A 57,671-nucleotide genomic window follows, 5' to 3' on the forward strand; every position below is an offset into this window, starting at 1 on the left:
CTGCATATTGGTCTGGAAAACGTCGACGATCTGATTGCCGATCTGGACGCCGGCTTCGCGCGAATTGTGTAACATTGCCAAATTTGGACAATTTTGCAGACATTTAATTGTGAATAGTCTTAAATTGTTGCGTCCGGGATCAAGGCGTCCCGGACGATTCAGGAGTACAATAGTCAAATTAAGGCTTAAACGCTGTTCCACAGGAAAGTCCATGGCTGTTATTCAAGATATTATCGCTGCGCTCTGGCAACATGACTTTGCCGCGCTGGCGGACCCTCACATTGTTAGCGTTGTTTACTTTGTCATGTTTGCCACGCTGTTTTTAGAAAACGGCCTGCTGCCCGCCTCATTTTTGCCTGGCGACAGCTTGTTGATTCTGGCTGGCGCATTGATTGCCCAAGGGGTTATGGATTTTCTGCCAACAATCACGATTCTGACTGCCGCAGCCAGCCTGGGTTGTTGGTTGAGTTATATTCAGGGGCGCTGGCTGGGTAATACCAAAACGGTGAAAGGCTGGCTGGCACAGCTTCCGGCCAAATATCACCAGCGCGCCACCTGTATGTTTGACCGCCACGGTCTGCTGGCGCTGCTTGCTGGACGTTTTCTCGCCTTTGTCCGCACGCTGCTGCCAACCATGGCAGGGATTTCCGGGTTGCCAAACCGCCGCTTCCAGTTTTTCAACTGGTTAAGCGGGTTGTTATGGGTCAGCGTGGTAACCAGTTTTGGCTATGCCTTAAGCATGATCCCGTTTGTAAAACGCCATGAAGATCAGGTGATGACGTTCCTGATGATCCTGCCGATTGCCTTGCTAACCGCTGGCTTGTTAGGCACGCTGTTCGTGGTGATTAAAAAAAAGTACTCTAGTGCCTGACGATTTCCTCCGTTCCCGGTGGCCATGCCGGGAACACATTTAACTCCCCTGCATCGCCCGCATTCTGGCTGCATCTTCTCCCGGCGTCACACCGAAATAACGTTTAAACTCACGGCTAAATTGCGACGCGCTTTCATAGCCGACGCGCATCGCCGCCGCGCTGGCCTTCATGCCGTCGTGGATTATCATCATTCGCGCCTTATGCAGACGGTAATTCTTCAGATACTGCAACGGCGAAGTACTGGTGACAGACTTAAAATTATGGTGGAACGCCGAAACGCTCATATTGGCTTCTGCTGCCAGTTGCTCAACGCTCAGGTTTTCGGTGTATTTATTCTCAATTCGTTTCAGCACGCGGCTAATCAGGCTGAAATGCGTCTGGCGACTTACCAGCGCCAGTAGCGCGCCGCCGCAAGGCCCCGTCAGCACATAGTAAAGAATTTCGCGGATAATCTGTTTACCGAGAATGCGCGCATCCAGCGGTCGTTCCATCACATCCAGTAACCGCTCCGCCGCGCATAAAATCTCTTCGGACAATGTAGCGGAATTAATACCGCTGGCAGCCATCGACGGCTGGAAATGTTCATCTTCGCCAATATCCATCAACAGTTCTTGTAACTGTAAAATATCAACATTGAGACGCACCCCCGCCAGTGGCACCTCTGGCGTGGCATAGGTTTCGCACTCAAACGGCAACGGCACCGTCAGCAGCAGGTATTCATTGGCGTCATAGCGAAACACGCGTTCATTGATATAACCGATTTTATGCCCAGAAAAGAGAATTATGATGCCAGGTTCATACATCACTGGCGTACGCGCACCGGGGTTCTCGCCATACAATAAGCGCACATCAGGCAACATATCTGACAAACTATTTTCTTTATCTTTCAGTCTATTAATTTTATCCGTCAGTAGGCGGCATATCTCTTCACGTTTCATATCGCGTAATTTCTTAGGAATAATGCGGCAATTTGATTGTGCGCAATTTTGTACCATTTCTCCAGCATTCTGGAGAAATAGGCAAGACATTGGCAGAAATGAGCATTGAGAGCCACGGCGCTGGCGACCACAATGAAAAACATCAGGCAGACCGTTCTCTGCCCTCATATTGACCCAGCAAAGGGAGCAAGTAATGAACAACTTTAATCTGCACACCCCAACCCGCATTCTGTTTGGTAAAGGCGCTATCGCTGGTTTACGCGAGCAAATTCCTCATGGCGCCCGCGTATTGATTACCTACGGCGGCGGTAGTGTGAAAAAAACCGGCGTCCTCGATCAAGTTCTGGATGCACTGAAAGGTATGGACGTGCTGGAGTTTGGCGGTATCGAACCAAACCCGGCTTATGAAACGCTGATGAACGCCGTAAAACTGGTTCGCGAACAGAAAGTGACTTTCCTGTTGGCGGTTGGCGGCGGGTCCGTGCTGGATGGCACCAAATTTATCGCCGCAGCGGCAAATTATCCTGAAAACGTCGATCCGTGGCATATCCTGCAAACTGGCGGCAAAGAGATTAAAAGCGCTATCCCGATGGGCTGTGTGCTGACACTGCCAGCGACCGGTTCTGAATCTAACGCGGGGGCGGTTATCTCCCGTAAAACCACTGGCGACAAACAGGCGTTCCATTCTGCCCATGTTCAGCCGGTATTTGCCGTACTCGATCCGGTTTATACCTATACCCTGCCACCGCGCCAGGTGGCTAACGGCGTAGTGGACGCCTTTGTGCACACCGTAGAACAGTATGTGACCAAACCGGTTGATGCCAAAATTCAGGACCGCTTCGCAGAAGGCATTTTGCTGACGCTGATCGAAGATGGTCCGAAGGCCCTGAAAGAACCAGAAAACTACGATGTGCGCGCCAACGTCATGTGGGCGGCGACCCAAGCGCTGAACGGTTTGATCGGTGCTGGCGTACCGCAGGACTGGGCAACGCATATGCTGGGCCACGAACTGACCGCTATGCACGGTCTGGATCACGCACAAACTCTGGCTATCGTCCTGCCTGCACTGTGGAATGAAAAACGCGACACCAAGCGTGCGAAACTGCTGCAATACGCTGAACGTGTCTGGAACATCACCGAAGGTTCCGACGACGAGCGCATTGACGCCGCGATTGCCGCTACCCGTAACTTCTTCGAGCAATTAGGCGTGCCGACGCATCTTTCCGACTACGGTCTGGACGGCAGTTCTATCCCGGCATTGCTGAAAAAACTGGAAGAACACGGCATGACCCAACTGGGCGAAAATCATGACATTACGCTGGAAGTCAGCCGCCGCATCTACGAAGCCGCCCGTTAAGCTTTTTACGCCTCAAACTTTCGTTTTCGGGCATTTCGTCCAGACTTAAGTTCACAACATCTCACCGGAGCCTGCTCCGGTGAGTTCATATAAGGAGGAACGTATGGCTAATCCAACCGTTATTAAGCTACAGGACGGCAATGTCATGCCCCAGCTGGGACTGGGCGTCTGGCAAGCAAGTAATGAGGAAGTTATCACCGCTATTCAAAAAGCGTTAGAAGTTGGTTATCGTTCGATTGATACCGCCGCAGCCTACAAGAACGAAGAAGGTGTCGGCAAAGCCCTGAAAAATTCCGCACTTAACAGAGAAGATCTGTTCATCACCACTAAACTGTGGAACGACAACCACAAGCGCCCCCGCGAAGCCCTACTCGACAGTCTGAAAAAACTCCAGCTTGATTATATCGACCTCTACTTAATGCACTGGCCCGTTCCCGCAATCGACCATTATGTCGAAGCATGGAAAGGAATGATTGAGCTGCAAAAAGAGGGCTTAATCAAAAGTATCGGCGTCTGCAATTTCCAGATCCACCATCTTCAGCGCCTGATTGATGAAACTGGCGTGGCACCTGTCATTAACCAGATAGAACTTCACCCGCTGATGCAGCAACGTCAGTTGCATGCCTGGAACGCCACACACAAAATCCAGACCGAATCCTGGAGCCCATTAGCCCAGGGCGGGAAAGGCGTATTCGATCAGAAAATCATTCGCGATCTAGCAGATAAGTATGGCAAAACCCCGGCGCAGATTGTTATCCGCTGGCATCTGGATAACGGTCTGGTCGTAATCCCGAAATCGGTCACCCCTTCACGAATTGCCGAAAACTTCGATGTCTGGGATTTCCGTCTCGACAAAGACGAACTTGGTGACATTGCAAAACTCGACCAGGGTAAACGCCTCGGCCCTGATCCCGACCAGTTCAGCGGCTAACGCACAAATTCTCCCGGTAGCGGTAATGTTCCGCTACCGGACTTTTCAGAAATCATTTATTCCCCTCGCCTCCCGCCCGTTGTTACTCTCCCCTGTTCAGGAACACCAAATATAAGGACATCATCATGCGGAGCTGGAAGCTCTTAAAGGAACAACTCATCTACACCAGGGATAAACGTGATGGAGAGGTGAAAAACAGATGAAAATAATGATTCTGTTTTTGGCAGCCTTTTTAAGTTTTACCCTCCAGGCGCAATCCCCCTCGCTGACCGCTGAACAAACAGTCAGGCAGATTTATCAATACTATACCGGTGGAGCTAGCGTTCCTTATTTCGGTGAAAACAGTGAGCAAGCAATAACATCAACGCGAATGCAAAAGGCGCTAACCCTGAATGACAATCTCACACTGCCGGGTAATATTGGCTGGCTGGATTACGATCCGGTTTGCGATTGTCAGGATTACGGCGATCTGGTGTTAGAAAGTGTCGCGGTTACTCAAACGGATGCCGATCACGTGGATGCCCTTGTGCGCTTTCGTCCCTATAAAGACGATAAAGAAAAGACCACGCAAACACTGAAGATGGTGGCAGAAAATGGTCGTTGGATGATTGATGATATTGTCAGCAATCATGGCAGCGTCTGGCAGTCGGTTAACGGTGAGAATGAAAAAATATTGGCGGTACTGGCATCACTACAAAAAGAGCAGCCTGAAGCCTTTGTCGCCGAGTTGTTTGACCATATCACTCATTATAGTTGGCCCTGGACGTGGGTTGTTTCCAACACCTATCGCCAGGCTATTAATGCCTTCTATAAAACCACCTTCAAGACTGGCAGCAACTCCGATGAAGATATGCAATTAGAGCGGCAATTTATCTACGACAACCCAATCTGTTTTGGCGAAGAGTCTTTATTTTCACGCGTTGATGAAATTCGTGTGCTGGAGAAAACTGCCGACTCCGCCCGTATTTCTGTTCGTTTTGCATTGACCAATGGCAACAGCGAAGAACAAGAACTCGTTTTACAGCGTCGTGAAGGTAAATGGGAAATCGCCGATTTTATCCGCCCAGGCAGCGGAAGCTTACTTAAACAGATTGAAGCGAAGACTGCCGCCAGATTAGCTGAATAATTAACACCAGATAAAGGAAACTGGAAATGAATAATCAACTGTTACTCTTTTTTCTAATGTTCATACTCACAGGCTGCGTCAATAATGAAAAAATCAGTCATGTAGAAAATGATATTCATCTGATAAATATAAAAATCGATCAACTCCAACAGGATATCGACGCTTTACGTCAGGAAATTCAGATAGCGAAAGAAGCGGCAGAAAAAGTTAACACACGGCTGGATGATGAAGGGAGATGGCCTGACGGAATTTGGGCGCACCCGCCACGGTGGTAATACTCCACTAAACGTCAATCAACTATTAACCATAACAATAAAAGACAGGGAGAAATAAATAATGAAAAAGACTTTCAGCGTGGGAACACTAATTCTGATAACCGGCTTATTAAGCGGGTGCGTCAATGAGCAAAAGGTCAATCAACTGGCGAGCAATGTTCAAACATTAAATGCCAAAATCACCCGACTTGAGCAGGATATGAAAGCATTACGCCCGCAAATCTATGCGGCAAAATCTGAAGCTAACAGAGCCAATACGCGTCTTGATGCGCAGGACTATTTTGATTGCCTGCGCTGCTTGCGTATGTATGCAGAATGATAAAAAATCCCCGGCAGCATTCTGTTACCGGGGATTTTTTTTAACGTCCGACCGCTGCTTTAGGGCGTTTCTTCGCGCCAGCATTCACCGGACGAGATTGCGTAGACGACGCTTTTTTTGCCGTAGCAGGCGTCTGACGCTGGGTCGCCATCGGCGTATGTTTGGTCAACGCCGGACGGGTATTGCGGTTCTGACGGCGAGCTTCGCGCATCTCTTCAATGGTTGGCGCAGGCACTAAGCAATCGCGACGGCTGCCAATCAGATGCTTTTTACCCATTGCTTCCAGCGCCTGACGGATTAACGGCCAGTTTGCCGGATCGTGGTAACGCAACAACGCTTTATGCAAACGACGCTGTTTGTCGCCCTTCGGTACGAAGACGTCTTCACTCTTATAACCAATCTTCGCCAGCGGGTTTTTCCCGGTGTAATACATGGTGGTCGAATTAGCCAGCGGTGACGGATAGAAGTTCTGTACCTGGTCGAGGCGGAAGCGATGCTTTTTCAGCCACAGCGCCAGATTCACCATATCTTCATCACGCGTACCAGGGTGCGCAGAGATGAAATATGGGATCAGATACTGCTCTTTACCTGCCTGTTTGGAATAGGTATCGAACAGCTCTTTAAAGCGATCATAGCTCCCCATGCCCGGCTTCATCATCTTCGACAACGGCCCTTCTTCGGTATGTTCCGGGGCAATCTTCAGATAACCGCCGACGTGATGGGTCGCCAGCTCTTTGATATAGCGCGGGTCTTCCACGGCAATGTCGTAACGCACGCCGGAAGCGATCAGGATCTTCTTGATACCTTTCAGATCGCGAGCACGGCGATAGAGATTGATGGTCGGTTCGTGGTTAGTGTCCATATGCGGACAAATATCCGGATAAACGCACGACAAACGACGGCAGGTTTGCTCGGCGCGTGGCGATTTGCAGCGCAACATATACATGTTGGCAGTTGGACCGCCGAGATCGGAAATCACGCCCGTAAAACCAGGAACTGTGTCACGGATCGCTTCGATCTCATTGATGATCGAATCTTCCGAACGGCTCTGAATAATGCGCCCTTCATGCTCGGTAATAGAACAGAAAGAGCAGCCGCCAAAGCAGCCACGCATAATGTTGACCGAGAAACGGATCATTTCGTAAGCCGGAATACGGGCATTACCGTAAGCCGGATGCGGCACGCGCTTATACGGCAGCGCAAAGACGCTGTCCATCTCTTCGGTAGAAAGCGGAATAGCAGGCGGGTTGATCCACACATAGCGGTCGCCATGTTTTTGCATCAACGCACGGGCGCAGCCTGGGTTGGTTTCGTGGTGCAGAATACGCGAAGCATGAGCGTACAGCACTTTGTCGCCCTTCACTTTCTCGAATGAAGGCAACAACACGTAGGTTTTTTCCCACGGTTTCGGGCGCGGCGGCTGCACGGTAACGGCTTTGGCTTCTTGTTTTTTCGGCGCCACCGGTTTGTTATCAGCGCACGGCAAATCTTCACCATACGGATGCGGAATTGGGTCGATTTTCCCCGGGGTATCGAGACGAGTGGAATCCACACCGCTCCAGCCAGGCAGTGCTTCTTTCACGATAATCGCGGTATTACGCACATCGCGGATTTCACTAATCGGCTCGCCCATCGCCAGACGATGCGCCACTTCCACCAGCGGACGCTCACCGTTACCGAACATCAGCATGTCGGCCTTGGAATCCACCAGCACCGAACGGCGCACGGTATCAGACCAGTAATCATAATGCGCGGTACGGCGCAGGCTGGCTTCAATACCACCAAGGATCACCGGCACATCTTTCCACGCCTCTTTACAACGCTGGGTATAAACCAGTGTGGCGCGATCCGGGCGCTTACCCGCGACGTTATCCGGCGTGTAGGCATCGTCATGACGTAAACGGCGATCGGCGGTATAGCGGTTGATCATCGAGTCCATATTGCCAGCTGTAACGCCGAAAAACAGATTCGGTTTACCCAGACGCATAAAATCGTCTTTGCTGCTCCAGTCCGGCTGGGCGATGATCCCGACGCGAAAGCCCTGCGCTTCCAGCATACGACCGCAAATCGCCATCCCGAAGCTTGGGTGATCGACATACGCGTCGCCAGTAACCAAAATGATGTCGCAGCTATCCCAGCCAAGTTGATCCATCTCTTCACGAGACATTGGCAAAAACGGTGCCGGTCCAAAACAGGCGGCCCAGTACTGCGGCCAGGAGAACAGGTCGCGATCCGGTTGGATCAGGGAGATAGAGCTCATTTTGCTTCCAGAAATGGTAAAAAAATAATCAAAGGCCGAGGATTATAAGCCGGAACGAAAGAGAAATCGAAAGGTATTCCATACTCGCCCTCCTCGGGCGAGTATGAAGATTACGGTATCGGATTGACCAACAGCTGCCCTATCGAGCCGCGATCGGCCATTTCCAGCGTCTGGCTATTAAAGTAGAACGGGAAGTGCGCCCAGGAAGGCTGACCGAAATAGACAAGCAGCTCCACTTGTCCGTCAACCCAAACGGTATCTTTCCAGCCTCTGTCTTCCGGGAACGGCATTGCGCCGTTAACGTTGCGGATCTGGAACATCACGCCTTCAATATGGAACGCTTGCGGCTCGTCCGCGCGTACCGTCCAGCGCTCCCACGTTCCTTGCTGCGCGGTGACATCAATACGGTTGACGTCCCACAACTTCCCATTGATACCAGGATCGTCACCCAGGCTAATATCACGACTACGAATCGGTGAACCGGCCATAATTTCAGTCGGCAACAGGCGCATCGGCAGGCTGTCAGTGACCAGTGGCAGTAGCCCAGTTGGGCGCAGCGTTAGCACCAGCGTAGAAACCAGAATGCTGGATGGCTCAAAGAAGCCACGAATACGATCAACAATACTCGCCGCTTCGCCACAGGTGATAGACACTTCATCACCGTTGCTCATATCCACCAGAATCTCACGACGCTCGCCCGGTGCCAGCGAAAGTTGTTTTACCGATACTGGCGCAGGCAGGAATCCCTGATCGCCTGAAATCACATGCAATGGACGTCCGTCACTCATCTGTAGTTGATAGCGACGAGAGTTCGACGCGTTCAGCAGTCGCAAGCGCACCCAGCCACGCGAGACTTCAACGTACGGGCTTTGTACACCGTTAACCAGCAGCGTATCACCAACAAAGCCGCCGCTTCCTGGTTCGTTATATTCTGGTGTGCCAAAGTTATCCAGGCGTTTATCCTGAATAATGACCGGAAAATCATCGACACCATAATGGTTGGGGATAGGCAGCGACTTGCTGACTTCATCTTCCACCAGCCACATCCCGGCAAGGCCGTTATAGACCTGCTGAGCCGTGCGGTTGGGGGTATTGGCGTGATACCACAGAGTAGCTGCGTTCTGGCGAATGGGGAGTACGGGGGCCCAGTCAGCATTAGGCGACATCATCCGTGCCGGACCGCCCATCAGTGGGCCTGGCACTTGTAGCCCGGCCACCGTCATTGAGACATTTTCTGTCAGGCGGTTGCTGTAAATAAGCTTAACATCGTCGCCCTTCCAGACGCGGATAGTCGGCCCCAGGTAACGGCCATTGATTCCCCAGACCGACGCACGTGTCCCAGGCGTAAATGACCAGTGCGCACGTTGTACAGTCATAAACAGCGGTTGCCCACGGCGAGATTCAAGCAGCGGCGGAACGGGTAGCGGTTGCTGTTGCCCGGCTGCTCTGGCCTTCAGGGGAACAGCGCCTGCACAAAGTGCAATCCCCGATGCCTGAATGAACTGACGCCGACTGAGTGACATATTTGCTCCATGTAAAACTGGCTAAAGTAATACCGTGCAGGAAAGTGTTCCCGCAAAAATACAGATTGCCGACTTAAACTTTTCCGGCGGCTTCGCGTTCTGCGACTTCTTTATCGAGCTCGGCGATTTTTTGTTCCATTATCGAACGACAATGGGCCGCCAGCTCGCGAACCTGATCTTTACCATATTGACTGACATCAATTGGCGGCAGCATTTCGACAATCACCAGACCGTTGTGTAGCCGGTTAAGATTAATCTTATTCGAAGTTGTGGAAACACACACGGGAATAATCGGCACACCTGCTGCAATTGCCGCGTGAAATGCCCCGGTCTTGAACGGTAGCAGGCCGCGACCACGACTGCGGGTACCTTCCGGGAACATCCAGATGGAAATACGGCGTTTTTTGAAGTGATTCACCACTTCCGCAATAGTGCCGTGTGCCTTAGTACGGTTGTTTCTGTCGATCAATAAGTTACCGGTTAACCAGTACAACTGCCCAAAGAAGGGGATCCACAGCAAACTCTTTTTACCTACAGTGACTGTCGGCGGCTGCACGATGTTTGATGCCGTCACCATGTCATAGTTGTTCTGATGGTTAGCAATATAGATAGCATTACCGTAGCTTTCGGCATCAGCAGGTTTGCGACATTCGACCTTCAGGCCGTACAGCGGCGCAAGACGACCAAACATATGCCCGAAGGTAGCCACATGCTTCGGATTACGCGGGCTGAAAAGGCAGTAAATGGAGCCGAATACACAGACTAAGATGCTGTAAATAACGGTAATAATAAGACGAAAGATATATAGCATAACACCCTCTGAAGATCTGAGAGACTGGCATTGTACGTCACCTGAAATCAGGTTAGGGCATTGTTAAAAGCCGCTCTCTGGAAAAACGTATTGTTAATCGCAACGCATGAATAAACAACGGTTTCAAGGGAATTTTTATTGTTTATACAGACTAAATGCGGCACCGGATGACGACTTCAACGTTTCATCCGGTTCACCTTTTTGACAGGAGATGGACGGCCCTCTCCTGCATTTTACTCTTCGCTGTCAGCGCGTCGCGGAGCGTCAATCTCGACACGGTCGATACGCTGTAAACCACGCATCAAGGTGCCGCGACGGCCACGCTCACCGGTCACTTTCAGCAACTCTTCCGGGCGCAGTTTGATTTTGCGTTTCCCGACATGAATCGTCAGCGTACTTTGTGGGGGCAGGACATACAGATGTGCAAGCCCATCCTCGCCACGAGCAGCTTCTGCCGACGGGATGTTAATGATCTTGTTGCCTTTACCCTTCGACAGTTGCGGGAGCTCACTGACCGGGAACATCAGCATACGTCCAGCCAGAGTAATCGCCAGCAACATATCGGAAGGATCCTGAATCACCACTGGAGGCATAACATGCGCGTTTTCTGGCAGAGTAATCAGTGCCTTACCTGCACGGTTACGCGCCACCAGATCGTTAAAGGTACAGACGAATCCGTAACCTGCATCGGAAGCCATCAACAGTTTCTGATCGTCGCTTTCCATTAGCATGTGATCAACGGTAGCGCCTGGCGGCAACGTCAGTTTACCGGTGAGCGGTTCGCCCTGACCACGCGCTGAAGGCAGCGTAATGGGGTCGATGGCGTAGCTGCGTCCGGTAGAGTCTACAAACACCACAGGCTGGTTACTCTTGCCTTTCACCGCAGCTTTGAAACTATCACCTGCTTTGTAGTTCAGACCTGGGGCGTCGATATCATGACCTTTGGCACTACGCACCCAGCCCATCTGCGACAACACAATGGTAACCGGCTCAGACGGCAACATGTCGTGCTCGCTCATCGCTTTCGCTTCTTCGCGTTCCTGCAGCGGCGAACGGCGATCGTCGCCATACGCTTGTGCGTCAGCCTGTAGCTCTTTCTTCAGCAGATTATTCATTTTGCGCTCGGAAGCCAGAATGCCCTGCAACTGATCGCGCTCTTTTTCCAGCTCGTTCTGCTCACCGCGAATCTTCATCTCTTCCAGTTTGGCGAGGTGACGCAGTTTCAGTTCGAGGATGGCTTCGGCCTGGGTTTCCGAGAGGTCAAAACGCGACATCAGCGCCGGTTTCGGTTCATCTTCATTACGAATGATCTCAATCACATCATCGATGTTGAGAAACGCCTTCAGCAAACCTTCCAGGATATGCAAGCGCTTGAGGACTTTCTCCAGACGATAGTTCAGACGGCGGCGTACGGTATCACGACGGAACACCAGCCATTCAGAGAGGATTTCCCGCAGGTTTTTCACCGCCGGACGCCCATCCAGACCGATCATATTGAGGTTAATACGATAGCTCTTTTCCAGATCGGTGGTGGCGAAGAGGTGATTCATCACCTGCTCCATATCCACGCGGTTGGAACGCGGCACGATCACCAGACGGGTCGGGTTCTCGTGGTCAGATTCATCGCGCAGATCGTCAACCATCGGCAGCTTCTTGTTGCGCATTTGCGCAGCAATCTGCTCCAGCACGCGCGCGCCAGAAACCTGATGCGGTAGTGCGCTGATAACCACCGCGCCATCTTCTTTCTTCCACACCGCGCGCATCCGCACAGAACCGCGACCGTTCTCGTAGATTTTGCGGATCTCCGCTCGGGAGGTAATGATTTCCGCTTCGGTCGGGTAGTCCGGCCCCTGCACGATATCCAGTAACTGGTCGAGCGTGGTATTGGGCTGCTCAATTAAGGCGATTGCCGCCTGCGCGACTTCACGCAGGTTGTGCGGCGGAATATCCGTCGCCATGCCGACGGCAATGCCGGTGGTGCCGTTAAGTAAAATATTCGGCAAGCGGGCGGGGAGCATTTTCGGCTCTTGCAACGTGCCATCGAAGTTTGGCACCCAATCCGCCGTTCCTTGCCCCAGTTCACTTAATAAAAGCTCGGAATATTTCGACAGGCGGGATTCGGTGTAACGCATTGCTGCGAACGATTTCGGATCGTCCGGCGCCCCCCAGTTCCCCTGCCCGTCCACCAGCGGATAACGGTAAGAGAATGGCTGCGCCATCAGCACCATCGCTTCATAACAGGCGCTGTCGCCATGCGGATGGTATTTACCCAGTACGTCACCGACAGTACGAGCCGACTTTTTAAATTTGGCGGTAGCATTCAGGCCCAGTTCTGACATCGCATACACAATGCGGCGTTGAACGGGTTTCAGACCATCACCAATAAACGGCAACGCACGGTCCATGATCACGTACATGGAGTAGTTTAAGTAGGCGTTCTCCGTAAACTCATGCAGCGCAAGGCGCTCTGCCATATCGCTCATTAATTCTGATTCCTCAACTTATTCGCCAGCCTTCAAAGGGGCAATATTGCTGGAGATACTACATTATCTGCCGCGTCGAGTCACAGGAGATCAGCGTCATTAGCGCCGCCGGACGTGCTCCGGCGGCGATAAAGGCATCAATGTGCCTTGATATACAACTCTTTGCTGTAGACATAATCCTGAGGATTATGCAGCGGGAAACCGCCAACGTAGGGTTTAAGCAGTTTGATCAGCGGTTGATAGTAGATGGGGATGAGCGGAGCCTGCTGGTTGATAATGGCCTCGGCCTGTTGATACAGCATGTTACGTTTCCCCGCATCAGTGGTTTGCGCCGCCTGATTCAATATCGCGTCATACTGCGTGTTTTTCCAGTGACCGACGTTCTCTTCACTATCGCTTTTAAGCGTGTTCAGGAAGGTGGAAGCATCATTATACGTCGCATCCCACGACTGCCGCGACAACATGAAATCACCGCTACGCCGGGCATCAAGATACGTTTTCCACTCCATCGTGCGCAGCGTCACCTGTGCGCCAAGCCATTTTTTCCATTCGGAAGACAAGGCTATCGCCGTTTTCTCATGCAGATCGTATTTGTTGTAGAACAGTTCAAAGCGTAGCGGGTGAGAGGCGTCGTATCCCGCCTGTTTCAGCAATGCTTTTGCCGTCGCCACGCGCTCACTCATTGGCTGTTGCAGTTCATTGAACGTCGGCGCGCTAAAGCCTTCAACTTCTGGCGGCGTCAATGTTGTTGCAGGCGTTCGTAGCCCAAGTATCTTTTGCGCGATTAACGGCCTGTCGACCGTAAGATACAACGCCCGCCGCACACGGGCGTCGTCAAACGGCGGTTTCCGGGTGTTGAAGTTGTAATATTCGCTGTTCAGACGCGGGATAATCTGCAACTCGCCTGGCAACGATTTTTCGATAGCAGGAATTTGCTGCGCCGGAACCCAGGTCAGATCGACCTCTCCCGCGCGATAGCGGTTATAGCCAGTGACCGAATTATCCAGCGCCAGATACTCGACCTGCTGCAAAACTGTATGCCCTGCATCGCGGTACTTAGAATTTTTGCGAGCAGTAATCTTTTCGTTAACCACCCATTTATCAAGCACAAAGGCACCGTTGTAAACCATATGCTCTGGCTTACTCCAGCTATCGCCATATTTCGCTATCACATGATGTGGAACAGGAAACAACGTCGGCCAGGCGAGCATCGTCGTGAACCAGGGAACGGGCTGCTCAAGCGTGACTTCAAGAGTGCGGTCATCCGTCGCTTTCACGCCTAACGATGAGGCATCAGCTTTTCCCGCCACAATAGCCGCAGCATTTTTTATATGCGCCTGCGCCAGATAACCAGCAAAAGGACTTGCTGTTTTGGGGTCAACCGCGCGCTGCCAGCCGAGGACAAAATCCTGTGCCGTCAGAGGCTGTCCATCAGACCACTGTAAGCCGTTACATAAATGGAAAACATAGCGTTTGCCGCCATCTGACACTTCCCAGGACTCGGCCTGAGCGGGTTGCACTTTGCCTTCGCCGTCTATCCATACCAGACCTTCAAACAGATCCAGCACAATCTGCGCGGCAGTATTCTCCTCAACCTTTTGCGGGTCGAGTGTGCCTGGATCGCTATGATTGTTGTAACGAAAGACTTGTTGCGAAGAGAGCGGAGTATTGGCGGGAACGTCAGCAGCATAGAGAGGAGTCGCACTTACCAGGCTGACCAGCCATAATAAATTTCGCGTATACATGGTATTCCTTACCGGAGAAATTATAAGCCCGACAACAATACGCCTGTGGCATTGTTAGCTCAAACTTATCGCGAGTGATTTGGTTCACACTCCGGAAAAGATCCCCTTCACATTAAGGGCACATAAACATCCGTTTTCAATTGCTGCTCTACCATTCCTTCGCCCAGGTTGGTGTAATGAAACAGAATTGGTGCTTTGCGCATTTTCTCGCCGCTTTCAGGAAGCCAGTTGCGAATGATGGTCCAGATAGTGTGAGATATGTTATCCAGGTCGCCAACATGGCGGGCTACGGCATAACGTCCCGAAGTAAGTTCACCATTACTCACGCCATAACGATTCTCCGGAATCGGTTCGCTAACGCTGCCGCAGATATCAAAGCGAAACGCTTCCGGCGCGGTGCTTGCAGGGTCGTCCCAGGCAACGCCAAATGTCTGGCTTTGATTAACAGGAGAAAGCCCCGTCTCTTTGCGCCACATGATAAATTTCGCCACGCTGTAGTTGAGCAACTCAGGGCTACAGCGATGTGGCAACAAAGCCACGCGGGTTGAAGGGAAATTGATGATGTTCACGTCCAGTGCCTGGTTTTTCATGTTGCCTCCCTGCGAACTTATTCCCGGGAACGCGTCCCGGGAGCGGTAAAGTTACGGGTTTACTTTGCGGATCTGTTTAACGTCAATTTCAACAGAGTTCCAGTCTTTATCCACTTCGCCCTGAATCTCAACCGTATCTTTCGGTGTTACCGTCACACCGTTCCAGCGTTTGTGGTCGATATCGACATTGATAGTACCGCTGGCATCTTTGAACACGTAGAGATCGTCAGAGATGCGTTCAACGATATTGCCGCGCAGGGTTACCCAGGTATCATCACGCAGGGATTTTGCGTTTTCTACGTTAGTTACGCTGCCGTTCGGCCCCTGGAATCCTCCGGTCTGACTTTGTGTTGCCGATGGGCCAGAAAAACCACCCTGCTCTGCTGCCATTACCGGTGCGCTGCACAGGGCCATTACTGCAATTGCTGCTGCGAATTTTTTCATGTTTGTTACTCCCTTTAATGTCTGTTTCCGAGTATTAAACAAGATAGTCCTTAACAACTTCTTAAGGAAAAAAAAGAAAATTTAGGGCTGTACAGAGCACGTTACAACACGGTTTACTGGCAACGAATACAGCTATCGCAGGGATGAAAAGATGCGAATTTTACTGATAGAAGATGACATGCTGATTGGTGACGGCATCAAAACAGGTCTGAGTAAGATGGGCTTTAGTGTTGACTGGTTTACGGAAGGTCGTCAGGGAAAAGAGGCGCTTTATAGCGCACCTTATGACGCAGTGATCCTTGATCTCACCTTACCAGGAATGGATGGTCGCGATATTTTGCGCGAGTGGCGGAGTAAAGGTCAGCGTGAACCGGTACTGATTCTCACCGCTCGCGACGCTCTGGCCGAACGCGTGGAAGGTTTGCGCCTGGGAGCCGACGATTATCTATGCAAACCTTTTGCATTGATAGAAGTCGCCGCCAGGCTGGAAGCTCTGATGCGCCGAACCAACGGCCAGGCCAGCAACGAGCTGCGCCACGGTAACGTCATGCTCGACCCCGGCAAACGTATCGCCACGCTGGCTGGCGAACCCTTAACGCTGAAACCAAAAGAATTTGCCCTGTTGGAATTACTGATGCGTAACGCCGGTCGGGTACTGCCGCGCAAACTGATTGAAGAAAAACTGTATACCTGGGACGAAGAGGTCACCAGTAATGCCGTCGAAGTGCATGTACATCACCTGCGGCGCAAACTTGGCAGTGACTTTATTCGTACTGTTCACGGTATAGGCTACACATTAGGTGATAAATGAAATTTACCCAACGCCTTAGTCTGCGAGTCAGACTGACGCTGATCTTTTTGATTCTGGCCTCGGTGACCTGGCTGCTCTCCAGCTTTGTCGCCTGGAAACAAACTATTGATAATGTCGATGAGTTATTCGATACCCAGTTGATGCTGTTTGCCAAGCGGTTAAGTACGCTCGATCTTAACGAAATCAACGCGGCAGATCGTATGGCGCAGACACCGAATAAATTAAAACACGGTCACGTAGATGATGATGCACTGACCTTTGCTGTCTTTACTCACGACGGCAACATGGTCCTTAACGATGGCGACAATGGAGAAGATATTCCCTACAGCTATCAACGTGACGGGTTTGCTAACGGGCAACTGGTAGGTGAAGACGATCCCTGGCGCTTTGTCTGGATGACGTCACATGATGGTAAATATCGCATCGTTGTTGGCCAGGAGTGGGAATACCGCGAAGACATGGCGCTGGCGATTGTCACTGGACAGCTCATTCCCTGGCTTGTCGCGCTGCCTATCATGTTGATCATCATGATGGTACTACTGGGTCGTGAACTCTCGCCACTAAACAAACTGGCTCTGGCGCTACGTATGCGCGATCCTGACTCGGAAAAACCGCTCAACGCTGACGGTGTACCCAACGAAGTGCGTCCGCTGGTCGAGTCGCTGAATCAACTTTTCGACCGTACACATGCGATGATGGTTCGTGAACGACGCTTTACCTCCGATGCCGCTCACGAACTGCGTAGCCCGTTAACAGCGCTGAAAGTACAAACCGAAGTCGCACAGCTTTCTGACGACGATCCGCAGGCACGAAAAAAAGCACTGATACAGTTACATTCCGGGATCGATCGCGCCACCCGCCTTGTTGATCAACTGCTCACACTATCGCGGCTCGACTCGCTGGATAACCTTCAGGATGTTGCGGAGATCCCACTTGAAGATCTCCTGCAATCGTCGGTAATGGATATTTACCACACGGCTCAGCAGGCGAAAATTGACGTGCGGCTGACGCTCAATGCCCACGGCATCAAACGCACCGGACAACCGCTATTGCTAAGTTTGCTGGTACGAAATCTGCTGGATAACGCCGTACGCTACAGCCCACAAGGCAGCGTGGTGGACGTCACGCTGAATGCAGATAATTTCGTCGTGAGGGATAACGGCCCCGGTGTGACGCCAGAGGCACTGGAACGAATTGGTGAACGTTTCTATCGCCCACCAGGACAAACCGCCACCGGGAGTGGGCTTGGGCTATCAATTGTCCAGCGGATCGCCAAATTGCATGGCATGAATGTTGTGTTTGGGAATGCAAAACAAGGTGGATTTGAGGCGAAGGTGAGCTGGTAACGCCTATGTCTATGAGAGCCGTTAAAACGACTCTCATAGATTTTATTAATAGCAAAATATAAGTCGTCCCCAAAAAAGCCACCAACCACAAACCAGACAAATAACGAGAGAGATTACATATAACCAAAACTCAAACATTTCCAGCACAAAGAGTTTTCTTAAGATGATAATAATAAGTGGCGTCAGAAGAAAAAATGCTGCAATCATTGCTTGTAATATACGATCTTCGTCTGAAACGGAAGGTATACTGCAAATGTTGTCTCCCGACTCAAGCATCCAGTCATATTTATTGAATGCAAAAAAAGTATCTGCTAACCAATAAGCAAGCATTATATATAACAGGGCTTCAAATATTGTTTTAATTTTCTGTTTTAACATAAGTTAGTACTCTCTAAAAAAGTCCAGTCTGCGCTCTGATTTCCGATGCCCTCCCGTAAATCTATTTAGAATTATCTACGCCACACGCTGATATTTTCATTTTTACTTATCCAATACCATAATTATCAACTCGCAGAAAATCCGAACCAACGTTGTAAATTAATCCTGTGCTAGTGGGAATTATGAGAAATTGCTATCAGTATTGTCATTTTCAGAAAATATTTATCCTGCATCGGTGAGTCAGAGCAAGAACAGATTTTTGCAAAATTCGCAAAAGACTTTGCACATTTTGCTAATTTCACCATACCGCTCTGTGACGTACTATAGTCGGCAAACGTCTCACCTTGAGGATAAAAAATGAGCAACATCCTGATTATCAACGGCGCGAAGAAATTCGCCCACTCCAATGGTCAACTGAACGACACCCTGACCGAAGTCGCGGATGGCACGCTGCGCGACCTCGGACATGATGTCCGCATCGTTCGCGCTGAGAGCGACTACGATGTCAAAGCCGAAGTACAAAACTTTCTCTGGGCTGATGTGGTGATCTGGCAGATGCCAGGTTGGTGGATGGGCGCGCCGTGGACGGTGAAAAAATACATTGATGATGTGTTCACCGAAGGTCACGGCACGCTGTATGCCAGCGATGGTCGTACCCGCAAAGATCCGTCGAAAAAATACGGCTCCGGCGGCCTGGTACAGGGCAAAAAATATATGCTTTCCCTGACCTGGAACGCACCAATGGAAGCCTTCACCGAAAAAGATCAATTCTTCCACGGCGTCGGCGTTGACGGCGTGTATCTGCCGTTCCATAAAGCAAACCAATTCCTGGGTATGGAGCCGCTGCCGACATTTATCGCTAATGACGTGATAAAAATGCCTGATGTTCCCCGCTATACTGAAGAATATCGCAAGCATCTTGTAGAGATTTTTGGTTAACTAGGGCTCTGGCTTTAGAAGGAGTTAACCATGATTACAGTAATCGCAGAAATCCGTACTCGTCCTGGTCAGCATCACCGTCAGGCGGTATTGGATCAGTTTGCTAAAATCGTTCCAACCGTACTGAAGGAAGAAGGTTGCCACGGCTATGCGCCGATGGTGGATTGCGCTGCTGGCGTGAGTTTCCAGTCTATGGCGCCGGACTCTATCGTGATGATTGAGCAGTGGGAAAGCATCGCGCATCTTGAAGCGCACTTGCAGACTCCGCACATGAAAGCGTACAGCGAGGCCGTAAAAGGCGATGTGCTGGAGATGAATATCCGCATCCTGCAACCGGGGATTTAACATTCCTGAAAAGAGGCCGGTGTTGCTACCGGCCTCAGGTCAGATTAGCCATTCTTTCTTCCCGTTTTCAAACCCCGATGGAAATCGTTAATTCGCTTAATGGTTTTAACCGCACGCTGCGGCATCGCGGAAGCCACCGACCAAACAATCATTTCCAGGCACAACAATACCGTACCATGTAGTGGCGTTTTCCCCTTTTCATCCCCGCGCGGAACATGAATCACGATACTGGCGTCTTTGCTAAAACGTGAATCCAGCGCGTTTGTCAGCAAAATAACAGGGATCCCCAGCCGTCTCGCTTCACGCAGCGTTGTCAGTCCTTCCCGGTGCGCAGATTTTTGCGCCATCATGATCAGAACATCGCCACGTTGAAGCGCGATCAGTTGCTCGGCAAGGCCAATACCCGTACGGTTTAGCGCCGTGGCGGGTAAGCCTATGCGGTTGAATAGTCGTGCGGTATAGTCCGCCAGAATACCCGAAGCGCCAATGCCAAAAATTGCGACTTGCCGTGCCTGCACCAACAACGCTACCGCTTGCGCAAGCGCGTGGCGGTTTTCAGGCTCTGACAGGACATTACAGGTATACAAATGCCCTTCAAGAACAAAGTCGATTGCGGTGTTAACATCGCTCGTCAAGTTACTCACCGTCGTAGACATCTTTTCGCTGGAACTAAGGGCTGGACCAAGCCACTGTTCCAGAGTGCGTTTCAGATCTCGTAGCCCCGCAAACCCCAGGGCCTGTATAGCCCTGATAACTGTGGCATCGGAAGTGTTCAATGTGGTCGCAATTTCCATCGCCGTTTGCTCGAGTACCACTTCACGATGTTCATTAATGTAGCTGGCGACGGCTCTTAACCCAGGCGTTAACTGACTCGCGCGAGTACGAAAACGCTCACCAAAAATATCAACCCGCGTTTTGTCTTTCTGAATCATTTGGCCTCCGGTAGAGGTCGCCCTGCAATTTGTGATTGTATCTGCGCAGCCATCAGCCCCAGAGATGCAAAGGAGTTAGAAATCGCCTCTTCACGAGAAATCAGCACATAGCGCCCGGAACGACAGGCCGTCAGAAACTGACACCATCCCGGCATGATTTTTTCCATTGCTGCCAGCTCATCCTGAGGTTTACCACCAGTGTCACCGCGCCAGGTTGCAAAAACAAAATCGGCATCCAGTTCAGGTAAACGCTCCGCGCTCACATCCATTCGCCCACCTTCAGGAATGCTCTCAATCAGCGGCGGAAAGCGAAAACCAGCATCGCGTAATACCCGCCCCAGCGAATGATAGCTATGCATCACATTAATTTTTCCCTGATTTGCCTGAATCACCGATACCGTTATTTTTTGGCTGTCCAGCGTCGCCTTCAGCGCATCGATTTGTGCCTGATAGCGGCGTTCAAGTATCGCCAGTCGCGACTGTGTTCCTGTAAGTTCTGCCAGCTTGCGGTAGATTTCTGGTGCGCCCCCTTTGAGATGATCAATGCTCACCGTGGGCGCAATTTTTTCCAGTTGTTCAATGGGCGTATTACGGGTCGGTTCTGTGATGATCAGGTCAGGCTTTGCCGCCACAATCGCTTCAATATCAATATCAGCGGTGCCAATGAAGGCTATTGATGAATTATCGAAGTCGACGCCTGTCAGTAACGCGCCTGATCGAATGAAATGGCTCCCGTCAGGCCGTGTTCGCCCGTGGCTGGCGACAGGAGGTACACCGAGCTCAATCAGAGGAATAGTGATATCAAGGTCGTGTAAAGAGACAATTCTCTTTGGATGTGCAGGAACAGTGACTTTGCGCCCTAAATCATCAGTAAAGACCTGAACCGGTTCTGTTGCGCGGGCAAAAAATGACAACAGTATCAGCAGAGAAAAAAATAAACGCATATAACTCCCATTAAAAACTGTTCCTGCGCTGCCAGAGCAGTAGTAAAAAGAATGGTCCACCAATCAGTGAAATAATGATTCCGGCTGGCAGTTGCAAAGGCAAAAAAGCCAAACGCCCCATGCTATCCGCCAGGATGACTAACAACGCCCCCGATACAGCGCTCCCCAGCAGCAATGTCGTCTGCCCGCCACGCAGAATAAAACGTGATATATGGGGTGCTATCAATCCGACAAAACCGATGTTACCAACACACGAAACGCAGACGGCTGTCAGGATTATTGGTGCGGCGACACGTAGCAACGCCAGACGAGAACTATTCACCCCTAACCCGGTGGCAACCTGATGACCAAGCTGAGCGATATCCGCCGTCCTGGCGGTGAACAGCAATAAAAGAGCGGCTGGCAACATCCAACAGGCTGAAATACCGACTAACATCCAGTTGGCTGCATGAAGGCTTCCCGATAACCACATCAATGCAGTTTGTACGTCACGAACATCTGCTGTGGTCATAAATACACCGATCCCGGCGGCGAAAAACCAGGACACGCCAATGCCTATCAAAACAAATCGCGGGCGGGAAATATCGCGCGCACAAAAAATCACGATTAACGCCACCAACAAGCCACCAGCAAGACCAGCCACTGGACGCCAGAACATTCCCAGCATTGGAAACTGGAAAATCAGCCACAGCACCGCCACGCTACATCCTTCTTTAACGCCGATTAAACCGGGGTCGGCAAGGCCGTTACGCGCAATAGATTGCATTGCGGCTCCTGCCATACCTAACATGGCCCCGCATAGCAATTCCATGATGACTCTTGGCAAGCGGATATCCTGCACAATATAACGTGCGTCGGTGCTTACGTTTTCTGGAGCAAACAACGCTCGCCAGACTTCCGATGCCGGGACGGAGAAAGAACCATGCATCAGACCGAATATCAGTATTCCAACCGCAAACAGAGACAGTCCACTAAGCAACAGCAGATTTTTAGGGCGAATCAGTGTCGAAAACTTACCAACACGTAGTGGGCGTAGCCCGATGTTCATTATCCGACTCATTTGAACATCCTCGTCGCCATAATGACAAAAACGGGCGCACCAACTAACGCCGTCATGATACCGGTCGCCAGCTCATGGGGCGTGAAAAGCGTCCGGGCAATAATATCTGCCAGTAATAGCAGTAAGGCACCGACACAAGCTGAAAGAGGGAGCAGAACGCGCAGATCCGTTGATACCAGACGCCGGACAATCTGCGGTACTAGCAAACCGACAAAGCCAATGGGGCCAGCAATCGATACGGCAGCACCGCAGAGCAACGCGATCGCGATCAAAGTGAATGTCCGCGTGCGTAGAACCGAGACACCCAGCCCCTGCGCCATGCGATCGCCCAGTGCCAACATGTTAAGAGAGGGCGCAAGGTAAAGGGCTAATACAAATCCCCCCAGAGAAAACCAGGCGGACGTACCCAGCGTCGCCCAATCCTGCCCCGCTAAATCCCCCGCTAACCATGTCCGCATCGCCAGCAGCGTTTGTTCGTCAAGAATCAGGATTGCAGCCGTTATTGAGGAAACGAACGCCGATAACGCCACGCCGCATAAGGTAACTTTCATTGGGGTTAACCCTGAACGCCCTGCGGAGGAAAGCAGTAAAATCAACAGGAACAATAACGCGCCTCCCGCAGATGCCAGCAGTGGGCGTCCAACAGGAAAGGCCAGCCCAAGCGCGCTGGCGGCAACGACAGCCAGGGCGGCGCCGGCATTTAAGCCTAAAATATGTGGCTCCCCCAATGGGTTACGAATGACAGCCTGCAACAAAGCACCAGCAACGCCAAGAGAAGCACCGGTAAGCAATGCTGCCGCTAAACGCGGCAAACGGAGTCTTACAATTACGTTGTGATCGAAGTTTTGCGGCTCAAAATGAAGAAATGCCTGCAACACCGTTTGTGGTGCAATAAATCGGGCACCAATCCCTGGATATACCACGCATCCCACCAGCAGTAAGGCGAGGAAAAATACAGTAACCAGCCCCGTGCGCATCATACTTTTTCTACACCACGAAACGGCATGAAGAACGGCTTTCCCGTCAGAGGATTTATTGATGCGTGAACATCAACGTCAAAGACAGCTTTTACCAGCTCAGGTGTGCAATGCTCCCCCTCATTCAACACACGCACCACTTTCCCCTGGCGTAAAAATATCAACGTATCGCCGTAATTGACGGCAAAATTCAGATCATGCAACACCACGACGACTGTACGCCCGTGATGACGCGTTAAATCATGTAATAACTCAAGAATTTCAACCTGATAACGTAAATCAAGCCAGGTTGTGGGTTCATCCAGCAGGATATAAGGCGTCTTTTGCGCCAACACCATCGCAATCCAGCAACGCTGACGCTGCCCACCAGAGAGTTTTTCAACAGGTAAATGTGCAAACTCCTGCGTTCCGGTTAATTTCAGGGCCTCTTCTACCGCCTGCTCGTCGGCGTCGCTCCATTGACGTATGAAATTCTGCCAGGGAAAACGCCCACGCGACACCAGTTCATAAACGGTTAAGCCCTCCGGCAATAATGGCGACTGCGGCAAGATCCCAAGTCTGCGGGATAACGCTTTCGTTGGTTGCTCGTGAATCGCTTTACCATCCAGCAATATCGAGCCGCCCATAGGTTGCAAGATACGTGCAATGGTGCTGAGCAACGTCGACTTTCCACAGCCGTTTGCCCCAACCAGAACGGTCATTTTTTCTGTGGGAACGGAGAAAGAAACACCATCAACAATGATTTTCTTGTGATACCCGGCAGAAACATTGTCGAGGATCAGCCCCTGCCCTTTTGCGTTATGTGCCACGTGTACGCCAACTTAATCAAAGACAAACAAAAATAAAACTCATTCTCCTTTGAGAGTTTGACGCCACAAAATGTAGTAGTCAAGAAGTTAAAAGCCTCACAAAAACAAGGTAAATAACAGGTTAAATACTTTTAACATTAAAAATAAAATTATTAAATATTAATAATTTAACTACAATTAAATTGCATTAACCTCTCATAAAAACACATGTAGTACTTTTTTGTTATTTCTCATTTACTACTACATCACCACATGATTGAATGATTCTCAATTACATATCCGATGGCGAAATAACAAACGGATAGTGCTTAGTGAGCAACAAGAAACAATTTTCACTCGCGACAATCCGCGAGTTTTTGGGATAACAGACTAAATGGCTAAGTTCACACCTTCATTTTCAGGAATCAAAGGTCGGGCGCTCTTTTCACTGCTCTTTGCAGCACCGATGATTCATGCAACCGACACTGCAACGACCAAAGATGGCGAAACAATCACTGTTACAGCGGATGCAAATACCGCAACTGAGGCGACCGATGGTTATCAACCTCTGAGCACCTCCACGGCGACATTAACCGATATGCCGATGCTGGATATCCCGCAGGTGGTCAATACGGTTAGCGATCAAGTACTGGAGAATCAGAATGCGACGACGCTGGATGAGGCGCTTTATAACGTCAGTAACGTGGTACAGACCAATACATTAGGCGGGACTCAGGATGCTTTTGTACGTCGTGGGTTTGGCGCTAACCGGGATGGCTCCATCATGACCAACGGTCTGCGAACCGTACTTCCTCGCAGCTTCAACGCTGCAACAGAACGTGTGGAAGTGCTAAAAGGTCCGGCCTCCACGCTGTATGGCATTCTTGATCCTGGCGGACTGATTAACGTCGTGACAAAGCGCCCGGAAAAAACATTCCATGGTTCTGTATCAGCCACGTCCTCCAGTTTCGGTGGTGGCACTGGGCAACTTGATATCACAGGCCCCATTGAAGGCACTCAGCTGGCATACCGCCTGACGGGGGAAGTGCAGGATGAAGATTACTGGCGAAACTTTGGTAAAGAGCGCAGTACATTTATTGCCCCATCACTTACCTGGTTTGGTGATAATGCAACAGTAACCATGCTCTATTCACATCGGGATTATAAAACGCCGTTCGATCGTGGAACGATTTTCGACCTTACGACGAAACAGCCCGTAAACGTTGATCGAAAAATACGTTTCGACGAACCGTTTAATATTACAGATGGTCAGTCCGATCTGGCGCAACTCAACGCAGAATATCATCTCAATAGCCAGTGGACAGCGCGCTTTGATTACAGCTACAGCCAGGATAAATACAGCGATAATCAGGCTCGTGTTACTGCGTATGATGCAACGACAGGAACGCTGACACGGCGTGTTGATGCAACTCAGGGATCTACCCAGCGTATGCATTCTACTCGTGCGGATCTGCAAGGGAATGTTGATATTGCTGGGTTCTATAATGAGATTCTGGGTGGGGTGTCATATGAATATTATGATCTTCTGCGCACAGATATGATTCGCTGTAAAAACGCTAAAGATTTCAATATCTACAACCCCGTTTATGGCAATACCAGCAAATGCACAACTGTCTCGGCGTCGGACAGCGATCAGACGATCAAACAGGAGAGCTACTCAGCTTATGCACAGGACGCACTCTATCTGACCGATAACTGGATTGCCGTCGCCGGGATCCGCTATCAGTATTACACGCAGTATGCGGGTAAAGGCCGTCCTTTTAATGTCAATACTGACAGCCGCGATGAACAATGGACGCCCAAACTGGGGTTGGTCTACAAACTGACGCCATCGGTATCCTTATTTGCCAATTATTCGCAAACATTTATGCCGCAATCGTCAATTGCCAGCTACATTGGCGATCTTCCACCGGAATCATCTAATGCTTACGAAGTCGGGGCAAAATTCGAGCTGTTCGATGGTATAACTGCAGATATTGCGCTGTTTGATATCCATAAACGTAACGTCTTGTATACCGAAAGTATTGGTGACGAAACCATCGCCAAAACGGCAGGCCGCGTTCGTTCAAAAGGGGTAGAAGTCGACCTTGCGGGAGCATTAACTGAAAACATTAATATCATTGCCAGCTACGGCTATACCGATGCTAAGGTTCTGGAAGACCCTGATTATGCAGGAAAACCATTGCCGAATGTTCCTCGTCATACCGGTTCGCTATTCCTGACCTATGATATTCATAACATGCCAGGCAATAACACACTGACGTTTGGCGGCGGCGGACATGGTGTAAGCCGTCGTTCGGCAACCAATGGGGCTGACTATTATCTGCCAGGCTATTTCGTTGCCGATGCCTTCGCCGCGTACAAAATGAAATTGCAGTATCCGGTCACACTGCAATTAAACGTCAAAAACCTGTTTGATAAAACGTATTACACCTCTTCCATCGCCACAAATAATCTGGGTAATCAGATTGGCGATCCGCGTGAAGTGCAATTCACGGTGAAAATGGAATTTTGATAAAAAAAGCCCGGTATACGCGTGTATACCGGGCTATGTTTTATTCTCCTGACGGGAAGATTATCAGACCTCAATCTCCGCCATGTCACCTTTCTCTTGCAACCAGTTACGGCGATCTTCCGAGCGTTTCTTCGCCAACAGCATATCCATCATCGCGTCAGTACGCTGATCGTCTTCATCGTCGATGGTCAACTGCACCAGACGGCGAGTGTTCGGGTCGAGCGTGGTTTCACGTAGTTGCAGCGGGTTCATTTCACCCAGACCTTTAAAACGCTGGACATTTGGCTTGCCTTTCTTGCGTTTTAATTGTTCGAGCACGCCCTCTTTCTCTTCTTCCGTCAAGGCGTAATAGACCTCTTTGCCAAGGTCAATGCGGTAGAGCGGTGGTAGCGCTACATATACGTGACCATGTTTCACCAGCGTACGGAAGTGTTTTACAAACAAGGCGCAGAGCAGCGTGGCAATGTGCAGACCATCGGAGTCCGCATCCGCGAGGATACAGATCTTGCCATAACGCAGTTGGCTAAGATCGTCGCTGTCAGGATCGATACCGATCGCTACCGAAATATCATGCACTTCCTGCGAGGCCAGCACTTCGTCGGAAGAAACTTCCCAGGTGTTAAGGATCTTACCTTTCAGCGGCATGATCGCCTGATATTCACGATCGCGCGCCTGCTTGGCAGATCCACCTGCGGAGTCACCTTCCACAAGGAACAGTTCGGTACGGTTAAGGTCCTGCGCGGTACAGTCTGCCAGTTTGCCAGGCAGTGCCGGGCCGCTGGTCAGCTTTTTACGCACCACTTTTTTGGCCGCACGCATACGGCGCTGGGCGCTGGAAATCGCCATCTCCGCCAGCAGTTCAGCCGCCTGAACGTTCTGGTTCAGCCACAAGGTGAAGGCATCTTTCACCACGCCAGAAACGAATGCCGCACACTGACGCGAAGAGAGACGCTCTTTGGTCTGCCCGGCAAACTGCGGGTCCTGCATTTTTACTGACAGCACATAGGCGCAGCGATCCCAGATATCTTCCGCCGACAGCTTCACACCGCGCGGCAGGATGTTTCGGTATTCGCAAAACTCACGCATCGCATCCAGCAGCCCCTGACGCAGACCGTTAACGTGCGTACCGCCCTGCATCGTTGGGATCAGGTTGACGTAGCTTTCGGTCAGCAGTTCGCCACCTTCCGGCAGCCACAAGAGCGCCCAGTCCACCGCTTCGGTATCGCCAGAAAAATTACCGATAAACGGTTTTTCCGGCAGCGTCGGCAGACCATTTACCGCTTCCGCCAGGTAATCATTCAGACCGTCCTGATAGCACCAGCGTTGTTCGGTGTTGTTGATCTCATCTTTAAAAGTGATCTCAACGCCAGGGCACAATACCGCTTTGGCTTTCAGCACATGTGTAAGGCGTGAAACAGAGAAGCGCGGACTGTCAAAGAAGGTTTCATCCGGCCAGAAGTGCACGCTGGTACCGGTATTGCGTTTACCGCAAGTGCCGACAACCTGCAAATCCTGCACCTTTTCGCCATTTTCAAAGGCGATGTTATAAATCTGACCATCGCGGCGCACGTTAACTTCTACGCGCTTCGACAGGGCATTAACCACCGAGATCCCCACGCCGTGCAGACCGCCAGAGAACTGGTAGTTTTTGTTAGAAAATTTACCGCCCGCGTGCAAACGGCAAAGAATCAGTTCTACCGCCGGAACACCTTCTTCCGGGTGAATATCCACCGGCATCCCACGGCCATCGTCAATCACTTCCAGCGACTGGTCAGCATGTAAAATAACGTCCACGCGTTTTGCGTGACCCGCCAGTGCTTCATCCACACTGTTATCAATGACTTCTTGCCCCAAATGGTTAGGGCGAGTGGTATCGGTATACATCCCCGGACGGCGGCGAACCGGCTCAAGCCCGGTGAGTACCTCAATGGCATCAGCGTTATAAGTTTGCGTCATGGTTTAAGTTAGTAATTCGAGTTGATCGTCAGAGATGGTGCAGACCAAGAAAATCGACGATCGGGTTGAAATAATCTTCGAAGCCCGTGAATGCGTGGTTGCCGCCTTCTATAACAGTCTGGCGGCAGGAAGCGTAGTACGCCACCGCCTGGCGGTAATCCAGCACTTCATCTCCCGTCTGTTGCAGCAGCCAGATCAAATCCGGCGCTTCCAGCGGGTCAATCTGCATGACTTTGAGATCGTAAATATGGCGAGACTCTAGCACATATTGCTGCCCGGTGTAGGGGTTCTCGTTCTGACCGAGATAGTCCGTCAGCAGTTCAAACGGGCGCACCGCCGGGTTTACCACCACAGCCGGCAGCATAAAACATTGCGACAACCAGGTGGCGTAGTAACCTCCCAGTGACGAACCGACAATACCCAGCGAATCGCCGCCATGTTCCAGGACAATGGATTCCAGCAGTTCTGCCGCATCGGAAGGATACGGCGGTAACTGCGGAATAATCATCTCAACGTCAGGGTGATGTTCCGCCAGCCAGTTTTTCAACAAGCTCGCTTTCGCAGAACGCGGCGAACTATTGAAACCGTGTAAATAAAGAAGCGTCGACATCAGTAACCTTCTGAAGCGGTATCTGGTTGAAAACGGGAGTCTGCCAGGCGGTGTACTTCTGTGGTCAGCGTACCATCGGCATGGAGTTCCAGCGTACGCCAACCGGGCGCGATGGTGTCCAGCGTGAAGTTGGAACAGTGCGGCTTAAACTGCACGCAGGTCGATGGCGTTGCCAGCAGGCGACGACCGTTCCAGTCGAGATCCAGTTCCTGATGGATATGGCCGCATAACAGATATTTGACGTGCGGAAACTTCACCAGCACGTTATCCAGTTCGCCCGCGTTACGCAGACTGTGTTGGTCAAGCCAGCTACAGCCCGCAGGCAACGGATGATGATGCAGCAACAGCAAGGTATGGCGCTCTGGCGCATCAGCCAGTTTACGTTCCAGCCACTCGAGTTGAAACTCGCTTAGCTCACCGTGCGGTACGCCAAACACCTGGCTGTCCAGCAACAGGATTTGCCACTGTTCACCGATAAACACGCGTTTCGCTGAAGATATACCCGCGTCCTGTAGCGCGCTGTACATCGCAGGCTGGAAATCATGGTTGCCCGGCAGCCAGACGCAGGGCGCACGAAAACTTGCGATGCCTTCAGCGAAGTGCTGATAGGCCGCAGCCGTTTGATCCTGCGCTAAATCACCTGTCGCGACAATCAGGTCGAATTCGTGCTGGTGTGGGCGAATCGCCTCCAGCACCGCCTGGTAACTCTCCCAGGTGTTCACCCCTAACAGGGCTTCGTGCTTTTGCGCAAACAGGTGAGTATCGGTAATTTGTAAAATCCTGACTCTGGCCTCACCAGCCAGAGGAAGGGTTAACAGGCTTTCCAAATGGTGTCCTTAGGTTTCACGACGCTAATAAACCGGAATCGCCATCGCTCCATGTGCTAAACAGTATCGCAACCAGTCCGCTAAAAACTGATTAATTTGATGCTTTTCGTCGCGTTGATGCAACTTTTTATTAGGATAATCATACCGCGCTTTGAAGCGAAAAATCTGCTGACTTGAACACACTTCAGCCACCATCGCGTCATGATACAGACGCACCGTCATCGACGGAAGGCTCCAGTAACTGATCGCTGGCGCAATCTGTTCAATAGTCACCAGGGTAGTGTATCGGGTCGATTCCACAATCGTTAGCCGATATTGTGCGTTTGCCACCTGATAGCTTACAGTTTCACCGGGTGCGTCATTGCGCGGTAACAAACGGCGCAATTGTGAAAAGTTCATCTCGCACAGGCGCATCATTTCAGGAAAGTCAGGTGTATAACGCTTCATTTATGCCCACTCATTTTTTAACGCTTGATGATGCAGTTGCAGCCATTGCAAAGCGATGACCGACGCTGCGTTGTCGATTTTCCCCTCTTCTACCCACTGGTAGGCCTGTTCCCGGCTTACCACATGAACGCGAATATCTTCGTTTTCATCAGCCAGACCGTGAATACCGCTTGCGGTCGTGGCGTCCACTTCGCCCACCATAATTGACGAACGCTCACTGGTGCCCCCCGGGCTTGCGAGGAAACTTAACACCGGTTTGGTCCGTTTGACTATCAGCCCCGCCTCTTCAATCGCTTCGCGACGGGCGACATCTTCCACACTTTCACCTTCTTCAATCATCCCGGCAACCATCTCCAGTAGCCAGGGAGTTTCGCTGGTGTCGTACGCGGCAATCCGTATCTGCTCAATCAGCACGACTTCATCACGCACTGGGTCAAAGGGTAGCAAGACTGCGGCGTGACCGCGCTCAAAAATTTCCCTGCGGACTTCATGACTCATTTGCCCGTTGAATAGACGATGACGAAACCTATAAAGATCTAATGAAAAAAAGCCGCGATAAAGTGTTTCTCGTGCAATAATTTCTACATCGTTTTTGCCAAATGTAACGGGCAGGTTGTCTGGCTTAAGCATGGCTAATGTCCTGGCACTAATAGTGAATAAAATGTGAATTTCAGAGACGTTTGACTGCCGTTTGAGCAGTCATGTGTTAAATTGAGGCACATTAATGCCCTATGGCACGTAACGCCAACCTTTTGCGGTAGCGGCTTCTGCTAGAATCCGCAATAATTTTACAGTTTGATCGCGCTAAATACTGCTTCACCACAAGGAATGCAAATGAAGAAATTGCTCCCCATTCTTATCGGCCTGAGCCTTTCTGGGTTCAGTTCGTTGAGCCAGGCCGAGAACCTGATGCAAGTTTATCAGCAAGCACGCCTTAGTAACCCGGAATTGCGTAAGTCTGCCGCCGATCGTGATGCTGCCTTTGAAAAAATTAATGAAGCTCGCAGTCCATTACTGCCACAGCTAGGTTTAGGTGCAGATTACACCTACAGCAACGGCTACCGCGACGCGAACGGCATCAACTCTAACGCAACCAGTGCGTCCCTGCAGTTGACCCAGTCCATTTTCGATATGTCGAAATGGCGCGCACTGACCTTGCAGGAAAAAGCTGCCGGTATTCAGGACGTCACTTACCAGACCGATCAACAAACTTTGATCCTCAACACCGCGACCGCTTATTTCAACGTGTTGAATGCCATTGACGTTCTTTCCTATACCCAGGCGCAGAAAGAAGCGATCTACCGTCAGTTAGATCAAACCACCCAACGTTTTAACGTGGGCCTGGTGGCGATCACCGACGTGCAGAACGCCCGCGCACAGTACGATACCGTGCTGGCGAACGAAGTGACCGCACGTAACAACCTCGACAACGCCGTTGAGCAGCTGCGTCAGATCACCGGTAACTACTATCCGGAACTGGCGGCGCTGAATGTCGAAAACTTCAAAACCGACAAACCACAGCCGGTTAACGCGCTGCTGAAAGAAGCCGAAAAACGCAATCTGTCCCTGTTACAGGCACGTTTGAGCCAGGACCTGGCGCGCGAGCAAATTCGCCAGGCGCAGGACGGTCACTTACCGACTCTGGATTTGACGGCGTCTACCGGGATTTCTGACACCTCTTATAGCGGTTCGAAAACCCGTGGTGCCGCTGGTACCCAGTATGACGATAGCAATATGGGCCAGAACAAAGTGGGCCTGAGCTTCTCGCTGCCGATTTATCAGGGCGGAATGGTTAACTCGCAGGTGAAACAGGCACAGTACAACTTTGTCGGTGCCAGCGAGCAACTGGAAAGCGCCCATCGTAGCGTCGTGCAGACCGTGCGTTCCTCTTTCAACAACATTAATGCATCTATCAGTAGCATTAACGCTTACAAACAAGCCGTTGTTTCCGCCCAAAGCTCATTAGACGCGATGGAAGCGGGCTACTCGGTCGGTACGCGTACCATTGTTGATGTGTTGGACGCCACCACTACGCTGTACAACGCCAAGCAAGAGCTGGCGAATGCGCGTTATAACTACCTGATCAACCAGCTGAATATTAAATCAGCTCTGGGTACGTTGAACGAGCAGGATCTGCTGGCACTGAACAATGCGCTGAGCAAACCGGTTTCCACTAATCCGGAAAACGTTGCGCCGCAAACGCCAGAACAGAATGCTATTGCTGATGGTTATGCACCTGATAGCCCGGCACCAGCCGTTCAGCAAGCATCCGCACGTACTAACACCAGTAACGGTCATAACCCTTTCCGTAACTGATGATGAAGACGGGGCTTCGGCCCCGTCTGAACGTAAGGCAACGTAAAGATACGGGTTATCTGCCGCATTCTTCCCCCTTCTCGCTTCAATTTCGACCAGCCATCCTCTATTCTGATGGGTATTTACCACTGGTCCCGGAAGACAAAAATGAAACGGACAAAATCCATACGCCACGCATCGTTCCGCAAAAACTGGAGCGCACGCCATCTGACACCTGTCGCTCTCGCTGTTGCTACTGTTTTTATGCTGGCAGGCTGTGAAAAGAGTGATGAAACAGTGTCTCTCTATCAAAATGCTGACGACTGTTCAGCTGCAAACCCAGGTAAAAGCGCAGAATGTGCCACTGCGTACAATAATGCGCTGAAAGAAGCGGAACGTACTGCGCCGAAATACGCCACTCGTGAAGACTGTATTGCCGAATTTGGTGAAGGTCAGTGCCAGCAGGCACCAGCCCAGGCTGGCATGGCACCTGAAAACCAGGCGCAGGCCCAGCAATCCAGCGGTAGCTTCTGGATGCCGCTGATGGCCGGCTACATGATGGGACGTCTGATGGGCGGCGGCGCGGGATTTGCACAGCAGCCGCTGTTCTCCTCGAAAAACCCAGCCAGCCCGGCGTACGGTAAATATACCGACGCGACCGGTAAAAACTATGGCGCAGCCCAGCCAGGCCGCACCATGACTGTACCGAAAACAGCCATGGCGCCGAAACCGGCGACCACCACCACCGTTACCCGTGGCGGCTTTGGTGAATCTGTTGCCAAACAAAGCACCATGCAGCGTAGCGCAACCGGCACTTCTTCTCGTTCAATGGGCGGCTGATACCGATGGAAAGAGTCAGTATTACCGAGCGCCCGGACTGGCGCGAAAAAGCTCACGAGTACGGTTTCAATTTTCATACCATGTACGGAGAACCGTACTGGTGTGAAGATGCTTACTACAAGTTGACCCTCGCACAGGTCGAAAAGCTGGAAGAAGTCACCGCTGAACTGCACCAGATGTGCCTGAAAGTGGTGGAAAAAGTGATCTCCAGCGATGAGCTGATGACCAAATTCCGCATTCCAAAGCACACGTGGAGTTTTGTGCGTCAGTCATGGCTGACTCACCAGCCGTCGCTTTATTCACGCCTTGATCTGGCGTGGGATGGCACTGGTGAACCTAAACTTCTGGAAAATAACGCCGATACACCCACGTCACTGTATGAAGCGGCGTTCTTTCAGTGGATCTGGCTGGAAGATCAGCTTAACGCGGGCAACCTGCCAGAAGGCAGCGACCAGTTTAACAGCCTGCAAGAAAAGCTGATCGATCGCTTTGTCGAGCTGCGTGAGCAGTACGGCTTTCAGTTACTGCATCTCACCTGCTGTCGTGACACGGTGGAAGATCGCGGCACCATTCAGTATTTGCAGGACTGCGCGACCGAAGCTGAAATCGCCACCGAGTTTCTGTACATCGACGATATCGGTTTAGGCGAAAAAGGTCAGTTCACGGATTTGCAGGATCAGGTCATCGCTAATCTGTTCAAACTGTATCCGTGGGAATTTATGCTGCGCGAAATGTTCTCCACCAAGCTGGAAGATGCTGGCGTACGCTGGCTGGAACCGGCGTGGAAGAGCATTATCTCCAACAAAGCGCTTCTGCCGCTACTGTGGGAGATGTTCCCGAATCATCCGAACCTACTGCCCGCTTATTTTGCGGAAGATGATTATCCAGAAATGGAAAAATATGTGGTTAAGCCAATCTTCTCGCGTGAAGGCGCAAACGTGTCAATTATCGAGAATGGCAAAACCATTGAAGCGGCGGAAGGTCCATATGGTGAAGAAGGCATGATTGTTCAACAATTCCATCCGCTGCCGAAATTTGGCGACAGTTATATGCTGATCGGAAGCTGGCTGGTGAACGATCAACCTGCCGGAATTGGCATTCGTGAAGACCGCGCATTGATCACCCAGGATATGTCACGGTTTTATCCGCATATTTTCGTTGAATAAAACTGTTCAATATTGCCCCGTTTACCGGGGCAATTTATTATAACCCTCAATTTATAATCCCCATCAATATATAAACCCATACATCTCCAACCTTTATTTAACATTAATAACCAATTTAATGTTAAATCGTCATATGCAAGCGATATTGTAATTAAATTAACTAATAAAATCACATGATAACCTGTTGTTTTATAAGTTCATTTATAACTTTCATTGCGTCAAAAATAGATTTAATAATTAAAAAACAATGTCGCAGGGATCACACTACACAATATTGAATATTGTTATTGATATATTGCCCCCCTAGTATCGACCAAAAGAAAATATTTGTTACAGAGAAATACAAAAAATCTAAAACCAGTAAAAAACATTTATAAACATTATTAGTAATACATTTTCATTCATTAAATGAATTTATTAGCACCATCTCAACAGTCGATATTCATCATTATTATATATTTGCGTTATATAAGGAGATATATCCATGTTTGATAAATATAGAAAAACTCTGTTAGCCGGAGCTGTGGCGATAACTCTGGGTTTGTCAGCATCGGGGGCGATGGCAGCAGGTTTTAAACCTGCGCCACCCGCCGGGCAACTCGGCGCAGTCATCGTTGATCCCTACGGTAATGCGCCTTTGACCGCTGTGGTTAATTTAGATAGCCATGTCATTTCTGACGTCAAAGTTACTGTCCACGGGAAAGGCGAAAAAGGCGTTGAAATCAGCTATCACGTGGGTCAGGAGTCACTGAAAACTTACGATGGTGTACCTATTTTTGGTCTTTACCAGAAATTTGCTAACAAAGTGACCGTTGAGTGGAAAGAAAACGGTAAGGCCATGAAAGATGATTACGTGGTGCAGACTTCCGCCATCGTCAACAATTACATGGATAACCGCTCCATCTCCGATCTCCAGCAAACCAAAGTCGTTAAAGTCGCGCCAGGTTTTGAAGACCGCCTCTATCTGGTTAATACCCATACCTTTACTGCGCAAGGTTCCGACCTCCATTGGCATGGTGAGAAAGATAAAAATGCCGGGATACTCGATGCGGGCCCGGCAACTGGCGCACTGCCTTTTGACATCGCGCCATTCACCTTTATCGTCGATACCGAAGGTGAATACCGCTGGTGGCTGGATCAAGACACCTTCTACGATGGTCGTGACCGCGATATCAACAAACGTGGTTATCTGATGGGCATCCGCGAAACGCCACGCGGCACCTTTACCGCAGTACAAGGTCAGCACTGGTACGAGTTCGACATGATGGGTCAGGTGCTGGAAGATCATAAACTACCGCGCGGATTCGCTGACGCCACTCATGAATCCATTGAGACGCCAAATGGCACGGTACTGTTGCGCGTAGGTAAGAGCAACTACCGCCGCGATGACGGCGTACACGTCACCACCATTCGTGACCATATCCTCGAAGTCGATAAATCTGGCCGCGTTGTCGATGTATGGGATCTGACGAAGATCCTCGATCCGAAACGTGATGCTCTGCTCGGAGCACTGGATGCAGGCGCAGTTTGCGTTAACGTTGACCTTGCTCACGCCGGACAGCAGGCGAAACTGGAGCCAGACACACCGTTTGGCGACGCGCTGGGTGTAGGACCAGGGCGTAACTGGGCACACGTCAACTCCATCGCCTATGACGCAAAAGACGACTCAATCATCCTCTCTTCTCGTCACCAGGGCGTTGTGAAAATTGGTCGTGATAAACAAGTGAAATGGATACTTGCGCCGTCTAAAGGCTGGGAAAAACCGCTGGCCAGCAAGCTGCTGAAACCGGTTGATGCTAACGGTAAACCTATTACGTGTAACGAAAACGGTCTGTGTGAAAACTCGGACTTCGATTTTACCTACACCCAGCATACCGCATGGATTTCCAGTAAAGGTACGCTCACTATCTTTGATAATGGCGACGGTCGCCATCTGGAACAACCTGCCTTACCAACCATGAAATATTCCCGCTTTGTGGAATATAAGATTGATGAGAAGAAAGGCACCGTTCAGCAAGTTTGGGAATACGGTAAAGAACGTGGCTACGACTTCTATAGTCCAATTACCTCCATCATCGAATACCAGGCCGACCGCAACACCATGTTCGGTTTCGGCGGTTCCATTCATCTGTTCGACGTCGGTCAGCCGACCGTCGGTAAGTTGAACGAAATCGACTACAAAACCAAAGAAGTGAAAGTAGAGATCGACGTGTTGTCTGATAAACCCAACCAGACTCACTATCGTGCGCTGTTAGTCCGTCCAGAGCAGATGTTTAAATAATTAGGAAGGGAATAAAAATGTCGAAATTAGGGATCTCATCACTGTTTAAAAGTGTACTGCTTACCGCAGCTCTGGCGGTTTCATTTACCGCATCTGCATTCACCGAAGGCACGGATTATATGGTTCTGGAAAAACCGATTCCGAATGCCGATAAAACGCTGATTAAAGTGTTCAGCTATGCCTGCCCATTCTGCTACAAGTATGACAAAGCAGTGACTGGCCCGGTCTCTGAAAAAGTGAAAGATGTCGTTGCTTTCACTCCTTTTCATCTGGAAACCAAAGGTGAATACGGCAAACAGGCGAGCGAAGTCTTTGCGGTCTTAATCAATAAAGATAAAGCCGCAGGTATTTCATTATTTGATGCTAACTCTCAGTTTAAGAAAGCCAAGTTTGCTTATTACGCGGCTTATCACGACAAAAAAGAACGCTGGTCTGACGGTAAAGATCCAGCTGCTTTTATCAAAACTGGTCTGGATGCCGCAGGTATGAGTCAGGCAGATTTTGAAGCGGCACTGAAAGAGCCAGCGGTACAGGAAACTCTGGAAAAATGGAAAGCATCTTATGAAGTTGCCAAAATCCAGGGAGTTCCGGCGTATGTCGTCAATGGTAAATACCTAATCTACACCAAGAGCATTAAATCCATCGACGCTATGGCAGACCTTATCCGTGAGTTAGCAAGCAAATAACAGGGAAACAGGCTATGGGTATTAAGGGAATGTGGAAAGACCTTCGCACTTCACCGGTGAACACGCTGGTAAGATGGCAGGAACAACGCTTTTTATGGTTGTTAATGGCCGTTGCGATGGGCGCGCTGATTATTCTGGCGCACTCTTTCTTCCAGATCTATCTCTACATGGCACCCTGTGAACAATGCGTTTACATTCGATACGCCATGTTTGTGATGGTTATTGGGGGATTGGTTGCAGCAATTAACCCGAAGAATATCGTCCTTAAGTTGATTGGCTGCGTGATGGCATTTTACGGCAGCATTATGGGACTGAAGTTTTCGCTCAAACTGAACGATATCCACCATGCGGTGCATAACCCGGACCCCGATTCACTGTTTGGCGTACAGGGTTGCTCTACCGATCCTACTTTCCCCTTTAACCTGCCGCTGGCACAGTGGGCACCAAACTGGTTCAGACCAACCGGAGATTGCGGCTATGACGCGCCAATCGTTCCTGATGGCGTCACACTGAGCAGTATGCAGCAGTGGTTTGTGGAGATGTATCAGCAATCTGAAGGCTGGTATCTGCTACCACCGTGGCACTTTATTAACATGGCACAAGCCTGTATGTTGGCTTTTGGTCTCTGTTTATTACTGCTGCTGGTGATGAGTGGTGCGTGGGGACTTAAGCTGCTGAGAAAGTAAGGTAACGCGAACCGAAGCCAACAATATGGCTTCGGTTCTTCTCATCTTTTAGCCTACCTGCACCGACAGCATACTTAAACTGCCCATTTCTATACCATCGACCGGAATGGTAATCGGTTCCTGACCATCCCATGCACCTAAGACATACAACAGTGGCAGAAAGTGTTCCGGTGTTGGGTTCGATAACGCCCCACCTTCATGGTCGAGGTAATTCACCAGAGGATGCTGTTCCACTGGCCCTTGCCACGTCAAATTCGCTTTCACATACTCATTGAACGACATCGCCCACGGGTACGGTGAACTATCTCCATGCCACTTCACCGTACGCAGGTTATGCACCACATTGCCACTGGCAACTAACATTATCCCTTCATCGCGCAGCGCCGCCAGTTTACGTCCCATTTCGAAATGCCAGGCGGCGGGTTTAGTGCTATCGATACTCAACTGCACCATTGGGATATCAGCTTGCGGATACATCTTAATCAGCACGCCCCATGAACCGTGGTCAAAACCCCAGGCTTCTTGATCCAACGTGACAGGGATTGGCGCTAACAGCTCAACCAGTCGTTGCGCCAGTGCAGGCGATCCTGGAGCCGGGTAATGAGTATCATAAAGCGCCTGCGGAAAGCCGCCAAAGTCATGAATAGTAGGCGGAGCTTCCATCGCGGTAACCCCTGTTCCCCGGGTAAACCAGTGAGCAGAAACCACAACAATAGCTTTCGGGCGCGGTAACGTCATCCCCAACTTGTGCCAGCTACGGGTATATAGATTGTCTTCCAGCACGTTCATCGGACTACCGTGACCTAAAAACAATGCTGGCATACGCGTTGAAGACATGATGATATCCTTAATTGAAGGTGTCATTTTGATATCCTCACAATACGCTTGTTCGGCGGAGTAAGAACCCGGATAACCATGATGATGATCATCAGTTATTTTGAAGCTCCGCCTGAAGGTGAAGATTTATAAGGAGTTGTCGATGTCAGTACCTCTCATTCTGACCATACTGGCGGGGGCAGCCACGTTTATTGGCGCGTTTCTCGGCGTTCTCGGACAAAAACCCTCAAACCGGTTGCTGGCGTTCTCGCTGGGGTTTGCGGCGGGGATCATGTTGCTCATCTCATTAATGGAGATGCTTCCTGCCGCATTAGCCGCCGAAGGGATGTCGCCTGTGCTGGGCTACGGTATGTTTATCGTTGGTTTGCTGGGCTATTTTGGCCTGGACCGCATGTTGCCACATGCCCACCCGCAGGATTTAATGCAAAAATCAGTGCAGCCGCTACCAAAATCAATCAAGCGCACTGCCATTCTGCTCACTCTGGGTATCAGTCTGCATAACTTCCCGGAAGGGATTGCTACCTTTGTCACAGCAAGCAGTAACCTGGAGCTGGGTTTTGGTATCGCTCTAGCTGTGGCGTTGCACAATATTCCTGAAGGTCTGGCAGTGGCGGGGCCGGTTTATGCTGCAACAGGCTCGAAGCGCACCGCAATTCTGTGGGCAGGGATTTCTGGACTGGCAGAGATTCTCGGTGGTGTTCTGGCGTGGTTGATCCTCGGCAGCATGATTTCACCAGTCGTTATGGCGGCAATTATGGCGGCGGTTGCTGGTATTATGGTGGCGCTCTCTGTTGACGAATTAATGCCTTTAGCAAAAGAGATAGACCCCAATAATAACCCCAGCTATGGCGTGCTATGTGGAATGTCAGTAATGGGATTCAGTTTAGTGCTGCTACAAACGGCAGGGATTGGTTAAAAATACCTCAGATGTTGTCCAGCGCATGGACAACATCTGCAGGCATCACAAAAGCCCTATTCCAGCTCTTCTGCTGCCTGTTCTCTCGCACTGTTTAAATATTTGCTCCGCGCTTCCAGCAGGGCGTCTCTGTCCTGACGAAACGCCCGACAATAACGTTTCAAATGCAGGAAATACCCCACCACAACCAGCGCAATCAATACAATCCAGTACCAGGCGATAAACATCCTTTTACCCTTAATATTTAACATTATAAAACATTTAACGCATAAATTTCACATATCCACTTCCGGATATATTCATATAGTCGCATAATAGAGAAACAATTATATGATTTCGATCATGCTTCATGAACAGAAAAATATTATCCTCTGTTTAAAAAACAATCAACACATTAAAGAATTTATAATATCTTCAACTTGATTTATCTGGTTATTATATAAGTTTCCCTGTTCCAACTTCATGTAAATCAGACAATTAAAATATGCCATTAGTATTCATAATATAAATATAATACCATTATGAAAAAGCACATATCGCCTAACTACGAAAATCATTTAATTTATTTTTAAAAATAACATTCATATTATATATGAATTGGATTATTTTTTATTCAATTTACATCAGATTCATTATCTATCTTTATAATTTAAGTCCTGCTAAAAATTCATTTTAAAAAATATAACGAGACTTACATTTAGCCCCGTGATAGTGTTTTTCAGGAATTAAAATTGTATTCTAAACAATATATTTTCTCATTTATTTAATACTCCCTATTTATAAAGGACTATAGTCATGTTAAAAAAAGCCCTTCTGTCTGCATTCACTGCCACGGTAATTTCCGGTGTTGCTTTTAACGCCCTTGCTGATGACCCAAACCAAGGTTCAGGTAAAATTACTTTTAAAGGTGAAGTTATCGATGCACCATGTTCTATCGCACCAGGCGATGAAGATCAGACCATTAACCTTGGTGAAGTTGCCAGCACCGTATTGAACAGTGGACAAAAATCTCTGCCAGTAGATGTCACCATTCATCTGCAGGACTGCATTTTGTCTGATGGCACAAATACTGTCGATAAAGTCAAAATTACCTTCAGTTCTGCCAGCGTTGATGCAACCGACTCCAGCCTGCTGAAAAACACCCTTGATGGCAACATCGGTAGTGCATCGGGTGTTGGTGTTCGTCTGATGAAATCAGACAATACTAATGTGACTCTGGGTACTCCAATCACCATCAATTTCCCTACCACCAACTCATTCCAGGAGCTGAACTTTAAAGCTCGCATGGAATCCCTGACTAAAAATGCTACACCAGGTAACGTCCAGGCGCAGACAAACTATGTTCTTGATTACAAATAATAATCAAATTGACTCGTAAATAATGCCAGAAAATCAAGCCGATGAAGTTTCATCGGCTGTTTGGGACATTGTAAAAATGGATTTTTATGCAAACTAAAAACACGTTTAGTCGGGATAAATTATCTCTCTCAATAAAAAATGTCCTTTCTGGTGTTGTGTGCTCACTGCTGTTGGTTTTTCCAACGCAAGCGGTGGAATTCAACGTTGATATGATTGACGTTGAAGATCGTGCGAATATTGATCTCTCTCGATTTGAAAAAAAAGGTTATATCTCCCCTGGTAAATATCTCGTTCGCGTACAGATTAATAAAAATATGTTACCGCAAGCGTCGACGCTGGACTGGGTAAAAGCAGAAACAGAAAGCGGTTCGTTACTGTGCCTGACGAAAGAGCATTTAACTAACTTTGGCCTGAATGAAGAATTCATTGAAACCTTACAAACAATACAAAGCACTGACTGCCTTGATTTAAGCCTAAAACCAGAGTTAATAACGCGCCTCGATAAGTCCACAATGGTATTATCCCTTAGTGTTCCTCAAGCCTGGCTCAAATATCAGGCCAAAAACTGGACACCTCCCGAATTCTGGGATGACGGTATCGCTGGGTTTATTCTCGACTACAACCTGTACGCCAGCCAGTATGCGCCACATCACGGCGACAGCACCCAAAATATCAGTTCCTACGGCACATTAGGTTTCAACCTCGGCGCATGGCGTTTACGCAGCGATTATCAATATAATCAGAATCTTGCTGATGGTCGTTCCGTCAGTCACGATGGTAATTTCGCACGTACCTATTTGTTTCGTCCGATCCCCGCATGGTCGTCAAAGTTCACCGTGGGGCAATACGACCTGAGTTCCAATCTTTACGACACATTCCACTTTACTGGCGCATCCTTAGAAAGTGACGAAAGTATGCTGCCACCCGATTTACAGGGTTACGCCCCGCAAATTACCGGTATCGCGCAAACTAACGCCAAAGTCACCGTTGCGCAAAATGGTCGTGTACTTTATCAAACCACTGTCTCACCAGGTCCGTTTACCATTTCTGATTTGGGCCAATCACTCCAGGGACAACTCGATGTCACCGTGGAAGAAGAAGACGGTCGTACAAGTACCTTTCAGGTCGGAACTGCCTCTATCCCTTATTTAACCCGTAAAGGGCAAGTGCGCTATAAAATGTCGCTTGGGAAACCGACATCCGTTGGGAATAACGACATCAATAACCCATTCTTCTGGACTACAGAAGCATCCTGGGGATGGCTGAACAATGTGTCTCTCTATGGCGGCGGCATGTTTACGGCTGATGATTATCAGGCGATCACTACGGGTGTTGGTTTTAACCTTAATCAGTTCGGTTCGCTTTCATTCGATGTCACGGGCGCCGAAGCCTCTTTGCAGCAACAAAATAGTGACAAATTACGCGGCTATAGTTATCGGTTTAACTACGCAAAACATTTCGAATCAACCGGAAGTCAAATTACCTTCGCCGGTTATCGTTTCTCCGATAAAGATTATGTGTCAATGAGCGAGTATCTCGCCTCACGCAACGGTGATGAAACCGTCGATAATGAAAAAGAGAGCTATGTAATTTCGCTGAACCAGTACTTCGCTGCGTTGGAGCTAAACTCTTATCTCAATATTACGCGCAATACCTACTGGGATCGTGAAAGTAATACCAATTACTCCCTTTCTTTGAGTAAAAACTTTGATATTGGTGATTTCAGAGGGATCTCTGCTTCACTGGCAATAAGTCGGATTCGTTGGGATGATGACGAAGAGAATCAATATTACTTCTCTTTTTCCCTACCTTTACAACAAAGTCGTAATATCTCCTATAGCATGCAACGCACTGGTGACAGTAATACCTCGCAAATGATCTCCTGGTATGATTCATCCGATCGTAACAATACCTGGAATATTTCGGCATCGGCAACAGATGACAATATCCGCGATGGTGAGCCCACACTGCGCGGCAGTTATCAGCACTATTCTCCGTGGGGACGACTGAATATCAACGGCAGTATGCAACCTAATCAATACAACTCAATCACCGCTGGCTGGTACGGCTCGCTGACAGCCACGCGTCATGGTATTGCACTTCATGATTATAGCTACGGTGATAATGCCCGCATGATGGTAGATACAGACGGCATTGCTGGCGTTGAGATTAACTCTAATCGTACCGTGACCAACGGGATGGGCGTTGCCGTTGTACCTTCTTTATCGAACTACACCACCGCCATGTTAAGAGTGAATAACAACGAATTGCCCGAAGGCGTTGATGTTGAAAACTCAGTCATTCGCACCACGCTCACCGAGGGCGCGATAGGTTACGCGAAGCTAAATGCCAGTACCGGTTACCAGATTGTCGGAGTAATCCGCATGGAAAATGGTCGCTTCCCGCCACTGGGTGTGAGCGTGACGGATAAAACATCAAGTAAAGATGTGGGTCTGGTAGCAGAAGATGGCTTTGTTTATCTCAGCGGAATTCAGGAAAACAGTACATTGCGTTTAACCTGGGGGGATAACATGTGCGAAATTACTCCGCCCAATAAAAGTAATATCAGCGAAAACGCTATTATTTTACCTTGTAAAACAGTCAATTAATTCAGGATGAATGAAATGAAAATGCCAATAATCACAACGGGAATGATATGTTTACTGGTGATAAGTTGTTTTGCCCAGGCCACAGTTTCACCTGACAGGACGCGCATTATTTTTAATGCTTCCAATAAAAGTGCGACGATTCGCCTGACCAATCAAAGCAAAACTGAACCGTATCTGGCACAGTCATGGATTGAAGATGCCAGCGGTAAAAAAACACGCGACTATATTTCAACGCTGCCGCCAATGGAGCGTATCGAGGCTGATGAACAGGTGCAAATTCGCCTGATGGCACTAGCTTCGCTCAATAACTTACCGCAGGACAGGGAAACCCTGTTCTACTATAACGTCCGGGAAATTCCGCCTCGCACCAAAGAACAGAATGTAATGCAGATCGCAATGCAAAGCCGCCTGAAGTTATTCTGGCGTCCAAAAGCGATTGAATTAAAAGAAGGACAAATGGTGCCTATGCAAAAAGTCACTGTAACCCGTACTGCGGCAGGACTCACGCTCAATAACCCAACGCCTTATCACATTACTGTTGGTTATATCGGCACTAACGGAAAAACATTAATGCCCGGAGCAGACAGCATTATGGTGGCGCCGTTTGCAACAGCAACTCAGAACCTGAACAACCTGCCAGCCACATTCCTGCTAGGTTTTGTTGGCGACTACGGTGGTCTGGAAATGTTTAAAGTTGAGTGCAACTCCGTCCAGTCTCTGTGTCAAAGCACATCAGCCAGAAAGGGAAAATTATGATTACGCTTTTTCGGCTGTTAGCTATTCTGTGTTTGTTTTTTAACGTTTCGTCTTATGCCGTCGATTGCTATCAGAATAAAAACAAAGGCCCCACGCTTATCGAAAAAGAGATGCCCTCCTTCAGAATTCCGCAAAATGCCGTTCCGGGCCAGAAAATTTGGGAAAGTGACGATATCTCTGTCCATGTTTTTTGCAACAATGCAGGTAACTGGTCATCTGGTGCACCTACAGAAAATATTCATGCCTGGATCAAATTGGTAGAGTTTAATAACCCCGTAGTTCTGAACAACCCGTATTTAATATTTGGTGTGACTTATAACGGTCAGGACTATGAAGGAAATGGTCAGAGCATAGATACGGGAGTGTGTCTGGATCGAAAGAATTCAACGGGGGATCAATATACAACTAAAGCTTGTAATGGCAGCACATATCAGAAAAATAACGAGTTCAATGCTCGTTTTCGCCTGTATGTAAAACTCGCTCAATTTCCCCCATCTACAGAGGATCTCAGTTGGGACTTTGGGGATGTAAACGTGTTGCAATTTGATGGTGGGCAAGGAGCAAATACTACTCCTGGGGCAAAAAACCTCCACGTGAATATTACAGGGCTAGACAATATTTCATTTCTTGATTGCGGCGTAACAATGCGCATTTATCCAGAGAGCCAGATAGTCAACTTTGGGCAAATAGCTGCAAACTCTTTCTCAACATTTCCCCCCAAAGCAGCTTTTAGTGTTTCAACAATAAAAGATGCCACTGCTAATTGTAGCGAACAATTTGACGTTGCAACCAGTTTCTATACAAGTGACACACTCTACGACGATACTCATCTGGAAATGGGAAATGGCCTGCTGATGAATATCATCGACCAAAAAACGAAGGATTCCGTAGTATTTAACCAGTATAAAATATTTACTACTTATGTACCGGGGCAATCTTCCACCACGGCGACCCATGACTACCAGGCTGAATTAACACAAAAACCTGGCGAATCACTTAGATTCGGTCCTTTCCAGAAAGACTTGATTGTAAAAATAAACTATCACTAAATAGCAAAAAAGCCGGGGGATACCCGGCTTTACTATATTCACATTAATACAGGCTATTAACTGGCTTTACGCTCATGTGCCTGACGGTATGTCACCAGATCTTCAATAGTCACCAGTGCCATATTGTGTTTATTCGCAAACTCGATGCACTCTGGCGCACGCGCCATGGTGCCATCGTCATTAGTCAGTTCACACAGTACACCAGCCGGTTTAAAGCCTGCCAGCGTCATCAGATCAATGGTCGCTTCAGTATGACCACCGCGAGTCAGTACACCACCTGCCTGTGCACGTAGTGGGAAAACGTGGCCCGGACGATTCAGATCTGACGGTTTCGCGCCATCGGCAATAGCTGCACGAACGGTTGTAATACGGTCAGCGGCAGAAACACCGGTAGTCACACCTTCAGCAGCTTCAATGGTCACGGTAAAACCGGTGCCATAGGCGCTGGTGTTATTTTCCACCATCATCGGTAGATCAAGCTGTTTACGACGATCTTCAGTAATGCACAGGCAAACAATACCGCTACCGTGGCGAATGGTCAGAGCCATCTGCTCAACGGTCATCGTTTCTGCCGGGAAGATCATATCGCCTTCGTTTTCACGGTCTTCATCATCAAGCACCATCACACCGCGTCCTTCACGCAGCGCAGCCAGTGCATTTTCAACACGTTCGAAAGGCGTACCAAAAGAGGAAAGTAGCGTCTGATTCATGGTAAAAAAACCTCACTAAAATTATGGTTACCAGAATCAGGGCAGTCTTAGGAGTGGCGGCTTATAGCCAAAATAACGTGAGCGGGTCCATGCCCGACAGAATCGTTACTCTCTCCCATCCGGACTCTAACCGTCGGCCCCGGAATTACACCGGATCTGCTGTCCTTTGAGTTTGCACCCAAAGCGCTCGCGGGCTTTCAACTGAGTTGATTTACCGCCGGTGGGGAATTTCGCCCCGCCCTGAGAATAAGCGGATTCACTATAACGCTAATGATTAGCGGCAGCAACGCATAGGTTCACATAATTCTGGTTTATGACTTACCCTTATCGCACTACAATGGCACCAAACACCTATCAGTACAGGGAAACTACAATGATTGACCCGAAAAAAATTGAGCAAATTGCTCGCCAGGTTCACGAATCAATGCCTAAAGGAATCAGGGAGTTCGGGGAAGATGTGGAGAAAAAAATCCGCCAAACCCTACAAGCACAGCTGACTCGCCTCGATTTGGTAAGCCGCGAAGAATTCGATGTGCAAACGCAGGTCCTGTTACGGACTCGTGAGAAACTGGCGTTACTGGAGCAGCGCATCAGTGAACTGGAAGCTCGTAGTAATCCGGCAGCAGAAGTTCAATCTCCTCCCGCCATCCCACCAGTTGATAAAGCAGAATAAAGCACCACAAAAACGGGCCTGACGGCCCGTAATCTCAATGTTCTAGTTCCAGTTCTCTTGACTGTGTCATTTGCTGGCAATACCAGGCATAACGAGCGCAAAACCAGGTTCTGTGTTCTTCATCCATATTACCAGTGACGGCCAGAATATCGACCGGTCGACCTTCAGCATTCATTCTGGCAAAACTACGCGCCAGGAAATCGAAATTATTTAAAGAATTAAGACCATGATCCATAAGCACATCCTCCGGTTATCGCATACCTTTTAAGGCCATATGCTTTTTCTGATTTCAGTATTCCTTAATCAGTGTAGTGCCTTTAAACATAACGTGCGTAAATATATTGTTTTGGATCACACTTTTTATTGAAAATAATTACAACGTTAAAAGACTTTCCCTTTTAAAATTTCACTAACGCATGTTATTATTAGCAAAGATAAATGTAAGGAAGGAAATCATACCATAGTAAACAATGCGTCACTGAATGGACGAGGGAGTGACTGATGATTTTATTTGCCGACTATAACACACCTTATCTTTTCGCTATTTCCTTTGTACTTTTGATCGGCCTGTTAGAAATTATTGCTATTGTCTGCGGTCACATGCTCTCCGGTGCTCTTGATGCACATCTTGATCATTACGATTCCATAACCACGGGTAATATTAGTCAGGCTCTTCATTATCTCCATATTGGAAGGCTGCCAGCCCTCGTCGTCCTCTGCCTGTTAGCCGGTTTCTTTGGACTGCTTGGCGTTTTGCTACAGCACACCTGCATCTTGTTCTTGCAAGCCCCGCTATCGAATCTGTTCGTTGTTCCAGTCAGTTTACTGCTCACCATTATCATGGTGCATTATACCGGCAAGATAATTGCCCCCTGGGTTCCACGTGACCATAGCTCTGCTATTACCGAAGAAGAATATATTGGCTGTATGGCATTAATTACCGGTCATCAGGCGGCTTCAGGTAACCCCTGTGAAGGAAAACTCACCGATCAATTCGGTCAAACACACTATTTATTACTGGAACCTGAAGAAGGGAATTTTTTTAAGAAAGGTGACAAGGTATTAATTATTTGTCGGCTTTCTTCAACGCGGTATTTAGCTGAAAAAAATCCCTGGCCAAATATATTATAAACATTTAATTAAAAGGAAATTTAATAATGGATGATATTGTTAACTTAGTACCGTCATGGATGTTTATGGCAATTGTTGCCGTATGTGTTCTGTTTATTATCGGTATTATTTTCGCGCGACTTTATCGTCGGGCATCTGCCGAGCAGGCATTTGTTCGTACCGGGTTAGGCGGGCAAAAAGTGGTAATGAGCGGCGGCGCAATCGTAATGCCGATCTTCCACGAAATCATTCCTATCAATATGAATACGCTCAAGCTGGAAGTCAGCCGTTCTACTATTGATAGCCTGATTACGAAAGATCGTATGCGTGTTGATGTTGTAGTGGCTTTCTTTGTACGGGTAAAACCGTCAGTAGAAGGCATCGCCACTGCGGCCCAGACGTTGGGGCAACGCACTCTATCACCAGAAGATTTACGTATGCTGGTCGAGGATAAATTCGTCGATGCCCTACGCGCCACCGCTGCGCAAATGACCATGCATGAGTTACAGGATACCCGCGAGAACTTCGTGCAGGGTGTACAAAATACCGTGGCAGAAGACTTGTCGAAAAACGGACTGGAACTGGAAAGTGTTTCACTCACCAACTTTAACCAGACTTCGAAAGAGCATTTTAACCCGAACAACGCTTTTGACGCCGAAGGTTTGACCAAACTAACCCAGGAGACGGAACGCCGTCGTCGCGAGCGTAACGAAGTTGAACAGGATGTGGAAGTCGCAGTACGTGAGAAAAACCGTGATGCGCTGTCGCGGAAGCTGGAAATTGAACAGCAAGAAGCGTTTATGACGCTTGAGCAGGAGCAGCAGGTTAAAACCCGCACCGCCGAGCAGAACGCAAAAATTGCGGCTTTTGAAGCTGAACGTCGTCGTGAAGCAGAGCAGACGCGAATTCTGGCTGAACGACAGATTCAGGAAACGGAAATCGACCGCGAACAGGCCGTCCGCTCAAGAAAGGTTGAGGCTGAACGTGAAGTTCGCATTAAAGAGATCGAACAGCAGCAGGTAACCGAAATCGCCAACCAGACGAAATCAATCGCCATTGCGGCAAAATCTGAGCAACAATCACAGGCAGAAGCGCGTGCCAACCTCGCACTTGCAGAAGCGGTAAGTGCGCAACAAAACGTAGAAACCACTCGCCAGACAGCCGAAGCCGATCGTGCCAAGCAGGTGGCGCTGATTGCCGCAGCGCAAGACGCAGAAACCAAAGCGGTCGAACTGACCGTCAGAGCAAAAGCAGAGAAAGAAGCCGCAGAGATGCAGGCGGCGGCAATCGTAGAGTTAGCAGAAGCAACGCGTAAAAAAGGCCTGGCGGAAGCAGAAGCGCAACGTGCGCTGAACGATGCAATCAACGTGCTTTCTGATGAACAAACCAGCCTTAAATTCAAACTGGCGCTATTACAGTCGTTACCTGCAGTAATTGAGAAATCCGTAGAACCAATGAAGTCTATCGATGGCATCAAGATAATTCAGGTTGATGGATTGAACCGTGGTGGCGCTGCGGGGGATGCAGCATCAGGCAGCGTTGGTGGCGGAAATCTGGCGGAACAGGCATTGTCTGCCGCCCTTTCTTACCGCACACAGGCACCGCTGATTGACTCCTTGCTCAATGAAATTGGCGTTTCAGGCGGCTCGCTGGCGGCATTGACTTCACCCTTAACCTCAACAACTCCCGTTGCAGAAAACGTAGAATAAATTTTCATCTATGAACATCCCTGGCCCCAAAAGCCGGGGATTTTTTATATCTGCGTTCCGCTAAAAAGTGCAAATGATCAGGTTGTTGCAGCGTTTTTCGAGTCGACTCGGGGAAGAGAAAACTGCATCAGGGAAAGCGTTGCGCGGGGTCAGGCGCTAATCAACAATCGGGGAGTCAGCAAGGGGCTGAAACGGGAAGGCCCCTCCCGAAGAAGGGGCCTTACAGAAGGAAAGGGTTATGATGAAGTTCGTCATCATACTGGTTGTGTTGTTACTTGTAAGTTTCCACGCTTATTAACAACCAATTCAGAGGGGGGAGAAATCCTCCCTTACCCTTGTTCCTTTACTTTAGGTTGAAAAAACAACAGCGTCAATAGGTCTACCTGGCACGAAGCGAGATCTGTGAACCGCTTTCCGGTTAGCCTTTTTTATCCTGTTGGATCTTCTTGATGATGTTGGTCGTCGAGCAACCGTCTTCAAAGTTGAGCACCAGCACTTCACCGCCGTTGGCCCAGACTTCTTCACTCCCGGCAATCTCGTCCGGTTTATAGTCGCCGCCTTTCACCAGCAAATCTGGCAAGATACCAGCGATCAGGCGCTGCGGCGTGTCTTCTTCAAATGACACCACCCAGTCGACCGCTTCCAGTGCGCCCAGCACAATCATACGCTGTTCGAGCGGGTTAACCGGGCGAGAATCCCCTTTCAGGCGTTTGGTGGAGGCATCGCTGTTCACGGCGACAATCAAGCGGTCACCCAGCTTGCGGGCATTTGCCAGATAAGAGACATGCCCGGCGTGGAGAATGTCGAAGACGCCGTTGGTCATCACTACTTTTTCGCCACGTTTACGCGCCGCCGCTACAGCCAGCTTCAGCTCATCTTCGGTCATCACGCCAAAGCCGGTATCTGCACGTCCACGTACTGCGTTTTCCAGCTCGATCGGCGAAACCGTGGATGTCCCCAGTTTGCCGACCACCACACCAGCCGCCGCATTGGCAAAGAAGCAGGCTTCTTCCAGCGAATTACCAGCCGCCAGCGTTGCCGCAAGCACGCCAATCACCGTGTCGCCTGCACCGGTAACGTCATAGACTTCTTGCGCCTGGGTTGGCATATGCAGCGGCTCTTTACCCGGTTGCAGCAGGGTCATGCCTTGCTCGGAACGGGTCACCAGCAGCGCAGAGAGTTCGTAGTCGGCAATCAGTTTCATGCCGCGTTCAACAATCTCTTCTTCGGTTTTACATTTACCAACAACAGCTTCAAATTCCGAGAGATTAGGCGTTAACAGCGTAGCGCCGCGGTAGCGTTCAAAATCGGTGCCTTTTGGATCAATCAGCACCGGAACGCCCGCTTTACGCGCCAGTTGGATCATCTGCTGTACGCTTGCCAACGCACCTTTCGCATAGTCAGAAAGCACCAGCGCGCCAATCGTACCGAGAGCCTGATTAATCCGCTCATGCAGCGGCTGCGGATCAACACCTTCGAAACCTTCTTCGAAATCCAGGCGGATCAACTGTTGGTTACGAGAAAGCACCCGCAGTTTGGTTATGGTCGGATGCGTCGGCACAGAAACGAAGTCGCATTTTACGTTCACGTCCGCCAGCGATTTACTGAGCGCGCGCGCCGCATCATCAATACCTGTCAGCCCCACCAGGCGTGCGTTTGCACCGAGAGAAGCGATGTTCATCGCCACGTTGGCCGCGCCGCCCGGACGTTCTTCGATGGTATTCACTTTAACCACGGGTACTGGCGCTTCCGGCGAGATACGGCTGGTGGGACCGTACCAGTAACGATCCAGCATTACATCACCAACCACCATCACTCCTGCACGTTCAAACTCTGGCAGCGTTACTTTCATTCCTGTCTCCTGAGAGATTCAAAATTTGCGCGCGATAATACCATATTTCATTCCTCCACCAGCCACTTCTGCCAGCTTGCCCGCACCAGTTCACGCTCTGCGGTGAAGTAATCCTCCGGCACATGGCCCGGCAACTCTTGTAATGCCAGATGATGAAGTTCATCGCGCAGCGTAGTGTAAACACGGCTCAGCGCCATCGCTTCCTGCTCTTCCATAATGTCGTTTTGCGCCAACAGTTCCAGAATGCGCACGTTGTCTGACCAGCGCGTTAACTTCGGTTTTTCATGGGCGTAGCGCAACACCAGATATTGGGTAATAAATTCGATATCGGTAATTCCGCCTTCATCGGCTTTGATATCAAAGCGATCGCGATGTTTATTGCCGAGATGGGCGCGCATTTTCTCGCGCATTTCCCGCACTTCTGTCTGTAAAGTTTTGCCTTCACGCGGCAGCGTCATAATCTCCCGGCGTACTGCGTCAAATTGCGCGGTCAATTGTGGATCACCATATACCACGCGAGCACGTACCAGCGCCTGATGTTCCCACGTCCAGGCCTCGTTTCTCTGATAATCGGCAAACGCTTCCGCGGAAGTAACCAGCATTCCCGCCGCCCCGGACGGGCGTAGCCGTGCATCCACTTCGTACAAAATACCGGAAGATGTGCGCGTGCTGAACAAGTGCATAATGCGTTGTGCCAGACGCAGGTAAAACTGCCGCCCGTCGATTTCCCGCTCGCCGTCCGTCATTACATCCATCGGGCAATCATGGAGGAAGATCAGGTCAAGATCAGAACTATATCCCAGCTCCCAACCGCCCAGCTTACCGTAGCCAACCACCGCAAAGCCGCGACCTTCACGTTCGTTCAGGTGGGTCGGTTTTCCGTAACGGGCGACCATTTGAACCCACGCCTGCTGAACGACGGCATCTATCATGGCTTCTGCCAACCAGGTTAAGTGATCGCTCACTTTCATTACCGGTAGCGTACCAGCAATATCCGCTGCGGCGATGCGTAACAGTTGCGCCTGTTTAAACTGACGCAGCGCCTCAAGTTGTTGTTCTTCGTCATCTTCTGGCACGCGCAGTAAATATTGGCGCAATTCGTCGCGATAGGCATCCGTCGCTGTCGGCTGGTAGAGGGTGTTCGGATCGAGCAGTTCATCCAGCAATAATGGATAACGCGCCAGTTGACTGGCAATCATCGGCGATGCGGCACACAGAGAAATCAAATGCTTAAGCGCCGCGGGGAATTCACTGAGCAATTCTAAATAGGTGGTGCGGGTAACAATCCCCACCAGCAAGGCGGTAATGCGCGACAGCGTGACAGCAGCGTCTTCACGCGCGCATACGTCACTTAACAAATGCGGCATCAGATGGTCGAGCACCTGACGTCCGCGCGGCCCAATAGTGCGCTTATCCAGATCTTTGCGGAAATCGGCAATCAGCATCAGCACCTGTTTGCGAACATCTTCTCTAAGATGCGCCAACACTGGCGTGGTGTCATCTTCCTGCAATGCATCCTGCCACAGCTCACGCCACTGTTCCGACAGCGACTCTTCCTGAGTTTCGCTTTCGTCGTCACCAATCAGATCGTTAAATACCCGACGCACATTGGCCATATGTCCGGCCAGCGCTCCGGTCAGTTGCTGCCAGTCAGCGAACTCCATCCCCCACGCCAGCCGCGCACGGTTAAGCTCATCTGCAGGAAGCGTCTGGGTTTGTTCGTCATTAATGCTTTGCAGCAGGTTTTCCAGACGCCGCAGGAACAGATACGCCACTCGCAATTGTTCGGCATCATTCTCAGAGAGCAGATGCAATGCCGCAATGGCGTTGAGGGTAGGCAATAATGAACGCGATTGCAGCGACGGCTCGCGCCCACCGCGAATAAGCTGAAACACCTGGACGATAAATTCAATTTCGCGAATGCCACCTGCGCCAAGTTTGATGTTGTCAGTGAGGCCGCGGCGACGCACTTCACGAGCAATCATTCCCTTCATGTTGCGTAGCGACTGAATCACGCTGAAATCGATGTAACGGCGGAAAACAAACGGGCGCAGCATCGAACGCAATTCGTTAGCATAAGCGCCGTCGCTATCGCCCATAATCCGCGCCTTGACCATCGCGTAACGCTCCCAGTCACGCCCCTGCTCCTGGTAATAATCTTCCAGCGCTGCAAAGCTCAGCACCAGCGGGCCGCTTTCGCCAAACGGACGCAGACGCATATCCACGCGATAGACAAAACCATCTTGCGTCGGTTGATCCAGCACTTTAATCAGCCGCTGCCCCATGCGGGTAAAGAACTGAGCGTTGTCCAGTTCCCGGCGTCCGCCCTGCGTGCAACCATGCTCTGGCCAGGCAAAAATCAGATCGATATCTGAGGAGAAATTCAGTTCCCCGCCGCCCAGCTTACCCATGCCTAAAATCAGCAGCGGTTGCGCTTCGCCCTGCGCATTACACGGCGTTCCCCACTCGCGGCAGCATGCGTCATACAGCCAGTCGCGCGCCGCGACAATCAGCGTCTCCGCCAGATGGCTGAGCTGCTGCAATATGCTCTCTTCAGTAACCAGCGCCAGCGTTTGCGCCCAGGCGATACGTACCATAATGCGCCGCCGGAACAGCCGCAGTTCACGCATTAACCCAGCCTCGTCACTCACGTTACTGAGCGCCTCCTGTAACCACTCGCCGTAATACTGCCACTCATCGGCTTGTGGCGGCTCGCTTTCCAACTCCGTCAGCCACTCTGGATGCGCAATTACGCTATCCTGCACAAAATCACTAAAAGTAAGTACTGACTTCGCCTGTGCGCTAAGTAATTCCTCGGCTAAAGGCGCTGGCAGCCGCTCAACAACGGTCTGCCAGTACTGCTGTAACGGTGAAGAGAGCGGCTTCATAAGCGATTTTATCCTTGCCTGATTAACGTTTTCCGCTGTGCAACCAGAACGGTTCCTGATTGTTTGCCTCATTACGGAAATGTTCAATTTCAATGCGTTGCCCGGTCGCAATAGCGTGATGCAGCCCCTGCCAGTTCTCCAGCCAGGCTTGCGCGACGACAGGATCGTAGTAACCCGCCAGCAACAGTATTGAGTCAATGTCACGTGTCAGGCGTGGCAACTGGTCACGATAGCGATCGCCCAGCGGCTGGCAAAAAACGCTTTTCAGTTCAGCGGCATGGCGGGAAAGATGGATATCGGCAAAGCGCTTAAAGGAATCGCTGATTTTGCCCTGCGCTTTGGCATCTAAAAACGGCTGCCAGGCTTTGCTTACCAGCCATTCGGTCAACGCCAGTTTCGCCATTGCCGTTTCGGTAGAATAGACCGCCGTCACGGCAGAAACCGCAGAAGCAATGGTTGCCTCGCATTGAGTCAGCAGATCACGTAAGTGAGTGCTCGCTTTACGCGGCACGATACCACCGAACAGCATCAGCGTATGGCGAACAAGACCAATGGCTGCCAGCACCTGCTCTTTCGCCGCATCGTTGCCGCGTACCCACAGCTCTTCATGGTACTGCCATTGCGCTAACGCCAGCTCCAGCGCCGCTTCCAGTCCCTGTTCCACATCGGCTTTTGCCGCAACATGCAAAATGGTGGTGGGTTTGATTTCACGCGCGGGATTGCCCTGCGCCAGATGATAGCCGCGCGCCGCTTTGCTCAGGCTGCCCTGGCGTAAACCAGTTTGCGATACCAGTTGGTTTGCCAGTTTCAGCACCGCGCGCGTTTCGCCGCTAAGTAGTTCCAGTTCCAGCTCGCAGATAGGTTCAGCAAATTCTCCGGCTTTCACCTCGCCCTGATCGAGGGCGATTTCAATCTGACTGCCATCGATCTCCACCAGCCATTTTTCGCGATAAAAATCGGTGCTGAACAGCGGTTGAACGCGGGAAGCGAGATCGGCAGGTAACTCGCCGTTCGGCCAGACTTCCGTCGGCAACTGCGCCAGGTCGAGCGTCGGTTCTCTCAACGCCACGTTATATTCCGGGCGCTGGTGTAAACCGCCAGTCACTCGCCCGGCGACTTTCATCGTCATTTCATAGCGACCATTTTCGCCACGAATACGCAAGCCCATATCGTGCCCACGCAGCCAGTTATCCGGCGTTTCGTAGTAAATATTCAGCAACTGCACGGGGTCATGGTGCTCGCCGCCCAGCGTATTGAGATGGTCACGCAACGCCTCAACGGCACTGTGATTAACAATAAACTTTAATTCGATTTCCTGAGCCATGGCCTTTACTTATCCGGTTATGTCACATTAGTGACGATGAACGGCGAACTTAATGCGATCTTTTTTGTCAGTAGATAGTATTTTGCGCCAAATTGCCATGCAACGGGCAATTTGACGGGCGTAAAAGATTGAAGCTGTGGCAAGACCTGACACAGAGGATTCCGATTGATAGCGAATGCTTTGCGTAGCGACACTGATGCCACTACTATCGTTCCACTTTTCCCAGACAATAACGACAGCCTGATGCCAAAATTACGCCTGATCGGATTAACTATACTTGCACTTAGCGCCACTGCCGTCTCGCACGCCGAAGAAAAGCGCTATGTTTCTGACGAACTGAACACCTGGGTCCGCAGCGGTCCGGGGGATAATTATCGCCTCGTGGGCACAGTTAACGCGGGCGAGGAAGTAACCTTATTACAAACTGACGCCAACACCAATTATGCCCAGGTAAAAGACAGCTCTGGCCGAACTGCCTGGATTCCGTTGAAGCAACTTAGCACTGAGCCAAGCCTGCGCTCCCGGGTGCCAGATCTGGAAAATCAGGTCAGAACCCTGACCGATAAGCTCACCAATATCGATAACACCTGGAATCAGCGCACGGCAGAAATGCAGCAAAAAGTGGCGCAGAGCGACAGCGTGATCAACGGGTTAAAAGAAGAAAATCAGAAGCTGAAAAACGAACTAATTGTCGCGCAGAAAAAAGTCGATGCCGCCAGCGTTCAGCTGGATGACAAACAACGCACCATCATCATGCAGTGGTTTATGTATGGCGGCGGCGTGCTTGGGCTTGGATTGCTGCTCGGACTGGTATTGCCGCATCTGATCCCAACGCGCAAACGCAAAGATCGCTGGATGAACTAAATCGCCTTCTTCGTTGCACTGTCTTATTATTAGGAATTGTGTATTTGACGAAGGGAAGATGGCGTGAAGATTTATCTGGTCGGTGGTGCGGTTCGGGATGCATTGTTAGGGCTACCGGTCAAAGACAGAGATTGGGTGGTAGTCGGCAGTACGCCACAGGAGATGCTCGACGCGGGCTACCAGCAGGTAGGCCGCGATTTTCCTGTTTTTCTGCATCCGCAAACGCATGAAGAGTATGCGCTGGCACGTACCGAACGGAAATCCGGCTCCGGTTACACCGGTTTTACCTGCTATGCCGCACCGGATGTCACGCTGGAAGATGATCTTAAGCGTCGCGATCTGACCATTAATGCGCTGGCCCAGGACGATAACGGTGAGATTATCGACCCGTACAACGGTCTGGGCGATCTGCAAAATCGTCTGTTACGCCATGTTTCCCCTGCTTTTGGCGAGGATCCGCTACGCGTGCTGCGCGTAGCGCGTTTTGCTGC

At 50.0% G+C, this 57,671-nt stretch carries 55 protein-coding genes and 1 riboswitch (2 of these 56 only partly in view); of the genes, 29 read left to right on the forward strand and 26 right to left on the reverse strand.

Going from position 1 to position 57,671, the window contains the following annotated elements:
* Nucleotides 1-72: the 3' end of a cystathionine beta-lyase gene (gene metC, locus FEM44_RS06085; protein WP_135524013.1), read on the forward strand. 1,116 nt of this gene lie to the left of the window's left edge; only the last 72 of its 1,188 coding nucleotides appear in the window; its start codon lies beyond the left edge, outside the window; the stop codon is at nt 70-72.
* A gap of 139 nt (nt 73-211) precedes the next feature.
* Entirely contained in the window at nt 212-871 is a 660-nt protein-coding gene (yghB, locus tag FEM44_RS06090; RefSeq protein WP_064529651.1) for a DedA family general envelope maintenance protein YghB, read from the forward strand.
* Between the two features lie 39 nt (nt 872-910).
* On the opposite strand, the gene yqhC is transcribed toward yghB, so the two are convergent.
* On the reverse strand, nt 911-1,810 hold the full coding sequence (gene yqhC, locus FEM44_RS06095; RefSeq protein WP_138158408.1) for a DNA-binding transcriptional regulator YqhC: 900 nt from the start codon (nt 1,808-1,810) through the stop codon (nt 911-913).
* A 193-nt stretch (nt 1,811-2,003) separates the two neighbouring features.
* On the opposite strand from yqhC, the gene yqhD reads away from it, so the two are divergent.
* From yqhD to yqhH, 5 genes are all read left to right on the forward strand, one after another.
* Nucleotides 2,004-3,167, forward strand: coding sequence for an alcohol dehydrogenase (gene yqhD, locus FEM44_RS06100; protein ID WP_130218152.1), 1,164 nt, complete (start codon nt 2,004-2,006; stop codon nt 3,165-3,167).
* 103 nt (nt 3,168-3,270) lie between these two features.
* Complete coding sequence (gene dkgA / locus FEM44_RS06105; protein WP_130218154.1) at nt 3,271-4,098, forward strand: 2,5-didehydrogluconate reductase DkgA; 828 nt, start codon at nt 3,271-3,273, stop codon at nt 4,096-4,098.
* Nucleotides 4,099-4,297: 199 nt separating this feature from the next.
* A complete protein-coding gene (locus FEM44_RS06110; RefSeq protein WP_135524012.1) occupies nt 4,298-5,224 on the forward strand; it encodes a YbjP/YqhG family protein in 927 nt (308 codons plus the stop codon).
* A gap of 26 nt (nt 5,225-5,250) precedes the next feature.
* Nucleotides 5,251-5,499, forward strand: coding sequence for a hypothetical protein (locus tag FEM44_RS06115; RefSeq protein WP_135524011.1), 249 nt, complete (start codon nt 5,251-5,253; stop codon nt 5,497-5,499).
* Between the two features lie 61 nt (nt 5,500-5,560).
* Nucleotides 5,561-5,818 carry a lipoprotein YqhH gene (yqhH, locus tag FEM44_RS06120; protein ID WP_135524010.1) on the forward strand — a complete coding sequence of 86 codons (258 nt, stop codon included), beginning with the start codon at nt 5,561-5,563 and terminating at the stop codon, nt 5,816-5,818.
* Nucleotides 5,819-5,858: 40 nt separating this feature from the next.
* Here yqhH and FEM44_RS06125 read toward each other — a convergent pair whose 3' ends face one another.
* The 7 genes from FEM44_RS06125 to ygiW form a co-directional block, all read right to left on the reverse strand.
* On the reverse strand, nt 5,859-8,078 hold the full coding sequence (locus FEM44_RS06125) for a YgiQ family radical SAM protein (RefSeq protein ID WP_000095187.1): 2,220 nt from the start codon (nt 8,076-8,078) through the stop codon (nt 5,859-5,861).
* 110 nt (nt 8,079-8,188) lie between these two features.
* Nucleotides 8,189-9,601 (reverse strand): cell division protein FtsP, encoded by a 1,413-nt coding sequence (gene ftsP, locus FEM44_RS06130; RefSeq protein WP_135524009.1) that lies wholly within the window; start codon nt 9,599-9,601, stop codon nt 8,189-8,191.
* A gap of 73 nt (nt 9,602-9,674) precedes the next feature.
* Nucleotides 9,675-10,412, reverse strand: coding sequence for a 1-acylglycerol-3-phosphate O-acyltransferase (plsC, locus tag FEM44_RS06135; protein ID WP_130223945.1), 738 nt, complete (start codon nt 10,410-10,412; stop codon nt 9,675-9,677).
* A gap of 233 nt (nt 10,413-10,645) precedes the next feature.
* A complete protein-coding gene (parC, locus tag FEM44_RS06140) occupies nt 10,646-12,895 on the reverse strand; it encodes a DNA topoisomerase IV subunit A (protein WP_135524008.1) in 2,250 nt (749 codons plus the stop codon).
* A 137-nt stretch (nt 12,896-13,032) separates the two neighbouring features.
* Nucleotides 13,033-14,640, reverse strand: coding sequence for an ABC transporter substrate-binding protein (locus FEM44_RS06145; protein WP_135524007.1), 1,608 nt, complete (start codon nt 14,638-14,640; stop codon nt 13,033-13,035).
* A gap of 107 nt (nt 14,641-14,747) precedes the next feature.
* Nucleotides 14,748-15,230 carry an AraC family transcriptional regulator gene (locus tag FEM44_RS06150; protein WP_135524006.1) on the reverse strand — a complete coding sequence of 161 codons (483 nt, stop codon included), beginning with the start codon at nt 15,228-15,230 and terminating at the stop codon, nt 14,748-14,750.
* Between the two features lie 51 nt (nt 15,231-15,281).
* On the reverse strand, nt 15,282-15,674 hold the full coding sequence (ygiW, locus tag FEM44_RS06155; RefSeq protein ID WP_135524005.1) for an OB fold stress tolerance protein YgiW: 393 nt from the start codon (nt 15,672-15,674) through the stop codon (nt 15,282-15,284).
* 151 nt (nt 15,675-15,825) lie between these two features.
* Between ygiW and qseB the strand changes: the two genes are divergently transcribed.
* Together qseB and qseC are read left to right on the forward strand one after the other, a co-directional pair.
* Nucleotides 15,826-16,485 (forward strand): quorum sensing response regulator transcription factor QseB, encoded by a 660-nt coding sequence (qseB, locus tag FEM44_RS06160; RefSeq protein WP_135524004.1) that lies wholly within the window; start codon nt 15,826-15,828, stop codon nt 16,483-16,485.
* Nucleotides 16,482-17,831, forward strand: coding sequence for a quorum sensing histidine kinase QseC (gene qseC / locus FEM44_RS06165; RefSeq protein ID WP_135524003.1), 1,350 nt, complete (start codon nt 16,482-16,484; stop codon nt 17,829-17,831). Before qseB ends, qseC begins: the two co-directional genes overlap by 4 nt.
* A 45-nt stretch (nt 17,832-17,876) precedes the next feature.
* Here the strand turns inward: qseC and FEM44_RS06170 are convergent, their stop codons facing one another.
* The gene (locus tag FEM44_RS06170) at nt 17,877-18,209 is read right to left on the reverse strand and encodes a DUF2645 family protein (RefSeq protein WP_138158941.1); all 333 of its coding nucleotides are present in this window, start codon (nt 18,207-18,209) and stop codon (nt 17,877-17,879) included.
* Between the two features lie 357 nt (nt 18,210-18,566).
* Here FEM44_RS06170 and mdaB point away from each other — a divergent pair, with 357 nt between their 5' ends.
* Complete coding sequence (gene mdaB, locus FEM44_RS06180; protein ID WP_000065441.1) at nt 18,567-19,148, forward strand: NADPH:quinone oxidoreductase MdaB; 582 nt, start codon at nt 18,567-18,569, stop codon at nt 19,146-19,148.
* Between the two features lie 30 nt (nt 19,149-19,178).
* The gene (locus FEM44_RS06185; RefSeq protein ID WP_000633737.1) at nt 19,179-19,493 is read left to right on the forward strand and encodes a putative quinol monooxygenase; all 315 of its coding nucleotides are present in this window, start codon (nt 19,179-19,181) and stop codon (nt 19,491-19,493) included.
* A gap of 44 nt (nt 19,494-19,537) precedes the next feature.
* On the opposite strand, the gene FEM44_RS06190 is transcribed toward FEM44_RS06185, so the two are convergent.
* The 5 genes from FEM44_RS06190 to FEM44_RS06210 are packed head-to-tail and all read right to left on the reverse strand — an operon-like array spanning nt 19,538 to nt 24,215.
* The gene (locus FEM44_RS06190; protein ID WP_096252024.1) at nt 19,538-20,425 is read right to left on the reverse strand and encodes a MurR/RpiR family transcriptional regulator; all 888 of its coding nucleotides are present in this window, start codon (nt 20,423-20,425) and stop codon (nt 19,538-19,540) included.
* Entirely contained in the window at nt 20,422-21,369 is a 948-nt protein-coding gene (locus FEM44_RS06195; protein WP_135524001.1) for an iron-siderophore ABC transporter substrate-binding protein, read from the reverse strand. The genes FEM44_RS06190 and FEM44_RS06195 overlap by 4 nt, the downstream gene beginning before the upstream one ends.
* A 10-nt stretch (nt 21,370-21,379) precedes the next feature.
* Nucleotides 21,380-22,417, reverse strand: coding sequence for a FecCD family ABC transporter permease (locus tag FEM44_RS06200; protein ID WP_135524090.1), 1,038 nt, complete (start codon nt 22,415-22,417; stop codon nt 21,380-21,382).
* An 8-nt stretch (nt 22,418-22,425) separates the two neighbouring features.
* Nucleotides 22,426-23,409 carry a FecCD family ABC transporter permease gene (locus FEM44_RS06205; RefSeq protein ID WP_135524000.1) on the reverse strand — a complete coding sequence of 328 codons (984 nt, stop codon included), beginning with the start codon at nt 23,407-23,409 and terminating at the stop codon, nt 22,426-22,428.
* Nucleotides 23,406-24,215 (reverse strand): ABC transporter ATP-binding protein, encoded by an 810-nt coding sequence (locus FEM44_RS06210; protein WP_000940874.1) that lies wholly within the window; start codon nt 24,213-24,215, stop codon nt 23,406-23,408. The genes FEM44_RS06205 and FEM44_RS06210 overlap by 4 nt, the downstream gene beginning before the upstream one ends.
* Nucleotides 24,216-24,588: 373 nt before the next feature.
* Here FEM44_RS06210 and FEM44_RS06215 point away from each other — a divergent pair, with 373 nt between their 5' ends.
* Nucleotides 24,589-26,730: a TonB-dependent siderophore receptor gene (locus FEM44_RS06215; protein WP_135523999.1), complete on the forward strand. Its 2,142-nt coding sequence runs from the start codon at nt 24,589-24,591 to the stop codon at nt 26,728-26,730.
* 63 nt (nt 26,731-26,793) lie between these two features.
* Here FEM44_RS06215 and parE read toward each other — a convergent pair whose 3' ends face one another.
* The 5 genes from parE to nudF are packed head-to-tail and all read right to left on the reverse strand — an operon-like array spanning nt 26,794 to nt 31,200.
* Nucleotides 26,794-28,686 (reverse strand): DNA topoisomerase IV subunit B, encoded by a 1,893-nt coding sequence (parE, locus tag FEM44_RS06220; RefSeq protein WP_130210353.1) that lies wholly within the window; start codon nt 28,684-28,686, stop codon nt 26,794-26,796.
* 28 nt (nt 28,687-28,714) lie between these two features.
* A complete protein-coding gene (gene yqiA, locus FEM44_RS06225; RefSeq protein WP_000105733.1) occupies nt 28,715-29,296 on the reverse strand; it encodes an esterase YqiA in 582 nt (193 codons plus the stop codon).
* The gene (cpdA, locus tag FEM44_RS06230; RefSeq protein WP_135523998.1) at nt 29,296-30,123 is read right to left on the reverse strand and encodes a 3',5'-cyclic-AMP phosphodiesterase; all 828 of its coding nucleotides are present in this window, start codon (nt 30,121-30,123) and stop codon (nt 29,296-29,298) included. The genes yqiA and cpdA overlap by 1 nt, the downstream gene beginning before the upstream one ends.
* Nucleotides 30,124-30,147: 24 nt before the next feature.
* Nucleotides 30,148-30,570 (reverse strand): DUF1249 family protein, encoded by a 423-nt coding sequence (locus FEM44_RS06235; RefSeq protein ID WP_000833390.1) that lies wholly within the window; start codon nt 30,568-30,570, stop codon nt 30,148-30,150.
* A complete protein-coding gene (gene nudF / locus FEM44_RS06240; protein ID WP_000917117.1) occupies nt 30,571-31,200 on the reverse strand; it encodes an ADP-ribose diphosphatase in 630 nt (209 codons plus the stop codon).
* Nucleotides 31,201-31,404: 204 nt separating this feature from the next.
* Here nudF and tolC point away from each other — a divergent pair, with 204 nt between their 5' ends.
* The 6 genes from tolC to dsbI all read left to right on the forward strand — a co-directional run bounded on the left by tolC (nt 31,405) and on the right by dsbI (nt 38,524).
* A complete protein-coding gene (gene tolC / locus FEM44_RS06245) occupies nt 31,405-32,886 on the forward strand; it encodes an outer membrane channel protein TolC (protein ID WP_135523997.1) in 1,482 nt (493 codons plus the stop codon).
* Between the two features lie 147 nt (nt 32,887-33,033).
* On the forward strand, nt 33,034-33,705 hold the full coding sequence (locus FEM44_RS06250) for a DUF1190 family protein (protein WP_135523996.1): 672 nt from the start codon (nt 33,034-33,036) through the stop codon (nt 33,703-33,705).
* Nucleotides 33,706-33,710: 5 nt separating this feature from the next.
* On the forward strand, nt 33,711-34,871 hold the full coding sequence (locus FEM44_RS06255) for a glutathionylspermidine synthase family protein (protein ID WP_135403937.1): 1,161 nt from the start codon (nt 33,711-33,713) through the stop codon (nt 34,869-34,871).
* Nucleotides 34,872-35,355: 484 nt separating this feature from the next.
* A complete protein-coding gene (locus FEM44_RS06260; RefSeq protein ID WP_135523995.1) occupies nt 35,356-37,152 on the forward strand; it encodes an aryl-sulfate sulfotransferase in 1,797 nt (598 codons plus the stop codon).
* A gap of 17 nt (nt 37,153-37,169) precedes the next feature.
* Complete coding sequence (locus FEM44_RS06265) at nt 37,170-37,838, forward strand: thiol:disulfide interchange protein DsbA/DsbL (RefSeq protein WP_000040018.1); 669 nt, start codon at nt 37,170-37,172, stop codon at nt 37,836-37,838.
* Nucleotides 37,839-37,852: 14 nt separating this feature from the next.
* Complete coding sequence (dsbI, locus tag FEM44_RS06270) at nt 37,853-38,524, forward strand: protein-disulfide oxidoreductase DsbI (RefSeq protein WP_135523994.1); 672 nt, start codon at nt 37,853-37,855, stop codon at nt 38,522-38,524.
* A 48-nt stretch (nt 38,525-38,572) separates the two neighbouring features.
* Here the strand turns inward: dsbI and ygiD are convergent, their stop codons facing one another.
* Nucleotides 38,573-39,361, reverse strand: a complete 789-nt coding sequence (gene ygiD, locus FEM44_RS06275; RefSeq protein ID WP_167850691.1) for a 4,5-DOPA dioxygenase extradiol — start codon at nt 39,359-39,361, stop codon at nt 38,573-38,575.
* A gap of 142 nt (nt 39,362-39,503) precedes the next feature.
* Here ygiD and zupT point away from each other — a divergent pair, with 142 nt between their 5' ends.
* Nucleotides 39,504-40,277, forward strand: coding sequence for a zinc transporter ZupT (gene zupT / locus FEM44_RS06280; RefSeq protein ID WP_000115866.1), 774 nt, complete (start codon nt 39,504-39,506; stop codon nt 40,275-40,277).
* A gap of 56 nt (nt 40,278-40,333) precedes the next feature.
* Here the strand turns inward: zupT and FEM44_RS25135 are convergent, their stop codons facing one another.
* The gene (locus tag FEM44_RS25135) at nt 40,334-40,504 is read right to left on the reverse strand and encodes a hypothetical protein (protein ID WP_167850690.1); all 171 of its coding nucleotides are present in this window, start codon (nt 40,502-40,504) and stop codon (nt 40,334-40,336) included.
* A 568-nt stretch (nt 40,505-41,072) separates the two neighbouring features.
* Here FEM44_RS25135 and FEM44_RS06285 point away from each other — a divergent pair.
* The 4 genes from FEM44_RS06285 (at nt 41,073) to FEM44_RS06300 (ending at nt 46,050) form a co-directional block, all read left to right on the forward strand.
* Entirely contained in the window at nt 41,073-41,636 is a 564-nt protein-coding gene (locus FEM44_RS06285) for a fimbrial-like protein (RefSeq protein WP_135523992.1), read from the forward strand.
* Nucleotides 41,637-41,722: 86 nt separating this feature from the next.
* Nucleotides 41,723-44,245 (forward strand): fimbria/pilus outer membrane usher protein, encoded by a 2,523-nt coding sequence (locus FEM44_RS06290; RefSeq protein WP_138158945.1) that lies wholly within the window; start codon nt 41,723-41,725, stop codon nt 44,243-44,245.
* 15 nt (nt 44,246-44,260) lie between these two features.
* The gene (locus FEM44_RS06295; protein ID WP_135523990.1) at nt 44,261-45,001 is read left to right on the forward strand and encodes a fimbrial biogenesis chaperone; all 741 of its coding nucleotides are present in this window, start codon (nt 44,261-44,263) and stop codon (nt 44,999-45,001) included.
* The gene (locus tag FEM44_RS06300) at nt 44,998-46,050 is read left to right on the forward strand and encodes a pilus assembly protein (RefSeq protein WP_135523989.1); all 1,053 of its coding nucleotides are present in this window, start codon (nt 44,998-45,000) and stop codon (nt 46,048-46,050) included. The genes FEM44_RS06295 and FEM44_RS06300 overlap by 4 nt, the downstream gene beginning before the upstream one ends.
* Nucleotides 46,051-46,106: 56 nt before the next feature.
* Here the strand turns inward: FEM44_RS06300 and ribB are convergent, their stop codons facing one another.
* The gene (gene ribB, locus FEM44_RS06305) at nt 46,107-46,760 is read right to left on the reverse strand and encodes a 3,4-dihydroxy-2-butanone-4-phosphate synthase (protein ID WP_097511090.1); all 654 of its coding nucleotides are present in this window, start codon (nt 46,758-46,760) and stop codon (nt 46,107-46,109) included.
* Nucleotides 46,761-46,863: 103 nt separating this feature from the next.
* Nucleotides 46,864-47,012: riboswitch (FMN riboswitch) on the reverse strand.
* 121 nt (nt 47,013-47,133) lie between these two features.
* On the opposite strand from ribB, the gene ubiK reads away from it, so the two are divergent.
* The gene (ubiK, locus tag FEM44_RS06310; RefSeq protein ID WP_064529620.1) at nt 47,134-47,433 is read left to right on the forward strand and encodes a ubiquinone biosynthesis accessory factor UbiK; all 300 of its coding nucleotides are present in this window, start codon (nt 47,134-47,136) and stop codon (nt 47,431-47,433) included.
* Between the two features lie 34 nt (nt 47,434-47,467).
* Here ubiK and glgS read toward each other — a convergent pair whose 3' ends face one another.
* The gene (glgS, locus tag FEM44_RS06315; RefSeq protein WP_130210460.1) at nt 47,468-47,668 is read right to left on the reverse strand and encodes a cell surface composition regulator GlgS; all 201 of its coding nucleotides are present in this window, start codon (nt 47,666-47,668) and stop codon (nt 47,468-47,470) included.
* A 266-nt stretch (nt 47,669-47,934) separates the two neighbouring features.
* Between glgS and FEM44_RS06320 the strand changes: the two genes are divergently transcribed.
* From FEM44_RS06320 to FEM44_RS06330, 3 genes are all read left to right on the forward strand, one after another.
* The gene (locus FEM44_RS06320) at nt 47,935-48,564 is read left to right on the forward strand and encodes an OB-fold-containig protein (RefSeq protein ID WP_135523988.1); all 630 of its coding nucleotides are present in this window, start codon (nt 47,935-47,937) and stop codon (nt 48,562-48,564) included.
* A gap of 26 nt (nt 48,565-48,590) precedes the next feature.
* On the forward strand, nt 48,591-50,252 hold the full coding sequence (locus FEM44_RS06325; protein ID WP_130218218.1) for a flotillin family protein: 1,662 nt from the start codon (nt 48,591-48,593) through the stop codon (nt 50,250-50,252).
* 238 nt (nt 50,253-50,490) lie between these two features.
* Nucleotides 50,491-50,550, forward strand: coding sequence for a type I toxin-antitoxin system Ibs family toxin (locus FEM44_RS06330; RefSeq protein ID WP_135524089.1), 60 nt, complete (start codon nt 50,491-50,493; stop codon nt 50,548-50,550).
* Between the two features lie 120 nt (nt 50,551-50,670).
* On the opposite strand, the gene hldE is transcribed toward FEM44_RS06330, so the two are convergent.
* The 3 genes from hldE to ygiF are packed head-to-tail and all read right to left on the reverse strand — an operon-like array spanning nt 50,671 to nt 56,316.
* Nucleotides 50,671-52,104: a bifunctional D-glycero-beta-D-manno-heptose-7-phosphate kinase/D-glycero-beta-D-manno-heptose 1-phosphate adenylyltransferase HldE gene (hldE, locus tag FEM44_RS06335; RefSeq protein WP_135523987.1), complete on the reverse strand. Its 1,434-nt coding sequence runs from the start codon at nt 52,102-52,104 to the stop codon at nt 50,671-50,673.
* A gap of 47 nt (nt 52,105-52,151) precedes the next feature.
* A complete protein-coding gene (gene glnE, locus FEM44_RS06340) occupies nt 52,152-54,992 on the reverse strand; it encodes a bifunctional [glutamate--ammonia ligase]-adenylyl-L-tyrosine phosphorylase/[glutamate--ammonia-ligase] adenylyltransferase (RefSeq protein ID WP_135523986.1) in 2,841 nt (946 codons plus the stop codon).
* Nucleotides 54,993-55,014: 22 nt separating this feature from the next.
* Nucleotides 55,015-56,316: an inorganic triphosphatase gene (gene ygiF, locus FEM44_RS06345; protein WP_135523985.1), complete on the reverse strand. Its 1,302-nt coding sequence runs from the start codon at nt 56,314-56,316 to the stop codon at nt 55,015-55,017.
* A 243-nt stretch (nt 56,317-56,559) separates the two neighbouring features.
* Here ygiF and FEM44_RS06350 point away from each other — a divergent pair, with 243 nt between their 5' ends.
* Entirely contained in the window at nt 56,560-57,180 is a 621-nt protein-coding gene (locus FEM44_RS06350; protein ID WP_135524088.1) for a TIGR04211 family SH3 domain-containing protein, read from the forward strand.
* Nucleotides 57,181-57,243: 63 nt separating this feature from the next.
* Nucleotides 57,244-57,671: the start of a fused tRNA nucleotidyltransferase/2',3'-cyclic phosphodiesterase/2' nucleotidase/phosphatase Cca gene (cca, locus tag FEM44_RS06355; protein ID WP_135523984.1), read on the forward strand. 811 nt of this gene lie beyond the right edge of the window; the window shows 428 of its 1,239 coding nt (coding positions 1-428); the start codon lies at nt 57,244-57,246; the stop codon falls past the right edge of the window.

Source organism: Escherichia sp. E4742, assembly GCF_005843885.1.
Lineage (GTDB): Bacteria > Pseudomonadota > Gammaproteobacteria > Enterobacterales > Enterobacteriaceae > Escherichia.

Excerpts from the sequence above, each read along its gene's own strand:
- tolC (WP_135523997.1), top strand. The coding sequence starts at position 31,405 with ATGAAGAAATTGCTCCCCATTCTTATCGGCCTGAGCCTTTCTGGGTTC.
- FEM44_RS06205 (WP_135524000.1), bottom strand. The coding sequence starts at position 23,409 with ATGATGCGCACGGGGCTGGTTACTGTATTTTTCCTCGCCTTACTGCTG.
- FEM44_RS25135 (WP_167850690.1), bottom strand. The coding sequence starts at position 40,504 with ATGTTTATCGCCTGGTACTGGATTGTATTGATTGCGCTGGTTGTGGTG.
- dsbI (WP_135523994.1), top strand. The coding sequence starts at position 37,853 with ATGGGTATTAAGGGAATGTGGAAAGACCTTCGCACTTCACCGGTGAAC.
- mdaB (WP_000065441.1), top strand. The coding sequence starts at position 18,567 with ATGAGCAACATCCTGATTATCAACGGCGCGAAGAAATTCGCCCACTCC.
- yqiA (WP_000105733.1), bottom strand. The coding sequence starts at position 29,296 with ATGTCGACGCTTCTTTATTTACACGGTTTCAATAGTTCGCCGCGTTCT.
- FEM44_RS06260 (WP_135523995.1), top strand. The coding sequence starts at position 35,356 with ATGTTTGATAAATATAGAAAAACTCTGTTAGCCGGAGCTGTGGCGATA.
- nudF (WP_000917117.1), bottom strand. The coding sequence starts at position 31,200 with ATGCTTAAGCCAGACAACCTGCCCGTTACATTTGGCAAAAACGATGTA.
- FEM44_RS06125 (WP_000095187.1), bottom strand. The coding sequence starts at position 8,078 with ATGAGCTCTATCTCCCTGATCCAACCGGATCGCGACCTGTTCTCCTGG.
- ygiD (WP_167850691.1), bottom strand. The coding sequence starts at position 39,361 with ATGTCTTCAACGCGTATGCCAGCATTGTTTTTAGGTCACGGTAGTCCG.
- FEM44_RS06150 (WP_135524006.1), bottom strand. The coding sequence starts at position 15,230 with ATGAAAAACCAGGCACTGGACGTGAACATCATCAATTTCCCTTCAACC.
- FEM44_RS06115 (WP_135524011.1), top strand. The coding sequence starts at position 5,251 with ATGAATAATCAACTGTTACTCTTTTTTCTAATGTTCATACTCACAGGC.
- yqhH (WP_135524010.1), top strand. The coding sequence starts at position 5,561 with ATGAAAAAGACTTTCAGCGTGGGAACACTAATTCTGATAACCGGCTTA.
- FEM44_RS06295 (WP_135523990.1), top strand. The coding sequence starts at position 44,261 with ATGAAAATGCCAATAATCACAACGGGAATGATATGTTTACTGGTGATA.
- FEM44_RS06215 (WP_135523999.1), top strand. The coding sequence starts at position 24,589 with ATGGCTAAGTTCACACCTTCATTTTCAGGAATCAAAGGTCGGGCGCTC.
- FEM44_RS06110 (WP_135524012.1), top strand. The coding sequence starts at position 4,298 with ATGAAAATAATGATTCTGTTTTTGGCAGCCTTTTTAAGTTTTACCCTC.
- ftsP (WP_135524009.1), bottom strand. The coding sequence starts at position 9,601 with ATGTCACTCAGTCGGCGTCAGTTCATTCAGGCATCGGGGATTGCACTT.
- plsC (WP_130223945.1), bottom strand. The coding sequence starts at position 10,412 with ATGCTATATATCTTTCGTCTTATTATTACCGTTATTTACAGCATCTTA.
- FEM44_RS06255 (WP_135403937.1), top strand. The coding sequence starts at position 33,711 with ATGGAAAGAGTCAGTATTACCGAGCGCCCGGACTGGCGCGAAAAAGCT.
- zupT (WP_000115866.1), top strand. The coding sequence starts at position 39,504 with ATGTCAGTACCTCTCATTCTGACCATACTGGCGGGGGCAGCCACGTTT.
- FEM44_RS06320 (WP_135523988.1), top strand. The coding sequence starts at position 47,935 with ATGATTTTATTTGCCGACTATAACACACCTTATCTTTTCGCTATTTCC.
- FEM44_RS06170 (WP_138158941.1), bottom strand. The coding sequence starts at position 18,209 with ATGTTAAAACAGAAAATTAAAACAATATTTGAAGCCCTGTTATATATA.
- dkgA (WP_130218154.1), top strand. The coding sequence starts at position 3,271 with ATGGCTAATCCAACCGTTATTAAGCTACAGGACGGCAATGTCATGCCC.
- FEM44_RS06350 (WP_135524088.1), top strand. The coding sequence starts at position 56,560 with ATGCCAAAATTACGCCTGATCGGATTAACTATACTTGCACTTAGCGCC.
- FEM44_RS06300 (WP_135523989.1), top strand. The coding sequence starts at position 44,998 with ATGATTACGCTTTTTCGGCTGTTAGCTATTCTGTGTTTGTTTTTTAAC.
- ubiK (WP_064529620.1), top strand. The coding sequence starts at position 47,134 with ATGATTGACCCGAAAAAAATTGAGCAAATTGCTCGCCAGGTTCACGAA.
- yqhC (WP_138158408.1), bottom strand. The coding sequence starts at position 1,810 with ATGAAACGTGAAGAGATATGCCGCCTACTGACGGATAAAATTAATAGA.
- parE (WP_130210353.1), bottom strand. The coding sequence starts at position 28,686 with ATGACGCAAACTTATAACGCTGATGCCATTGAGGTACTCACCGGGCTT.
- FEM44_RS06145 (WP_135524007.1), bottom strand. The coding sequence starts at position 14,640 with ATGTATACGCGAAATTTATTATGGCTGGTCAGCCTGGTAAGTGCGACT.
- yghB (WP_064529651.1), top strand. The coding sequence starts at position 212 with ATGGCTGTTATTCAAGATATTATCGCTGCGCTCTGGCAACATGACTTT.
- FEM44_RS06200 (WP_135524090.1), bottom strand. The coding sequence starts at position 22,417 with ATGAACATCGGGCTACGCCCACTACGTGTTGGTAAGTTTTCGACACTG.
- FEM44_RS06325 (WP_130218218.1), top strand. The coding sequence starts at position 48,591 with ATGGATGATATTGTTAACTTAGTACCGTCATGGATGTTTATGGCAATT.
- glgS (WP_130210460.1), bottom strand. The coding sequence starts at position 47,668 with ATGGATCATGGTCTTAATTCTTTAAATAATTTCGATTTCCTGGCGCGT.
- hldE (WP_135523987.1), bottom strand. The coding sequence starts at position 52,104 with ATGAAAGTAACGCTGCCAGAGTTTGAACGTGCAGGAGTGATGGTGGTT.
- FEM44_RS06285 (WP_135523992.1), top strand. The coding sequence starts at position 41,073 with ATGTTAAAAAAAGCCCTTCTGTCTGCATTCACTGCCACGGTAATTTCC.
- FEM44_RS06265 (WP_000040018.1), top strand. The coding sequence starts at position 37,170 with ATGTCGAAATTAGGGATCTCATCACTGTTTAAAAGTGTACTGCTTACC.
- FEM44_RS06290 (WP_138158945.1), top strand. The coding sequence starts at position 41,723 with ATGCAAACTAAAAACACGTTTAGTCGGGATAAATTATCTCTCTCAATA.
- qseB (WP_135524004.1), top strand. The coding sequence starts at position 15,826 with ATGCGAATTTTACTGATAGAAGATGACATGCTGATTGGTGACGGCATC.
- ygiW (WP_135524005.1), bottom strand. The coding sequence starts at position 15,674 with ATGAAAAAATTCGCAGCAGCAATTGCAGTAATGGCCCTGTGCAGCGCA.
- yqhD (WP_130218152.1), top strand. The coding sequence starts at position 2,004 with ATGAACAACTTTAATCTGCACACCCCAACCCGCATTCTGTTTGGTAAA.
- FEM44_RS06235 (WP_000833390.1), bottom strand. The coding sequence starts at position 30,570 with ATGAAGCGTTATACACCTGACTTTCCTGAAATGATGCGCCTGTGCGAG.
- FEM44_RS06185 (WP_000633737.1), top strand. The coding sequence starts at position 19,179 with ATGATTACAGTAATCGCAGAAATCCGTACTCGTCCTGGTCAGCATCAC.
- qseC (WP_135524003.1), top strand. The coding sequence starts at position 16,482 with ATGAAATTTACCCAACGCCTTAGTCTGCGAGTCAGACTGACGCTGATC.
- ribB (WP_097511090.1), bottom strand. The coding sequence starts at position 46,760 with ATGAATCAGACGCTACTTTCCTCTTTTGGTACGCCTTTCGAACGTGTT.
- glnE (WP_135523986.1), bottom strand. The coding sequence starts at position 54,992 with ATGAAGCCGCTCTCTTCACCGTTACAGCAGTACTGGCAGACCGTTGTT.
- FEM44_RS06250 (WP_135523996.1), top strand. The coding sequence starts at position 33,034 with ATGAAACGGACAAAATCCATACGCCACGCATCGTTCCGCAAAAACTGG.
- ygiF (WP_135523985.1), bottom strand. The coding sequence starts at position 56,316 with ATGGCTCAGGAAATCGAATTAAAGTTTATTGTTAATCACAGTGCCGTT.
- parC (WP_135524008.1), bottom strand. The coding sequence starts at position 12,895 with ATGAGCGATATGGCAGAGCGCCTTGCGCTGCATGAGTTTACGGAGAAC.
- FEM44_RS06195 (WP_135524001.1), bottom strand. The coding sequence starts at position 21,369 with ATGCGTTTATTTTTTTCTCTGCTGATACTGTTGTCATTTTTTGCCCGC.
- FEM44_RS06190 (WP_096252024.1), bottom strand. The coding sequence starts at position 20,425 with ATGATTCAGAAAGACAAAACGCGGGTTGATATTTTTGGTGAGCGTTTT.